Raw genomic sequence first — 56,281 nt, 5'->3', positions numbered from 1 at the left:
GCCACATAGCGCAGCCCGCCCCGCTCGTCGGGTACGAAGCGCCCGCCGCGCCCCGACGTCAGGAGCGCCATGTGGTCGAAGAAGTTCAGGCCGAGCCCGCGCAGGAGGACAGGATCGCCCGGGGCGACCGCGGTGAGGTCGACGTCGGCGGGGTTGGCGGGCGGGATGTGGCGCAGGCCGTGCCGGTCGGCGTAGGCGGAGAGTTCCGCCCGTTCGCGGTCGGCGGTGTCGGGCAGGTGGCCCTGCGCGAGGACGACGGCGCCGAGCCCGGATATCTCCCGCGAGTCGTCGAGGACGAGGGTCCCCGCGCCCCCGCCACTGCCGTCGGCGTCGTCGAGGCGGATCGCGCGGGCCGCGTGCGTGCGGACGCGGACGGAGCCGGGGGCGGCGCGCACCGTCTCGGCGAAGAACCACTCCAGATAGCGGCCGTAGTCGGCGCGCGTCGGGTAGTCGTCCGGGCCGAGCCCCGGTATGTGCCCGCGCGCCGCCCACTCGTACAGGCTCGGACCCGGCCTGATCGGCCCCGCGCAGTCGACGCTCGCGTCGGTGAACAGCGTCACCTGGGAGGCGACGGTGTTCATCAGGAGCTCCCGCGACTGGGCGGTGCGCCAGACCCGCCCGGGCCCCGGCGGCGCCGGATCGACCATGTGCACCGTCAGCCGCGCCCCCGGCGGAAGCAGCTCGGCGGCCGAGGCGCACAGGCGCTCCAGGACGCTGGTGCCGCGCGGCCCCGCGCCGACGACGGCTATGGAGTGGTCGACGGTCGCAGCAGCAGACAAGAGCGTGACTCCCGGTACGGACGGGGCGAGGACCGGCTCATCATGCCGCCGGAGACACCGTTGCCGAAGCCCGCTTCGGAGGATCTCCATCCGGTTGTGTCCTGAGTCACGGCCAAGGCGGACATCACCGCTACCCGTGGGAGGTTCGCCCCGTCACACCCGTACCCACAGCAACCGCGCACACAGGACGCACGACCCGGTGACCTCACAGGTCACACGGGCCACACAGATCACACCAGGCGCACACGGAACTCACGGACCTCGCCGAACTCACGGCGTGAGCGTCGTCCGCTCCACCGTCTCCAGGCGCTCCCCGCCGCCCTTCTCCGTCCGTGCCCGGTCCAGGCGCAGCTCCGCCGAGCGCCCCCGCAGCGTCAGCGTCATCAGGTGGTTGCCGAACCAGGGGCCGCCCGTCCTGCGCCAGTTCACGGCGGCGCGCGGGAGTCGCCCGTGCCGGGCGAAGCGGCGGCCGAGGGCGCGGCCGACGCGGCTCCAGCCGAAGCGGAAGCCGATCCTTATCGAGGCGGGGATGGAGTTGTGCACCGGCGAGCAGGTGAGCTGCAGGACGCGGGCGTCGGGGCCGCCGCCCGCGGGCCAGGTGGGCTCGGCGACGTACGCGTGGTGGACGTCGCCGGACAGGACGCACACCGTCGCGGGCGCGTCCGCCGCGGAGCCCGCCTCGGCGATGAGGGCGGCCAGGGCGTCGAAGGACGTGGGGAAGGCGGCCCAGTGTTCGAGGTCGGCGCGTCTGCGCAGGTCCTCGCCGAAGCGGGCCCAGCGGGCGCCGCGCTCGCCCCGGCACAGGGCGGCGTTCCAGCCCTCGGCGTCGTGGATGAGGTGGGGGAGCAGCCACGGCAGGGACGTCCCGATCAGGAGGTGGTCGCAGCCGCCCTCCAGGGCCTGCTCGCGCAGCCAGCTCGCCTCGCCGGGGTCGAGCATGGCGCGCTTGTCCTCGTCGAGGACGCGGGCGGCGCGGGTGTCGACCATCAGCAGGCGTACGCGGCCGAAGTCGCGGCGGTAGCTCCAGCGGGCGACCGTGGGGTCGGCGTCCGCCGCGGCTGCGTGGGTGCGCAGGGCGTCGGTGCCGTCGGGCGTGGCGCGCACGGCCGCGAACAGTTCGTCGCGCTCCAGTTCCTCGGGCGGCAGATTGCCCAGGTGCTGATGGACCCAGTACGACATCAGGCCGCTGAGGATGCGCTCGCGCCACCAGGGGGTGGCGCGCATCTCGGCGAGCCAGGAGGCGCTGGTGTTCCAGTCGTCGATGACGTCGTGGTCGTCGAAGATCATGCAGCTGGGGACGGTGGAGAGCAGCCAGCGCACCTCGGGGTCGAGCCAGGACTCGTAGTAGAGGTGGGTGTACTCCTCATAGTCCGCGACCTGGTCGCCCGGGGGTTCGGAGAGGTCGCGGCGGGCGGCGAGCCAGCGGCGGGTGGCGTGGGAGACCTCGTCCGCGTACACCTGGTCGCCGAGGAGCAGCAGCACGTCGGGGCGCGGGGCGGCGGGGTCGGCGGCGATGCGGGCCGCGAGGGTGTCGAGGGCGTCGGGGCCGACCGGGTCGTGCTCCTTGCCGGTGTCCCTTCCGCCCCGGTGGCCCAGGTCGTGCAGGTGGGACGTCTTGGCGGGCGGCGCGGCCCACCGGCAGGAGCCGAAGGTCACCCGCAGGGCGTCGGCGTCGGCCCCGTCCCCGCCCGGCGTGCGGATCGTGCTCGGCGGGAACGGCGAGTCGGGCAGCGGCCACACGGGAGTGTCGTCGAGCGTGACCTCGTACGCCGTGTCGGTGCCGGGGCGCAGCCCCTCGACCCGCACCAGGGCGTAGTGGTGCCCGGCGATCTGGAAGGTCCGGGCCGCGCCGCGCGTGCCGTCGGCGCAGCGCACCTCGGCCGTGCAGGGCCGGTCGGCCTCGACCCAGACGGTCGCCCGCGCGCCGTCGACGTACCTCAGCAGTGGACCCAGACGCAGCCGCGCCACAGTGATCACCCTCCTCCGTCGCCCCGTACGGTACGGAACGACGGAGGCGGGCGGGACGGTTCCGCGCAAGCGGACCGGCCTTGAGCGGGATCAGGCGGGATCAGCGGCCGCCCGCGCGGCTCAGCAGCCGTTCAGGATGGAGCTGAGCGCGCTCTTCTCGGCGGAGTCGACGGTGAGGCCGTAGTGCTGCTTCACGTCCACCCACATCCGGGCGTAGAAGCAGTGGTACGAGGTGGTGGGCGGCAGCCACTTCGCCGGGTCCTTGTCGCCCTTGGCCTGGTTGACGTTGTCGGTCACGGCGATGAGCTGGGGCTGGCCCAGGTCGTTGGCGAAGCCCTCGCGCCGGGCGGTGGTCCAGCCGCTGGCGCCGGACTTCCAGGCCTCGGAGAGCGGGACGACGTGGTCGATGTCGACGTCGGACGCGGCGGTCCAGGTGCCGCCGTCGTAGGGGGACTTCCAGGTGCCGGAGACGGCGGCGCAGCTGCCGTCCTGCTGGACGTTCTCGCCGTCGCGCTTGAGGACGACCTCGCGGGTGTTGCAGGCGCCGGACTGGGTGGACCAGTGCGGGAACTTGTCGCGGCTGTAGCCGTCGGACGAGCCCTCGGGGGCCACGGTGAGCTGGCCGAGGTAGGTGCGGGCGGTGGCGGCGCTGACCGGGGTGGGCGGGGCGGCCTGGGCGGGGGAGCCGGACAGCAGGGTCGCGGCGGAGGCGAGGGCGGCGACGGCGCCCAGGGCGGCGAGACGGTGACGCGCGTAGATTGCGGGCATGTGAACTCCCTTGACGTGGGGGGACATTGACCGGTGGGGCGGCCATGCTGGTGCGCTCGGGTTGCCCCGAGGTGTGCACCGGGTGACAGGGTCGCGTCAATCACCTGTAAACATCAAGGGTTCTGGCGCACCGTCATGGAGGCGCGCCGGAGCGGAAGTTGGTGCTTCGGGATGAATTGCCCTGTGCGGAGTGCTCCGGTTTGCGGTGATCGTCGGGGTGGGCGCCGGAGCGGATGTGGCTCCGGTCACGGTGGGCCCGGGTCGAAAGTCCCTGGCCGGGGCCGTACGGGGGTCGCGTACGATGGTCGGAGCAGAAGGGGAGTAGCTCTTCGCCGGACCGTCGACATACTGCTCACCCGTCACCCGACCACCGCCCCTGGTGGAGCGCTTCGCGCGCGGGTTGATGGCTGAGCCGGCGCCCGGAGGCAGCCCACATGGTGGGCGGCCAGCGAGACCTTCGGCCAGCAGTGCCAGACGTACGCCTCCGTGTGCGTCACCGAGCGCTGCCGTGCCGAGGTGTCGTACGCGAAGGCTGCGGAACTCTCGGTGGGGCGGCCCGACCGATTGAGGAACCTTGATCAGCATCAGCGTGACGGCGCTTGTCTTCGGCGTCGTCTTCCTTGCCGAACTGCCCGACAAGACAGCGCTGGCCGGGCTCGTCCTCGGCACCCGTTACCGCGCCTCGTACGTCTTCGTGGGCGTCGCCGCCGCGTTCGCCGTGCACGTGGTGCTCGCCGTGGCGGCGGGCAGCGTGCTCACCCTGCTGCCGCAGCAACTGGTCCACGCCCTCACCGGCGTCCTCTTCCTCGGCGGCGCGGCGATGCTGCTGCTCAAGAAGGACGATGACGACGAGCAGGTCAAGGCCCCCAGGGACCAGAGCTTCTGGCGGGTCTCGGGGGCGGGCTTCATGCTCATCCTGGTCGCGGAGTTCGGCGACCTCACCCAGATCATGACGGCCAACATGGCGGCGCGGTACGACGACCCGCTGTCCGTGGGTCTCGGCGCGGTGCTCGCGCTGTGGGCGGTCGCGGGCCTCGGGATCGTGGGCGGCAAGGCGCTGATGAAGCGGGTGCCGCTGGCCCTCATCACGAAGATCGCGGCGATGCTGATGTTGGCGCTCGGGGTGTGGAGCCTCTACGAGGCGATCGCGTAAGGGCGCTGACCTGCGGTATTGGCGCTCGGGAGGCTTGTTTTGTACCGTGGAGGAACAAAGTGGCTTCGCCCGTACTCCCTGACCGGCGGGCGGAGCCGCCTTGTCTTCCCCTTCCGTGTGCGGGCCCTTCCCTTGGAGTACGCCGATGACGGCTGCGAACGTCCTGACCGCCCGAGCCCTCCTCCTGGACATGGACGGCACCCTCGTGAACTCCGACGCCGTCGTCGAACGCTGCTGGCGGCAGTGGTCCGCCAAGCACGGCCTCGACGCCGACGAGGTGATGAAGGTCGTGCACGGGCGGCAGGGATACGCCTCCATGGCCCTGCTGCTGCCCGACCGGCCCATGGCCGAGAACTACGCCGAGAACCGCGAGATGCTGGCGCGCGAGACCGCCGACATGGACGGCGTCGTGCCCATACCGGGCGCGCCGGAGTTCATGGCCTCCCTCGCGGGGCTGCCGCACGCCCTCGTCACGTCCGCCGACGTGGGGCTCTCCACCGGGCGGATGGCCGCGGCCGGGCTCACGCTTCCCGAGGTGCGGGTGACCGCCGAGAACGTCGGGGCCAGCAAGCCCGACCCCGAGGGGTTCCTCAAGGGCGCCGCCGAGCTGGGGTTCGACCCCGCCGACTGCGTGGTCTTCGAGGACTCGGGCGCCGGGATCGCGGCGGGGCGGGCCGCCGGGATGCGGGTCGTCGGGGTCGGCCCGCGGGCCGGGGAGTACGAGCCCACGGTGTGGGTGGACGACCTCAGGCAGGTGCGGGTCTCCGCTGACGCGGGGGTCCTGACGCTTTCGTTCGGGTGAGGCGGGGTGGCCCTTCCTGGGCCGGGAGTGCCGTCGGCTAGGCCGGGAGCGCCGTCGGCTAGGGGGAGTCGGTCTCGGACTCCAGGGACCTTCTTGTCGCCGGGCCGTAGGTGCCCCGGGGGTCCGTCCTGATGCCCCGGGCCCCCTGGTAGCGGGACACGGCGTCGGTCACCGGGGGCGTGTAGCGGCCGTCCGCCGGGCCGGCGTAGAGGTACAACTGGCGTAATCGGTGCTGGAGTTCGACCACCTCGGCGCCCTGGTCGCCGCTGTGCAGGGTGGGCGCGGCGGCCTGGGTGCGGGACGGGGACGGGCCCACCGAACCCGTGGCGCGGGCCGTCGTGCGCGAGGGTGAGGGCGCCGGGGACTTGGGTCGTACCGGCACCGAGCGCGGTGCCGTGGCCGACGGGGTGCGGGTCGGTGTGGAGCGGGGGGTCGAGGGGGCCGAGGGGGCCGGTGCGGCCCTCGGGACGGTGCGCGGAGCGGGCTCCTTGGAGGCCCTGTCCGGGGTGCCGTCCGCCAGGTCCGGCAGCGCGCGGTCCGTGCCGCCGCCCCCGTCGCCGCCCGCCCCGTCACCGGCGTCCCCCGACATCACCCCGCCCGTGAACACCGCGGCCGCCGCGACCACGAGGCCCGCCCCGGCGAACAGCGCCCCCCGCCCCCGCCGCGCGGACCGCTCCGGCCCGGTCGCGGCCTCGGCGGGCGTGGCGTCCGAGGCCGCGGGCAACGGGGGCGGCAGCGGCGCCGACGACAGCGCCGGTAAGGGGGCCGACGGCTCCGGCAGCGTCACGTAGGGACGTATGCGTATCGGATCGAAGTCCTCCGCCGCGGCCGCCTCCGCGGACCGGGTCTCCAGGGCGGCGTCCGCGGCCTCGCGCGCGCAGCCGCAGGAAGGGGCGGCCCTCGGCGGGCGGGGCGTACCGCAGCCGGGACACACCGGCCCGTCCGCGCCTGCCGCGCCCGCAGCGTCTGCCGCGCCCGCCGTGCCAGCCGCCGCACCTGCCGCCCCCTCGGGCCCCCGGGCACCCCCGGACCCCTCGGGCTCCCAGCGCCGTCCGGCCCGTCCGTTCGCCTCGCTCATCGCGTGCTCCCCTCCCTCGCCGGCCCCGCAGAGCTCTGAAGGAGTATGCAGCGACTCGGCTCGACAGGCCATAACGGATGACTCGGACCACGATGGAAGGTGGAAGCACCGCAGGAGGTGTCCATGACGCAGGACGTGAGCACCCGCCCGGCCGGGCCGCGGCCCGGCAAAGGACCTCCGGAGCACGTGGGCGGCGGCGTACTGGTCTCCATCGGGGCCCTGCTCCTCGGCATGCTCCTCGCCGCCCTCGACCAGACCATCGTCTCCACCGCGCTGCCGACCATCGTCAGCGACCTAGGCGGCCTCGACCACCTGTCGTGGGTCGTCACCGCGTACATGCTGGCCGCGACCGCCGCCACCCCGCTGTGGGGCAAGCTCGGCGACCAGTACGGCCGCAAGAAGCTCTTCCAGACCGCCATCGTGATCTTCCTGATCGGCTCGGCGCTGTGCGGAGTCGCCCAGAACATGCCGCAGCTCATCGGGTTCCGGGCGCTGCAGGGCCTCGGCGGCGGCGGCCTCATGGTGCTGTCCATGGCGATCGTCGGAGACCTGGTGTCGCCCCGCGAACGCGGCAAGTACCAGGGCCTGTTCGGTGCCGTCTTCGGCGCGACCAGCGTCCTCGGGCCGCTCCTCGGCGGCCTCTTCACCGAGCACCTCAGCTGGCGCTGGGTCTTCTACGTCAACCTGCCCATCGGCGTCGTCGCGCTCGTCGTCATCGCCGCCGCGCTGCACATCCCGGCGAGCCGGGCCCGGCACGTCATCGACTACCTGGGCACCTTCCTGATCGCCTCCGTCGCCACCTGCCTCGTCCTCGTCGCATCGCTCGGCGGTACGACCTGGGGCTGGGGCTCGCCGCAGATCATCGGGCTCGCCGTGCTCGGCGCGGTGCTCGCGGTGTGCTTCGTGGCGGTGGAGCGCAAGGCCGCGGAGCCCGTCATCCCGCTGAAGCTGTTCCGGATCCGCACCTTCACCCTGTCCGCCGTCATCAGCTTCGTCGTCGGCTTCGCGATGTTCGGCGCGATGACCTACCTGCCGACGTTCCTCCAGGTCGTCCAGGGCGTCTCGCCGACCATGTCCGGCGTCCACATGCTGCCCATGGTCGTCGGGCTGCTGCTCGCGTCGACCGTGTCCGGGCAGATCGTCAGCCGCACCGGGCGCTGGAAGGTGTTCCCCGTCGCGGGCACCGCCGTCACCACCCTCGGCCTGCTCCTGCTGCACCAGCTCGATGAGAACAGCCCCACCGGCGAGATGAGCGCCTACTTCTTCGTCTTCGGCCTCGGCCTCGGGCTCGTCATGCAGGTCCTCGTCCTCATCGTGCAGAACGCCGTCGGCTACGAGGACCTCGGCGTCGCCACCTCCGGCGCCACGTTCTTCCGGTCCATCGGCGCGTCGTTCGGCGTCGCCGTCTTCGGCACCGTGTTCACCGGCAGGCTCGGGGACAAGCTCACCGACGCCCTGCGCGGGCAGGACCTGCCCGCCGGCGTCACCACCGACTCCCTCAAGGCCGACCCGCGCGGCATCGCCGAACTGCCCGCCGGGCTGCGGCCCGGAGTGCTCCACGCCTACTCGTCCGCCATCACCGACGTCTTCCTGTACGCGGCGCCGGTCGCCCTCGTCGCCTTCGTCCTCGCCTGGTTCCTGCGCGAGGACCGGCTGCGCGGGGCCGTCACCGCGCCCGACCCCACCCAGACGCTCGCCAGCAACCCCGTCGAACGGTCCTCCTACGACGAGGTGGCACGCGCGCTGTCCCTGCTCGGGACGCGGGAGGGGCGGCGCGAGGTGTACGTCCGCATCACCGGGCGGGCCGGGTACGACCTGCTGCCCGCCGCCAGTTGGATGCTCCTGCGGATCGCCCGGCACGGGCACGTCGAACCGGCCACGCTCGCCGAGCGCAGCATGATCCCCCTCACCGTCGTCACGCAGGCCTCACGGCAACTGGAGGAACGGCGTCTGGCCATCCGCCAGGGCCTCGGCCTGCGCCTCTCCGACTCCGGCAGGGAGGTGGCCGAGAACCTCGCGAAGGCGCGGGAGGAGTCGCTCGCCGAACTGCTCGGGGACTGGTGGGGGCCCGGGCGGCCCACCGATCTCATGCGGCTGGTCGAGGAGTTGGGGGCGGAGATGTGCGGGTCGGACGCGGAGCGGCCCTCCGGCAGCCGGGGGCCGGTCCGCTAGGCGGGTCCGGCGAAGTCGGCTGCGGTTCGGCCGCGCCCTGAAGGGGCGCGGGGAACTGCGCGACCAGCCACGTCGGTGCCGCAGACGATCGACGGCATGTCGCCGCACCTCCAGCGGAGCGCCTAGCGTCCGCCGTGGTGCCCTACCCCGCCGACAACTCCTTGCGGAACCAATGCTCCGCGTACGGGTCGGAGTTGTGCCGCGGCCCCTCCACATACCCGTGCCGCGCGTACAGGGCCCGCGCCTCGACCAGGTCGTTCCGGGTGTCGAGGCGGACGCGGGTCGCCCCCAGCCCGCGGGCGGCCTCCTCCGCGGCGTCGAGAAGCACCGAGCCGCCGCCCTTGCCGCGCAGCCCCGCCGCGACGAACACACGCGTCAGCTCGGCGGTGCCGTCGTCCACGAGGCGCACCCCGGCCGTGCCCGCGGGCTCGCCGTCCCAGCGGGCGAGCAGCAGCACACCACGGGGCGGTGTGAGCCCCGCCCCCGCGCCCGCCGCGATCTCGCGCTCCAGCTCGGCGGGGTCGGTGGCGCGCCCCTCGTGCAGCTCGTACCACCGGTCGCTGACCTCGGTGTAGTACGCGCGCCACAGCGCGACGGCCACCGCCGAGTCGACCGGTTCGGGGGCTATGGTCCAGGAGGAAGGGGTGCGCATGAGCGTCAGTCCTCTGCCCCGGCCACCGGCGCCGCCTGCTGGACCACCTCGAAGGTCCAGACGGCGGAGCTGGACGACGCCGGCTTGGGGCGCTCGCCCTCGGCCTGCCCGCCGCCCCCGCCCTGGTGCGCCGCCTTCATCGGGCCCTCCATCCACGCCTGGAAGGCCGCCTCGTCGCGCCAGCGCGTGTACACCAGGTACTGGTCGGTGCCCTCGACGGGGCGGAGCAGCTCGAACCACTCGAAGCCGTCCGAGCTCTCGACGGCTCCCGCGCGGGAAGCGAACCTGCGCTCCAGGACCTCGCGCTGCTCCGCGGGCACGGTCAGGACGTTGATCTTCACGATGCTCATGGGGACCATCGTCGCGCACGCCCGCGCGGGCGTGACGCCCGCCCCGCCAACGCCTCGTGGGGCTCAGCCTTCGTGCCGCTGCCGCCAGTCCCGGGCGACCTCGTCGACGTCGAAGGGGCGCAGGCCGAGCGGCGGGCCCGGGGGCGGGGTGCGCAGGGCCTCGCGGATCTTGTCGTTGAGGTCGGTGACCAGGCGGCGGGCCATGGATTCCGAGGGGGCGTCGGCGGCGGCCGCGAGGACGTCCTCGGCTTCCTTGCGCAGGGCCAGGGTCGGGGACAGGGCGCCCATGCCCTCACGGGCCAGCTTCCGTTTGACCCACCACAGTTCGTCGTACGCCGCGCCGGGATCCTCCGGCAGGGGCTTGCCGCGTCCGGGCAGGGCGGCGAAGTCGCCCCGCTCCTCCGCCTCACGGATCTGCTTGTCGACCCAGGACTCGAAGTTGACTCCCGGTGGCTTCCGTTCAGTCATACGACCATGGTGGCAGAGGGCCCCCGGCGGCGCGGAGCCACGGGCCCGCGACGCCGCGGGGCTAGGATGCGGCCGGTTGTCCGGACTTCGGGTCAGGGGGTACCCAGGTGCTTGAACTCACCATGGCGATGGTGTCGGAGGTGTCGGACGCGGACGCGGGAGCGACCGCGGGGATGCTGCTCGCGGAGGAGCCGAGCGAGCCCGGCGCGGTGCTCCGCGTGGGGCGCGACCGCACGGTGTGCCGGCTGGCGCCGCCGCAGGACTGGCTGTTCGTCTCCCGTACGCACCTGGAGTTCCGCTGTCGCGTCGACGGCGCGTGGACGGTGACCTGGGTGCGCGGCTCCCAGCCCGATCCGGCGTCCGAGGTGCGGATCCTGGCCGGAGGGACGGCGGTGCCCCTCGCGTACGGAGGGACGACGCCGTTGCCCCGGGGCGGCTCCGGTGAGGTCGTCGTGCAGGACCGGTCGGGGCCGCGCAGCGTCAACGTGGGCTTCTACCACGAGGATTGAGCGGCGGCGGCGCCGGGCTCGGAGCCTGTCCTTCAGTCCAGTACGCGGGCCAGCGCGAAGCCGTCGTAGCCCTTCGTGCCGACCGTCTGCACCGCCGTGCCGTCCAGCTTCGGGTGGCTCGCGATCAGGTCCAGGGCGGCGCGGGTGCCGCGGACGTTCGGGTCGTCGCTGGTGGCGTCGGTGACGGCGCCGCCGCGGACGACGTTGTCGATGATGATCAGGCTGCCCGGGCGGGTCAGCCTGAGGGACCACTCCAGGTAGTTCGCGTTGTTGGCCTTGTCCGCGTCGATGAAGACCAGGTCGAAGGGGGCCGGGGCCTCATCGTGCAGGGCGGCCAGGGAGGTCAGGGCCGGGCCCGTGCGGACCTCGGTGATCTTGTCGAGGTCGGCGCGGGCGAGGTTGGCTCGGGCCACCTCGGCGTGTTCGGGGCTGTACTCCAGGGTGATCAGGTGGCCGTCGGCGGGGAGGGCCCTGGCCAGCCAGATCGTGCTGTAGCCGCCCAGGGTGCCGATCTCCAGGATGCGGTGGGCGCCCTGGAGCTGGGCCAGGAGGTGGAGGAGTTTGCCCTGGTTGGGGGCGACGGCGATGGCCGGCAGGCCGGCCGCTTCGCTGTCCTGGAGTGCGGTGGTGAGGGCGGGGTCCGCGGGGGTGAGGAGGTCGGTGAAGTAGTGGTCGACGGTGTCCCAGAGGGTGGGGTCGGGGCTCATGCGAGCTTGCTCCTTGGGGTCGGACGGCGCTGCGCTGAGCATTCCCCAACCCCGCCCCTTCCCGAAACCGGGGCTGCGCCCCTGGACCCCGGGGGTGGGTGTCCCCTTGCCGTGGGCCGGGGGCGCCCCCGAATCGGCGCTCCGCGCCTCGTCCTCAAACGCCGGACGGGCTGGAAGGTGCCGGGCAGGCCGCATGTGCGGGTGGGACGGGCCGCCGCCGAATCGGCGCTCCGCGCCTCGTCCTCAAGCGCCGGACGGGCTGGAATCTTCGCCGTGGTGGGCTGAAATCCTCGGCGAGATGGGCTGAAATCCTCGGCGCGGCGGGTTGAAGGCTTCGCCGAGGTGGGCTGAATGGCGCCTGGCAGGCGGTGCGGGCCGGCCCGGCCGAAGTATTGGTGGGGGCGGGTGGGTGGGGGAAAGCCCGTCCGGCGTTTGAGGACGAGCGCGGAGCGCGATGCGGGGGCGCCCCCTTCGGGGCTGGAGGTGCCGGGCCGTCGATCAGGGCGGGACAAGTCGGGGCGGGTGGGCGGGTGGGAGCCTGTCCCGACTTCGAGGACGAGCCAGGCCGCGGCCGCGGTCAAGCCGGTTCGGCCGGGGCCTCCAGCGCCGGCGGGGAGCCCGGGAGGGGCCGGCCCGCCGACTCCTTCAGGTACCAGACGGCCACGCCGCCGATCACCGCCGCCGCCATCATGTAGTACGCGGGCATCATCACGTCGCCCGTGGCGCCGATCAGGGCCGTGACGACCAGGGGGGTCGTGCCGCCGAAGATCGAGACGGAGACGTTGAAGCCGATGGAGAGGGAGCCGTAGCGGACGGGGGTGGGGAAGAGGGCGGGGAGGGTGGCGGGCATGGACGCGGTGAAGCAGACCAGGAGCAGGCCGAGGGCCGCCATGCCGAGGCCGATGGCCCACAGGGAGCCGTCGCGGATCAGGAGCAGGGCGGGGACGGAGAGAAGCAGGAACCCGGCGCAGCCCGTGGCGATGACCGGCCGGCGGCCGACGCGGTCGGTCAGGGCGCCGACGAACGGCTGGGCGCACATCATCAGGGCCATGACGACGAGCACGACGAGCAGCCCGTGCGTCTCGTCGTACTCCAGCTCGCCGGTGAGGTAGCTCGGCATGTACGACAGGAGCATGTAGTCGGTGACGTTGAAGACCAGGACCAGGCCGACGCACAGGAGCAGGGCCCGCCACTGGCCGGCGACCAGGTCCCGGAGCCGGACCTTGGGCCGCGACTGCTCGTCCTCGTGGGCCTTGGCCAGTTGCGCGGCGAACGCCGGGGTCTCCTCCAGGCGCATGCAGAGGTAGAGGCCGATGAGGCCCATGGGCCCGGCGATCAGGAACGGGATGCGCCAGCCCCAGGACTGCAGGTCGTCGCTGGAGAGCAGGGCCGTCATCAGGGTCACGAGGCCCGCGCCGCCGATGTATCCGGCGAGGGTGCCGAATTCCAGCCAGCTGCCGAGGAAGCCGCGCTTCTTGTCGGGCGCGTACTCGGCGATGAACGTGGCGGCGCCCGCGTACTCGCCGCCGGTGGAGAAGCCCTGGACCAGGCGGGCGGCCAGGAGCAGGATCGGCGCCCAGACGCCGATGGTGGCGTACGAGGGGATCAGGCCGATCGCGAACGTGCCCGCCGCCATCATGATCATGGTGAGGGCGAGGACCTTCTGGCGGCCCACGCGGTCGCCGAGAGGGCCGAAGACCATGCCGCCGAGCGGGCGGATCAGGAAGGCCGCGGCGAAGGCGCCGAACGTCGAGAGCAACTGGGCGGTGGGGTTGCCGGAGGGGAAGAAGACCTTGCCGAGGGTGACCGCGATGTAGCTGTAGACCCCGAAGTCGAACCACTCCATGGCGTTGCCGAGCGCGGCGGCCTTCACCGCGCGCTTGACCAGTGCCGGGTCGGTGACGGTGGCTTCCGCGGCGGGTCGGGACGCCGCCGTGGGGGCGGGGCCGGGACCGGTGGGGGAGGGGGCCGCGGGGGTGCGGGGTCCGACGTGTTGCGCGGTCGGCAAGGGCTCGCTCGCCTGCCTTTCGTGGACGACAAGGACCCGGTGACCTTAGGTGCAGTAACCATCATTACGGGGGGTGCGGAAGTGATCGCGCAGTGTCCGCAATCGCGCTGTATTCAGGCCAAACGGGGTTACTTCCGGCGGAGGCGGCATGGGCCTCATGTGATCTATGTCGCGTCCGGGCGGGGGAACCGGGCAGGGGGGTGCCCGCCGTCCTTGCCTGAATGAGTCCCGTGGAATCGGGGGAACCAGCCCCCGGGCCCGCTCCGAAAACGGCCACCGAGCAGCACGGTCGCAGCGGGGCGGTTGGGCACCGGCGCACAAAAGCCGGTAGAAAGCGGGTGTGACTGCCAGGCGAACCGGGGGTTGCGCGCGTCTCACTCAGGGGCATGCGAGCCTCTTTGGGTGAGATCAGGAATCTCCTGGCACTTTGATCAAGGATGACGGATGGGGCGGGAGGGCCGACAGGGCGTGGCGAATGTTGAGCACAGGGGGCCGGGGAATGCCTTGGGCACGGGGGCATCCGGGACACCCGAGGGGCGCATCGGAGCGGTCCGTGTCGCCCTCTGGCTGATCGCCGCCGTCCTGGCCGTCCGACAGGTGGCCGTCGTCCTGCGCACCCCCAAGGGCGAGCGCCTGACCGACTGGGAGACCTGGGTCGGGCCGAACGGCGTGCTGCACGTGAACGGCTCGCTGTACGACACGGACAAGTTCACCGGCACGCCCTTCGCCGGACTAGTCCTCAAGCCCTTCGCCCGCTTCGCCGAGGACGCCCTCGGCTGGGCCTGGACCTTCGGCACCCTCGGCCTCGTCGTGGTCCTCGGCCTGGTCGCCGCCCGCGCGCTGCCGCAGCCGGTCTCGCGCCGCACCTCGCTGCTCGCGGCCCCCCTCGCGATCTCCCTGCTCATGCTGTCCCTGCCGGTGCGCAACACCCTGCACCTGGGCCAGACCAGCATCATCCCCGTCCTGCTCGTCCTGCTCGGCTGCTTCGCCGTGCGCGGGGAGCGGGCCAGCGGCGTCCTCATCGGCCTCGCCGCGGCCCTGCAGCCCACCGTGCTCCTGTTCGCGCCGCTGCTGTGGTTCACCGGACGCAAGAAGGCCGCGCTGTCCTCGGGTGCCACCTTCGCCGCCGCCACCGCCGTCGCCTGGGCGGCCATGCCGCACGACTCGTGGACGTACTGGATCCACCACCTGGCGGGCGCCGGTCTCGGCGCCAACCCGGACGCCAACGCCAACCAGTCGCTGCACGGCGCCCTGCTCCGCCTCGGCCTGGAGGGACCGCTCGAAATAGGGCTCTTCCTCGGCCTGAGCGCCGGCGTCGCCTTCCTCGGACTGCGCCGGGCCGTGCGGTACGCGCGCGACGGGCAACTGCTCCTGGCCGTCGCGCTCACCGGCTGCGTCGCCATCGCCGTGTCCCCGACCAGTTGGCAGCACCAGCTCCTGTGGCTGCTGCTCGCCGTCGTCGGCCGGGTCGGCAAGCGGGCCTCCGACCGGTACGTGTGGCCGATCGCCGTCGTCCTGGTGATGACGCTGCCGTCGAAGATGATGCTGCCGAACATGTCGGTCCTCGATCCGCTGCGCGACAACGTCATCCTGCTCGCCGCGCTCGCCTCCGCGCTGATCGTGCCGTTCCTGTCCCGGACGGCTCCCGAGTACCAGCGGCCGATCCCCACCTCGTACGCCGATCCCGTCCCCGCGCGCTGGAAGTGGGTGCCGCTGTTCCCGTTCTGGCGGCGCGTGCTCACCCGCCCGAACCTGCTCCTCGAACTGCTCCTCATCCGCGTCGGCTACTCCGCGTACCAGCAGACCCGGCTCGCTGCGACCGGCGGCACCATCTCCGGCGGCCGGGAGCGGGCCGAGACGCACGGCGAGCAGATCCACTCCATCGAGCAGTTCCTGCACATCGACATCGAGCACTGGTTCAACCACCTGACGGCGCGCACGCCGTGGATGGAGAGCTTCTTCAACTTCTACTACACGTCGTTCCACTTCGTGGTCCCGCTGAGCGTCCTCGCGATCCTGTATCTGCGCCGCCCCGCCCAGTACCGCTGGGCGCGCTCCGCGCTCGGCTTCGCCACGCTGCTCGCGCTCGTCGGCTTCTGGGGCTACCCGCTCGCGCCGCCACGCCTGATGGAGGACCTGGGCTTCATCGACACCATCCACGGCCCGCAGGACTTCTCGCAGCCGGACTACGGCACGCTCACCCAGCTCACCAACCAGTACGCGGCGATGCCCTCGCTGCACTTCGGCTGGTCGCTGTGGTGCGGTCTGACCATCGCGATCCTCGCGCCCAAGTGGTGGATGAAGGCCCTCGGCCTGCTGCACCCGTTCTTCACGGTGTGCGCGATCGTCGGCACCGGCAACCACTGGATCCTCGACGCGGTGGGCGGCGCGGCCGTCGTCGGCGCCGGGTTCGGGCTGACGTATCTGCTCCAGGGGCCGCGGGTGAAGCAGGTCCTCACGAGCGGGACGGGGCTCGGGAAGGGCCTGGGCAAGGGCCTCGGGCAGAGGTTCGGGAAGGGGCCGCGGCCCGCGGTGGCGGGAGCCGGGGTCGCGGAGCCGCAGGGCGTCGAGCCGAAGTCCGTGGAGCCCAAGGCCGTGGAGTCGAAGTCCGTGGAGCCCAAGGCCGTGGAGTCGAAGTCCGTGGAGCCCAAGGCCGCGAAGGCGAAGGTCGCCGTCGAGGAGCCGTCGGGTGCGGGGGACGGCCCCCGGGAACCGGACGGCCCGGTCAGCACACCGAAGGACGCGAAGGGCGACCGTACCCCGAGCTGATCCGGTAGGTGCCGGGCGTCTGGACCGTCAGCTCCGTGAACTCGCCGTCCGGCTTCAGGCACGCACCCTCGGCCCGAAGCCACGGCGAGTACACGATCCGCACGGTCACCGAGCCCCGCTCCGGCACCCGCACCACCACGTCGGTGCTGGTGGAGCGGACGACGGAGGCGGGCGCCGACGCCATCGGCACCGCGTTCCTCACCCGGAAGATCCGCCAGTGCTCGTCCTTCCACACCGGCTCAAGCCACTTCGGGCCGCTCCTGACCAGCGCGGCCTCGTCGAGCGCGGGCCCGTCGGGCCGCCCCGAGGGCAGCACGACGAAGCCGACCGCCCACTTGTCGAGCCAGGCGCGGTAGGTCGTGGCGGAGAACGAGCCGTCGTAGAAGAGGCGGCCGCGCTCGATGTCGAGCTGGCGGTTCCAGCCGCGCGCCATGTTCACGTACGGGGCGAGCGCGGTGGCCTCGCGGTGGTTGCGGGCCGGTACGACCTCGACCCGGCCCCGGTCGGCGCCGAGCCGCTTCAGTTCGCTGACGACGGCCTGGGTGTCCGTCGCCCAGGCCGGGACGACGGTGGACACCTCCAGGTCGTCGGCCGTCTTCTGCGCGACCCACGCCGTCGAGAGCACCAGGGCCGTCACGAGCGCCATCCGCCGCATCACGGGCAGCGCCGGGGTCAGCAGGGCCGCGAGCAGCAGGGCGGGCGCGACGAGTTCGGCGAGGCGCTCGACGTTCGTGCCGATCGGTGACGGGATGAGATACGTCAGGACGGTCCCCACCGCGTACACCCCCGCCCCCCACCGCAGCACCCGCCACTCCCGCGGCCCCGCCACCACCAGGACGAGGCTGAAGAACACCGGCGGGAAGATCCGGTCCGCCCACATCAGATGCTCGCCCTTGAAGGGGAAGAGCACGGTCGTCACTCCGACCACCACGACCGGCGGCGCGAGCAGCGCCGCGGCGCGCCCCCATTCCCGTACGAAGAAGTAGCCCGACCCCACGACGAGCAGGAACAGGCCCGCCACAGGGGAGGCCATGGTGGCGAGCGCCGAGCACACCACCGCGACGGCGAGGCGCTTCGCGCACAGCACCGCGAGGACCGCGCCGAGCCCGAAGGCGAGGCCGAGGGCGAACGTGGTGCGTCCGGAGGCGACGTTGCACCACACGGCGAGGGAGGCGAGGACCGCGGGCCACAGCGGGCGGGGCACGCCCGCGCGCTCGATGAGCACGGCGACCAGCCAGGCCCCCGCGACGCCGGACAGGACCGTGACGGTCTTCACGCCGATCGCGGCCATCAAGTACGGAGATATCAGGCTGTAGTTGGCGGTGTGCATGCCGCCGTACCAGAAGAGGCTGTACGCCGCCGAGCCGTGGTCGGAGGCGAATCTGGCCCAGGCCTGCTGGGCGGCGAGGTCGCCGCCGCCGGTGGCGAGGAACGCCGCCCACACCACGTACAGGGGAAGGGTGGGCGCGGTGGCGAGGACCGGGACGCGGTGGCGTCGGCAGAAGGAACGGACGGCGCGGACGGCACGGCGGAAGGGATTCTTCCGTTCGGTGGGTGAACTGCCGGTAGGGAGGATCGAGAGGTCGGCAGAGACCACGGTCACCGTTTCCGTTCGACGTCTTGGAGGGTCGGAGGGCTCAAGTACACCTCCCAAGACGCTTTGTTCGACGAAAACGTTGGCGGTGAATGCCGATCAAGTGAACATTTGGCGGATTTCTTCGGTCCGTTTCCGCGCGGGGGAAGGGGCGGAGCGGCGGAGAGGCAGGGGCGGGGCGTAGGGGTGTGCCCCTGCCTCCCGTCAGCGGGGTCAGCGGGTGCTGACCTGGAGTTCCTTGACTCCGTTGAGCCAGGCCGAGCGCAGTCGGCGGGGGTCGCCGACCAGGTGGAGCGTGGGCATGGCCTCGGCGATCGCCTGGAAGATCAGGTTGATTTCCAGGACGGCGAGGGATTTGCCGAGGCAGAAGTGCGGGCCCCCGCCGCCGAAGCCGAGATGGGGGTTCGGATCCCGCGTGATGTCGAACACGTCGGGGTTCTCGAAGACCTCGGGATCGTGATTGGCGGAGGAATAGAAGATTCCGACGCGGTCGCCCTTCTTGATCCGGGCGTCCCCGAGTTCGGTGTCCTGGGTGGCGGTGCGCTGGAACGACACCACGGGCGTGCCCCAGCGCACGATCTCCTCGGCGGTCGTCGCCGGGCGCTCGCGCTTGAACAGCTCCCACTGGCCGGGGTGGGTGAGGAAGGCGTGCATGCCGTGCGTGATCGCGTTGCGGGTGGTCTCGTTGCCCGCGACGGCCAGCAGGATCACGAAGAACCCGAACTCGTCGGAGGACAGGTTCCCCTCGCCCTCCGCCGCGACCAGTTGGCTGACGATGTCCTTGGCCGGGCACTCCTTGCGGGCGGCGGCCAGGTTCATCGCGTACGACACGATCTCCATGGCGGCCTCGGCGCCGACTTCCTCCGTGATCGCGTACTCCGGATCGTCGTACGCCGCCATCTTGTTGGACCAGTCGAAGATCTTCGAGCGGTCCTCCTGCGGTACGCCGATCAGTTCCGCGATGGCCTGCAGCGGAAGCTCGACCGCGACCCGGGTGACGAAGTCGAACGAGCCGTCGTCGGCGGCGCTCTCCAGGGCGGATGCGACGATCCGGTGGGCGCGGCTGCGCAGCGCGTCCTCCAGGGAGCGGATGGCGCGCGGGGTGAAGCCGCGCTGCACGATCTGGCGCACCCGGGTGTGCTCGGGCGGGTCCATGTTGAGCATGATCAGCTTCTGGACCTCGATCTGGTCGCGGCTGATCGACTCGTTGAAGCGGATGACGGCGGTGTTGAGGTTCGAGGAGAACAACTCCGGGTGCGTGGAGACGTACTTGACGTCGGCGTGCCGGGTCACGGCCCAGTATCCCGCGTCCTCGAAACCGGCGATGCCGGGCCGCTGGGCGATCCAGCGCACCGGCTCCGACTGCCGGAGCCGCGCGAACTCCGGGAAGGGCACGCGGTCTTGCAGCACATCGGGATCGGTGAAGTCGAACCCGTCGGGCAGCGCGGGACAGGGCATCGGCAACTCCAGGTGTTTCGGGACGTGCATGACTGCGGGGGCTGTGGTGCCGGGTGGTGCTCGGGTGCGGTCACGTTGTCTGGCGGTCGTCCGACGGTCCATCGTCGTCTGACGGTCCATCAGGAGATGCGTCGCAACGTAATAACGGGTTCTACAAGTCGCAAGGCCCGTGACGGGATCCCTTCCGGCTTCGGTTGTGCGGGTGGTGCGTGCACGACCCTTGCGGCGACGGGGTCCGGCTCAGCAGACTGTCGACATAACTAGAACGCGTACTAGTTACGGTGCGGGGGATGCCGGGACGTCCCGCGGGATGCGGATGGAGAGGACGGGCTAGTGGCCGCTGAACCTGTGATCGTCGAAGCCGTACGCACGCCGATCGGCAAGCGCGGGGGTGCGCTCGCCAACCTCCATCCCGCCTATCTCCTCGGCGAGACCTACCGCGAACTCCTCGGCCGCACCGGCATCCACGCCGACTGCGTCGAGCAGATCGTCGGCGGCGCCGTCACCCAGGCCGGCGAGCAGTCCGCGAACCCGGCGCGCACCGCGTGGCTCACGATGGGCCTGCCGTACGAGACGGGGGCGACGACGGTCAACTGCCAGTGCGGCTCGTCCCAGCAGGCCTCGCACATGGTCGCCAACATGGTCGCGGGCGGGGTCATCGATGTCGGCATCAGCTGCGGCGTCGAGTCCATGTCGCGGGTGCCGCTCGGGTCCGCCTCCAAGCACGGGCCCGGCAAGCCGTTCCCCGACGAGTGGAACATCGACCTGCCCAACCAGTTCGAGGCGGCCGAGCGGATCGCCCGCAAGCGGGGGCTCAGCCGGGAGAACGTCGACTCCCTCGGGCTCATCTCGCAGGAGCGGGCGCGGGTCGCCTGGGGTGAGGAGCGGTTCAAACGCGAGACGTTCGCCGTGCAGGTCCCCACCACGGAGGCCGAGCAGGCCGCCGGGCAGGGGATGTGGCGGCTCGTCGACCGCGACGAAGGGCTGCGCGACACCTCCATGGACGCGCTCGGGCGGCTCAAGCCCGTCATGCCCACCGCCGTGCACACCGCCGGGAACTCCTCCCAGATCTCCGACGGGGCGGCGGCGCTGCTCTGGACCTCCAAGCGGATGGCTCGGGCGCTGCGGTTGCGGCCGCGGGCGCGGATCGTCGCGCAGGCGCTCGTCGGGGCCGATCCGCACTTCCACCTCGACGGGCCCATCGACGCGACCCGGGCCGTGCTCGGGAAGGCCGGGATGTCCTTGGCGGACATCGATCTGGTCGAGATCAACGAGGCGTTCGCCGCTGTGGTGTTGAGCTGGGCGCAGGTCTTCGGGCAGGACCTGGAGAAGGTGAACGTCAACGGGGGCGCGATCGCCCTCGGGCATCCGGTCGGGGCGACCGGGGCGCGGCTTCTGACCACAGCGCTTCATGAACTGGAGCGGGCGGACAAGGAGTTCGCTCTGGTGTGCATGTGTGCGGGGGGTGCGGTCGCTACGGCGACGATTCTGCAGCGGCTGTAGTCGGTTCCGGGGCGCTCCCCGATCCCGCCCCTTCCCGAAACCGGGGCTGGAACTTCGCCGGGGCGGGCGGGGCGGAAGGGGTCGGGCCGAATGGCTGGGGCGGGTGGGTGGGAAAAAAAGCCCGTCCGGCGATTGAGGACGAGCGCGCAGCGCGAAAGAGGGCGGCACCCCGTGGGGGGGGTGCCGCCCTCTTTCACCGGTCGAGGCCCAGGGGCCAGGCTCAGTACCAGCCGTTGGCCTGCCAGTGGCTCCACGCGCCGCACGGGCTGCCGTAGCGGTCCTTCATGTACTCGTGGCCCCACTTGATCTGGGTCTCGGGGTTGGTCTGCCAGTCGGCGCCGGCGGAGGCCATCTTCGAGCCGGGCAGGGCCTGGACCAGGCCGTACGCGCCGGAGGAGGCGTTCTTGGCGTTGACGTCCCAGCCGCTCTCGTGGGAGACGATGCGGTCGAAGCACTGGAACTGCGCGTCGTCGGCGATCATCCGCTGAGCCACGGCCTTGGCCGAGTCGGAGGTCGCCGCCGCCGGAGCGGCCTGGGCGGGGGCCGCGGCGAAGACCATGCCGGTGGCGGCAGCCGTGACGGCGCCGGCGGCGAGGGCCTTCTTCGGGGAAGCGATGCGGCGGAGGAGCGAGACGGACACAGAGGACCTTCCGGTGGGGAACAGGGCGGTCGCGGGGCACGCCGCGGTCACGCGGACCGTGGGGGGAATGCCTCGGCGCCGAGGCCCGGGTGGGCTCGTCGGCGCCGTGCGACTCATCCAGAGAAGCAGGGCTGTTGCGCCGCCGCAATGACCCCTCTTACTAGTGGCACTCGCACCCGCGCCGGACGTCCCTCGTGTGATCTGGCTCTCAATCCGCAGGTCAGGGCAGAGATTGGCGCGTACGCGACAAGGGGGTGCGGCTGCTAACCCCGGTAGTAGAGGACCAAAGTCCTGTGGGCCGCCTCACCCGCCACCCACCTGTTTCATCACAGAACGCGCAAGACCGTTCACCGCTCCGAGGGCTCGAATGTGACCGGCGTCTCGAACGCCGCCCGCCGGGTGGCCCGGCGCAGCGCCTTCAGGACGGCCGGGCCGAGCGTGACGCTGAGGACGACCGTGACGACGGCGCGCGGCAGGTCCCAGCCGAGGGAGGTGGCCAGGCAGTACGCGACGAAACGGGCGAGGTTCTCGCCCACCGGGTCGCCGGGGACGAAGGAGACGCCGGTGGCAAGGCCGCCGATGTAGGGCCAGCCCTGGAGGTTCATCACGGTGCCGTACAGGACGGAGGACACCGCCCCGTACGCCCCCAGGACGTACAGCTCGCCCCGCCCCCGCAGCTTGTCCGGGCCCGGCAGCAGTCCCGCCCCCATGCACACCCACCCCATGGCCAGCATCTGGAACGGCATCCACGGGCCCACACCGCCCGTGAGCAGCGCCGACGCGAACATCGACACCGCGCCCAGCACGAAGCCGAACCCCGGCCCGAGCACCCGGCCGCTCAGCACCATCAGGAAGAACATCGGCTCGATCCCGGCCGTGCCCGCGCCCAGCGGCCGCAGGGCCGCCCCGGCCGCGGCGAGCACGCCGAGCATCGCGATGGCCTTCGCGTCCAGGCCGACGTCGGCGATCGTCGCCACGACCACGCCGAGCAGCAGCGGGAGCAGCGCCGCGAACAGCCACGGGGCGTCCTTCGCGTGCGCGCTGAGGCCTGAGTCCGACCCGGCGAGCAGGGGCCATCCGAAGGCGACGACTCCGACGGCGCTCACCAGGGCCAGCGCGGCGATGGACCGGCGCCCCAGCCGGACGGGGCGCACCTGCCCGCCCTGTCGCACCGGCTGTCCGCTGCGGGTCGCTTGTGGCTGGGCGCGCCCACGCGGCGGAGCCGCGTCATGTCCCGCCCCGCGCCCCTTCGGAGCGCTACTCATCGGTCGCCTCCAGCGCCTTCCGTACCTGCGTCACCGTCAGCCACGGCTGCGGAGCCAGGACCTTGGTGACCTGTGGCGCGAACGACGGGGACGACACCACGACGTCCGCCGTCGGGCCGTCGGCCACCACCTCGCCGTCGGCGAGGATCACCACCCGGTGGGCCAGCTCGGCGGCCAGTTCCACGTCGTGGGTGGCCAGGACGATCGCGTGGCCGCGGTGCGCGAGGTCGCGCAGGATCGTGACCAGGCGGGCCTTGGCGGCGTAGTCGAGGCCGCGGGTCGGCTCGTCGAGCAGGAGCAGGGGCGGGCGCGCGGTCAGGACGATCGCGAGGGCGAGGGCCAGGCGCTGGCCCTCGGACAGGTCACGGGGGTGGGTGTCGTCCGCGATGCCGGGGACCAACTCGGCCACCAGGGCCCGGCAGGTGCCCGGCGCCGCGTCCGCGTCGCGGTCGGCGGCGTCGCACTCGGCCGTGACCGTGTCCGCGTACAGCAGATCACGCGGCTCCTGCGGTACGAGGCCGACGTGCCGGATGAGTTCGCGCGGCGGCATGCGGTGCGGAGCGGCGCCGCCGACCCGCACGGTTCCGGAGGTCGGCGGCAGCAGGCCGACCAGGGTGGACAGGAGGGTGGACTTGCCCGCGCCGTTGCGGCCCATCAGGGCGACGGTCTCGCCGGGGGAGACGGTGAGGTCGACCCGGCGCAGGGCCTCGACCCGGCCCCGGAGCACGGCGAGCCCGCCGACCCGGGCGGCGAGCGCGTCGGCCGGCGCGGCTTTCCCCGACTTCGGGGCTGCGGGCTTCAGGGCTTGCGGCCTCGCGGCGCCCGGCGCAGCCGCACCGGGCACAGCGGCATCCGGCCCCGCGGCCGCCACGCCGTCCCAGGCCCCCGCACCGCCCGCCCCCGGCACCACCGACGCCAACCGCTCCCGCAACCCCCCGGTCCGCCGCCGCGCGTCCCGCACCGTCAGCGGCAGCGGCGTCACGCCCGCCAGGCGGCCCAGGCCGACGACCGGCGGATACACGGGGGAGACGGCCATCACCTCGGCCGGATCGCCGAGGAGCGGGGGCTCGCCGGGGGCGGGGAGGAGGAGGACCTGGTCGGCGTACTGGACGACGCGTTCCAGGCGGTGCTCGGCCATCAGGACGGTGGTGCCGAGGTCGTGGACGAGGCGTTGGAGGACGGCGAGGACCTCTTCCGCGGCGGCGGGGTCGAGGGCCGACGTCGGTTCGTCCAGGACGAGGACGCGGGGGTGCGGGGTGAGGACGGAGCCGATCGCGACGCGCTGCTGCTGGCCGCCGGAGAGGGTGGTGATGGGGCGGTCGCGCAGCTCGGCGAGGCCGAGGAGGTCCAGGGTCTCCTCGACGCGGCGGCGCATCACGTCGGGGGCGATGCCGAGGGACTCCATGCCGTACGCCAGCTCGTCCTCGACGGTGTCGGTGACGAAGTGGGCGAGCGGGTCCTGGCCCACCGTGCCGACCACGTCGGCCAGTTCGCGGGGCTTGTGGGTGCGGGTGTCGCGGCCCGCGACGGTCACGCGGCCGCGCAGGGTGCCGCCGGTGAAGTGCGGGACGAGGCCGCTGACCGTGCCGAGCAGGGTCGACTTGCCGACACCGGAGGGGCCGACGAGCAGCACCAGCTCGCCCTCGGGCACGTCCAGGTCGACGCCCTGGACGGTGGGCCCGGCGGCCCCCTCGTACCGTACGGAGACGTCCTCGAACCTGATCATGGTCATGAGGTCTTCTCCTCGGCGGCGGTGTCGGCGGTGGTACGGCGGGTGCGGGCCCGTGCGGGCACGGGTGCCTCGGCGGGCGGTGGCACCGGGGCCACGAACGCCGGGAGCAGGCCGATCAGGACGGCCGCCGCGGGCAGCAGCGGCAGGGTGGGGGCGACCAGCGGGATCACCCCGGGGTGCAGGGCGGCCGCGGCGGACGAGTTCGCGGCGATCATCAGGGCGGCGACCGCCGCACCGGAACCGGCGACCAGCCAGGCCCGCACCCCCCACCGGTCCGGCCGGTAGCGCGTGCGCACCGACCGCCGCCCGCCGAGCCAGAGCCCGCCGAGCGCGGCGCCGAGCCCGACGGCGAGCACCGGCAGGCCGTACGTCGTGCCGTCCGCGGTGAGCAGCCCGTACGTACCCGCGCAGACACCCATGAGCCCGCCGAGCGTCAGGACCGCCGTCGTCCTGCGCACCCGCGCGGGCACGGCGGCGGTGCGGCCGAAGCCCCGCGCGTCCATCGCCGCGGCCAGCGCGACGGAACGCTCCAGGGCGCCCTCCAGGACGGGCAGGCCGACCTGGAGCAGTCCCCGTACGCCCTTGTCCGGACGGCCGCGCAGGCGGCGCGCGGCGCGCAGGCGCTGGACGTCGCCGATCAGGTTCGGCGCGAACGTCATCGCGACGACGACGGCCACCCCGGCCTCGTACAGCGCCCCCGGCAGGGACTTGAGGAGGCGGGCCGGGCTGGCGAGGGCGTTCGCGGCGCCCACGCAGATCAGCAGGCCCGCGAGGCGCACCCCGTCGTACAGCGCGAAGAGCACGCCCTCCGCGGTGACCCGGCCGCCGATGCGCACGCCCTGCGCCCAGTCCGGAAGGGGCACCTCGGGCAGCGTCACGATGAGGTGGGTGCCGGGGATCGGCGAGCCGAGGACGATCGCGAAGACCAGCCGGATGCCGATGACGACGAGGGCGATCTTCACGAACGCGCCGTAGGAGCGGGCCCACGGCGCGGACGTGCGCCGGGCCGCGACGACGTACCCGGCGACGCCGATGAGCAGCCCGATCAGAAGCGGGTTGGTGGTGCGGGACGCAGCCGTGGCGAGGCCGAGCGCCCACAGCCACCAGGCGCCCGGGTGCAGCGCGTTGGAGCGGTGCGCCTGGGGCGCGCGGCGCCGCCGCGCGACGAGCCGGTCGGGGGCCGCGTCAGCCACGGCGGCGGCGGGCCTGCCAGACGGCGGCGGCACCGAGCGCGACGATCGCCGCGACCCCGGCGAGCAGGCCCACGGAGGGACCGCCGTCGTCCCCGCCGTCCCCGTTCTCCTGGGCCGACTCGGACGTGTCGCCCTTGCCGCCGGACTCCTTGCCGGAGACCTGTTCGCCGCACCCCCGCTCCGGGTAGCCGGAGATCGCGCACAGCAGCGCGGAGCTGTTGTAGCGCAGCGGCTTGGCGACGGCGGCGAGTGCGTCGGCGCTGGTCCCGTCGGAGCCGATGCGCGCGCACGCCGTACGCCGCTTCGGTGGCCGCTCGCCGCCCGGGGCGTCGTCCGGCGTGCCGAAGTCGACGACGAGCGCCACGCGCTTGTGGCCGTCCTGCGCGGGGGTGTCCGCGCAGATCGTGTCGAAGTCCGCGGTGCCGCGCGGCTTCTCGGCGCTGCCGGAGTTGGCGGACACGGCGAACCGGAAGCCCTCGACGTCGCCGTCGTCGGGCCGGGCGATGGAGGGCCCCTGCGTCGCGTACACCCACGCGCCGCCCTTGCCCTGCTGCCAGAACGACCAGTAGCGGTAGTCGGCGGCGTGGGCGGGGCCCCCGGTCAGGAGCGCGGCGAGCAGAGCGAGCAGCGCGGTGAGCGGGGCGGCCACCGTGAGGCGGCCGCGCCCCGGGTGGCGCCGGCTCACAGCTGGTTCTTCTTCTTGCGGCCGCTGATCAGGAAGCCGATGCCCGCGCCCGCGACCAGGCCGACGCCGACGATCCACCAGACGCTGACGCCCGACCCGTCGTCGTCCTTCTCGTCCTTCTCCTTGGCCGTGTCGGTCGTCTCCGAGACGGCCTTCGGCGTCGGGCCCTGCGCGTTGAGCTGCTTGACGAGGTCGGCGCCGCCGAAGTCGCGTACGTCCATGTCCGCGGCGAGCGCCGCGAAGACCAGCTGGGCGTAGGCGGCGGGGCCGCTGTCCTTGGCCCAGGCCGCGGAGTTCTCCGACAGCCACTCGCCGGACTTCTTCGCCTGCTCCTGCTGGCCCGCGGCGGCGAGCGCGACCACCGCGTCGGCGGTGTTGCCGACGTCCGGCTGGTCCTTGGCGCCGGGCATCGCGGAGGTGAGGTGGCCGGTCTTGGCGAGGGTCTTCAGGAGGTAGCCGGTGCCGTTGTCGGCGGCCTGCTCGGCCGTGCCGGGCTTCGCGCACTTCGGCGCCGCGTCGGCCTTCTTGCCCTTCGCGGGCACCAGGCCCTGGCCGAGGCCGCCGAGGACACCGGCCGCGGTCGCGTCGGCGTTCGGGGCGAGCTTGCCGGACTTGGCGTCGGCGAGGCCGAACGCGCCGCCGTCCTTGCCGCAGTCCATGGCGAGTTTGGTGAGCGCGTCGAGCGGCGACTTGCCCTTCTGGGACTTCACGGACGCGGGCTTCTCGCCGACGGCGGCGAGGGCGCCGATCACGATGCCGGTGGAGTTGGCGTCGCTGGGCAGGCCCGGGTTGTAGCCCCAGCCGCCGTCCTGGTTCTGCACGGACTTCAGCCAGTCGAGGCTCTTCTTCACCGTGTTCGACTCGTTGCCGACGGCGTGCAGCGCCTGGATCGCGGCGGCGGTGGAGTTCGAGTCGACCTGCGTCTTGGAGTCGCAGGGCTCGCTCGCGTCCGCGCGGTACGCCGCGAAGCCGCCGCTCGCGCACTGCTGGCCGGTGAGCCAGTCCACGGCCTTCGCGGCCGGGGTGACGCCCACCGTCTTCTGCGCGAGCAGCGCGTACGACTGCCGGAACACGCCGTCGAACTGCGGGTCCTTCTTGCCGTACAGGCCGGACGGCAGCGGTCCCCCGGTGGATTCCGCTGACGGCGAGGTGTCGTCGGCGAAGGCGGCCGGGGCGGCGGCGGTGCCGAGGGCGACGACGGCCACGGCCAGGGCAGCTGCGCTGCGGCGAACGTTCATGATGCGGCGGGTGCCTCTCCCTGCGGGGGGCCGGGCAGCACGGCACGGAGGGGCACCGGGCGGCTCCGGCTCCGTATACCTCGACGGTGCCGGCCATCGGCACGTTCCGATGACGCGAGCCGGTCACGCGGCGTGCGAGGCGTTCCGGCTTGCCGGGACGGACTGCTCCCCGGCTTCACGGATCGGGGCCTCCCCTGCTCGAGCGAAGCCGAGAGCTCGGGGAAGGGCCAGCGCCGGATTTCCACCGGCTTCCCCTCGTACGCGCATGAGACGACCCGGCCACTCTACCGGCCCGTAGCCCGCCCCCTGGGGCCCGGCACGGGGTCCCGCCGTCCTCGCTCCGGCGCGCGCCGGAGCCCGGCCCGTGCCCCCGGCGCGGTCTGGCAGGGGCCGCCGGGGCGGCGTTACGTTGGCCTGGGCCTCGCGGTACGGGAGTTGAGGGGGAGCACGCATGGCGGGCACTGCGACAGAACGAACCTCCGGTCCTCGCGGGCGCGACGGTGCCCGTGTCTGCCTGGTGACAGGCGCCGCGTCCGGCATCGGCCGGGCCGTCGCGCGCCGCCTCACCGGCCGGGGCCACCGCGTCCTCGGCGCCGACATCAAGGACACCGACGGGGTCGACATCCAGGCCGACCTGGCGACCGCCGACGGGCGGGCGCTGCTCGCCGACGCCGCCGCCGAGCTGGGCGGCGGGCGGCTCGACGCGGTGGTGGCGTGCGCGGGGGTCGCCGCGTTCGACCCCGTCACCGTGCGGGTCAACGGCTTCGGCGCCATCGCCACGCTGACGGGCCTGCGGCCGCTGCTCGCCGCCGGCCGCGACCCGCGCGCGCTCGCCGTGTCGTCCGTCGCCGCCGTGCACGAGACCGACCCGGCGATCGTCGCCGCCGTCCTCGCGGACGACGAGGAGGCCGCCGTGGCCGCAGCGCGGGCCGCCGTCGACCGTGGCGAGGGGCAGCTCGTGTACGCCTCCGCGAAGCGCGCGCTGGTCCGCTGGGTGCGCCGGGCCGCGGTCACCGACGCCTGGGCGGGCGCGGGGATCCCCCTCAACGCCATCGCCCCCGGCATCATCCGCACCCCGCTCAGCCGCGCCATGATCGAGAACCCCGAGACCCGCGCCATCGCGGACGCGGGCGTACCGATGCCCCTGCACGGCTACGCCGACCCCGAACAGGTCGCCCCGCTCGTCGACCACCTGACCGCGCCGGAGAACACCCACGTCACCGGCCAGGTGGTGTTCATCGACGGGGGCGCGGACGCGGTGCTGCGGGGGGACGAGGGCTGGTGACGGCGCCCTTCGGCCCGGCGCGCCCTCCCTGTCCGCCGAGTGGGCCTCGCGCCCGGGTGGGCGTCGCCTAGGCCCCGCACGCCACGTACGTCACCGGATCGCTCCCCGCCACGGCCTCCGCCCGCCCCAGCTTCACCAGCCGCCGCAGGTGCGCCTCCGCCTCCGACACCGCGATGTTCCGTGAGCCGTAGGGGATGTCGGCCCAGGGCCTGTTCCACTCCATGCGCTCGGCGAGCTGCCAGGGGGTGCGGGGCTCGGTGAGCAGGGTGAGGAGCTGGGCGAGGCGCTCCTCGTGGTGGGCCAGCAGCTCCCGTACGCGGGGCCGGGCTTCGGTGAAGGCGTGCTGGTGGGCGGGCAGGACCTCGGCGACGCCGAGCCGCCCGACCCGCTCCAGGGAGTCCAGGTAGTCGCCGAGGGGATCGCCGCCGCTCGGGCGAAGCCGGGAGCTTGGGGAAGGGCCGGTGACGGTGGCGTCGTCGGGGTCCTCGTACAGGCCGATGTGCGGGGTGATGCCGGGCAGCAGGTGGTCGCCGGAGAAGAGGCGGCCGTGCCCGTGGAGCCCGGCCGGGTGGGCCTCCTCCAGGTGCAGGCAGACGTGGCCGGGGGTGTGCCCCGGGGTCCAGATCGCCCGCAGCGCGCGGCCCGCGAGGGGGACGGGTTCGCCGGGGGCGATGGATCGGTCGGGCAGGGCGGGGGCGAGGCCGGGGAGCCTCGGGGTGCGGCCCGCGTCCCGGGCGGCGAGCAGCGGGGCCACGTGCTCGGCGGGCGCGCCCGCGGCGGCGAGCTTGTCGGCCATGTACCCGTACCAGCGCGCGGGCGCGTGCTCACGGGTACGCCGCACCACGTCGGCGTCGGCGTCGTGCATGGCGATCCACGCCCCCGACGCCTCCCGCACCTTCGCGGACAGCCCGTGGTGATCGGGGTGATGATGCGTGATCAGCACCCCGTGCACGTCCCCGACGTCGGCCCCGCACGCGGCGATCCCCGCGACGAGCGTGTCCCACGACTCCGGGTCGTCCCAGCCGGTGTCGATCAGGACGGGTCCGCGATCGGTGTCCATGAGGTGCACGAGGGTGTACCCGAGGGGGTTGTCGGGGATGGGCACCCGAATGCTCCACACCCCACCACCGCGCGCGACGACCCCCGCCCCACTGCCCTGAGTCATCCCTTGCCCCCGCTCGCCGTCGAGGGCCCCCACTATAACTAGAACTCGTTTCGATAGTCGCCCAAGTCGACCGAGGCGAGGGGGGATTGGGTCACCCCGCGCTGATGCGCAGGCCGGTCGCCGGGCTGTCCACCGAGAGCCTCGACGACCGACAGGAAGACGCCCGCGCCGAAGAGGGCCACGACAACAAGTCCGAGTGCCGGCGGCGAACAACAGGAAGCGAACGCCACCGTGCCCCATGCCCGCCCCACGGCCCGGTGGTACCCGGTGTCGTCGTCCCGGTCCTGACCGATCACACTGCCCCCTGCGTCGCCCTTCCTGGCGGTCACCGCACGGATCGGGTATCGCGTCACATGAACGCGGCCGACGCCAGCTCCGCCTCCGTCTCCTCCCAGGAGAGACGGATGCCGAACTCGCTCTCCACGAACCGCAGGAACGCGACATGGCCCGCCTCGTCACCGTCGTGGACGAAACCGAGTGCCACGTCGGCGGGGGTGCCGTTCGTGAGGTGCGGCAGGCCGGGCTCGAAGGAACTCACCGCCTCGCCGCGCACGCCGTAGTCGACGCGGCTGAAGCCCTTCGCGCTGCTGTGCACGCACAGCGCCCGCCCCCGGCGGGACAAGGCCGCGATGTGTTCCCCCGTGTGGCAGCTGGACTCCTCCAGCGCGTACGCCCAACCCGCCACCGAACCCGCCCTGACGATGGCGTCCGGCGGGACGGGCAGGAAGCCGCCGTCCGTCAGGCGGGCGACCGCCTCTTCGTCCTCCCAGTCCAGGAAGTCGAGGTCGCTGATGTGGTCCTCCTCGTCCCTGAGCAGCAGTTCGGACGCGGCGGAGCTGGACAGCGGGATGATGTGGCGCTCCTCGGCGCCGACGGTCCCCAGCAGCTCGTACGGCGAGAGTCCTTCGCCGAGGGTGAGCGTGAAGCCCATCTCGTAGGCGTCGGCCATCCAGGACAGTCCTGACGGGCCCTTGCCCGTGAGCGCAGGTCCTTGGTTCATCGAAGTGCTCCTTCCGCGCCGCGTCCTGCCTTGGTCGCGACCTCGCGGGCGGCACGCTAACGGTCGGTACTGACACCGCACCGGCGCGGTATCCGCTGGTGAGAGCCCGATTCGCGCCGGCCCTGGCCTCCTTTAACTAGAACTGGTATCAGTTCTGAAGCGGCGTCAGGAACGGACGGCGTCGGGAATCCGGTGCCGGAGCGGCACGCGTCCCGCAGGAGGCAGTCAGTCATGAGCGAGCTCGTGGAACACGGACAGCTGTTCATCGGCGGGGAGTTGGTCGACCCGCTCGGCAAGGACGTCATCGAGGTGGTCTCGCCGCACACGGGGAAGGTGTTCGCGCGGGTGCCGCACGCCGCGCCCGCGGATGTCGACCGGGCCGTCGCGGTGGCGCGGGCGGCCTTCGACGAGGGGCCCTGGCCGCGGATGTCGGTGGCGGAGCGGATCGCGGTCGTCGAGCGGATCAAGGACGGGGTCGGCGCGCGGCACGACGAGATCGCGCGGGTCATCAGCTCCGAGAACGGCACCCCGTACACGGCGTCGGTGATGGTGCAGGCGCTGGCGGCGATGATGGTGTGGGACGCGGCGATCACCACCGCGCGCGGCTTCACGTACGAGGAGGCGCGGGACGGGGCGCTCGGGAAGATCCTGGTGCGGCGCGAGCCCGTCGGGGTCGTCGCGGCCGTGGTCCCCTGGAACGTCCCGCAGTTCACCGCCGCCGCCAAGCTCGCGCCCGCGCTGCTCGCCGGGTGCCCGGTGATCCTGAAGACCTCCCCGGAGGCGCCGCTCGACGCGTACATCCTCGCCGAGATCGCCGCCGAGGCGGGGCTGCCGGACGGCGTGCTCTCGATCCTCTCGGCCGACCGCGAGGTCAGTGAGTACCTGGTCGGGCACCCGGGCGTCGACAAGGTGTCCTTCACCGGCTCCGTCGCCGCGGGGAAGAGGGTGATGGAGGTCTGCGCGCAGAACCTCACCCGCGTCACCCTGGAACTCGGCGGCAAGTCGGCCGCCGTGATCCTCCCCGACGCCGACCTTGCGGGCGCCGTCGCCGGCATCGTGCCCTTCGCCTGGATGATCAACGGCCAGGCGTGTGTGGCCCAGACCCGCATCCTGCTCCCGCGCTCCCGCTACGACGAGTTCGCCGACGCCTTCGCCACCGCCGCGTCCGCCCTGAAGGTCGGCGACCCGATGGACCCCGCGACCGAACTGGGCCCACTGGTCGCCAAGCGCCAGCAGCGCCGCTCCCTCGACTACATCCGGATCGGACAGGAGGAGGGCGCCAAGATCCTCGCCGGGGGCGGCCGTCCCGCGGGGCTCGACCAGGGCTGGTACGTGGAGCCGACGCTCTTCGGAGGCGTCGACAACTCCATGCGCATCGCCCGCGAGGAGATCTTCGGCCCCGTCATCTGCCTGCTCCCGTACGGCGACGAGGACGAGGCCGTACGCATCGCCGACGACTCCGACTACGGCCTGAGCGGCAGCGTGTGGACCGCCGACGTCGAGCGCGGCATCGACGTGGCGCGCCGGGTGCGCACCGGCACGTACTCCGTGAACTCCTTCAGCCTCGACATGCTCGGCCCCTTCGGCGGCTACAAGAACTCCGGCCTGGGCCGGGAGTTCGGCCCCGAGGGCTACGGCGAGTACTTCGAGCACAAGATGATCCACCTGCCCGCCGGGTACCAGGCCCCCGGTGACGGGGGCGGTGCCTGATGGGCGACCGCTGGCACGTCGAGGTCGACCGGTCGGTGTGCATCGGCTCCGGGATGTGCGTGGGCACCGCGCCGGACGGCTTCGCCCTCGACACCGCCCGCCAGTCGCACCCCACGCACCCCGAGACGGACGCCGCCGAGAAGATCCTGGAGGCGGCCGAGAGCTGCCCCGTCGAGGCCATCACCATCACCCTGCTCGGCAGCGGGGAGGTGGTGTTCCCGCCGGAGGACTAGGGAGTGTCCGGCGGGCCTCCGGGCCTTCTACGATGCGTCGCCCCCGCGGGCGAGGGCCGTCAGGCCGGGTCGGGCACCGTCAGGTCGATCAAGCGGCACACCATCTCGATGTCGATCTTGACCTGGGCGATCGAGGCGCGCCCCGAGAGCCAGGTGATCAGCGCGGAGTGCCAGGTGTGCTCGATGACCCGCACCGCGGAGAGCTGCGCGGCGGTCGGCTGTCCGTCCAGGCCCATGGCGTCGAGGACGATCGCCGTGGTGAGCCGCGAGACCGTGTCGACCTCCGGGCTCACCGACCGGTCGGCGAAGGTGAGGGCGCGCACCATGGCGTCCGCGAGGTGCGGCTCGCGCTGGAGGGCGCGGAAGGCCCGCATCAGGGTCTCCGCGACCCGCTCCGCCGGGGTCTCCCCGGCCGGGGGGTGTTTGCGCAGGGTGGTGTGCATGTGCTGCAACTGGTCCTGCATCGTCGCGACGAGCAGATGCACCTTCGAGGGAAAGTAGCGGTAGAGCGTGCCGAGGGCGACGCTCGACGACTCCGCCACCTCCCGCATCTGGACCGCGTCGAAGCCGCCCCGGCTCGCCAGTTGGGCGCTCGCGTGCAGAATGCGGCGGCGGCGCGCCTCCTGGCGCTCGGTGAGGGGCGGCGACGCCGGATGTGCCGCGCCCGCTCCAGCCGTCTTCGCGTCAGCCGTCATAGTCCCGTCGCCCCGTCAGTCCCGTCAGCGGTGTCCATCGGTCCCGCCCAGTCCCCGTCCCGTTTCCGTCCGCGCCCGTTCACCGGGACCGCACAGCATGGCAGGGCGGCCGCCGTGGCGCGAATCACCTGATCCGGACCTTCCGGCCCGGCTACCTGCCGGTAGATTCGAGCGGGTCCGGCGATCAAGGACGATCATGACAGGAACAAGTCTGAAACTTGTTCTACATTACCGTCCCGGCGTAATCTCGCGGACAACTGAAGGCAGAAGGGGGCCAGAGTGACCGCTGAGGCCATGGAGGCGGGTCCCCTGCCGGGGCCGGTGCCGGATGCGACGCCGGGCACGGTGCCGGACGTGCCACGGGGCACGGCCGCCGACGGCGACCGCCCGCTGCGCATCGCGCTCCTCACGTACAAGGGCAACCCGTTCTGCGGCGGCCAGGGCGTCTACGTACGCCACCTCTCCCGCGAGCTGGTCCGCCTCGGTCACCGCGTCGAGGTCATCGGCGCGCAGCCCTACCCCGTGCTCGACGAGGGCGAGGACCTGCGCGGCCTCAGCCTGACCGAGCTGCCGAGCCTAGACCTCTACCGCTCGCCGGACCCCTTCCGCACCCCCGGGCGCGACGAGTACCGCGACTGGATCGACGCCCTCGAAGTGGCGACGATGTGGACCGGCGGCTTCCCCGAGCCGGTCACCTTCAGCCTGCGCGCGCGGCGCCACCTGCGCGCCCGGCGCGGCGAGTTCGACGTCGTGCACGACAACCAGACGCTCGGCTACGGCCTCCTCGGCGACCTGGGCGCCCCCCTGGTGACGACCGTCCACCACCCCATCACCGTCGACCGCCGCCTGGAGCTGGACGCCGCGCCCGACTGGAAGCGCCGCGCTTCGGTCCGCCGCTGGTACGCGTTCACCCGGATGCAGAAGCGCGTGGCGCGGCGCCTGCCGTCGATCCTCACGGTGTCCGGCACCTCGCGCCAGGAGATCGTCGACCACCTCGGCGTCCGCCGCGACCGCGTCGACGTCGTCCACATCGGCGCCGACACGAACCTCTTCTCGCCCGACCCGGCGGTGCCCGAGGTGCCGGGCCGGATCGTGACGACGTCCAGCGCGGACGTACCGCTGAAGGGCCTGATCCACCTCGTCGAGGCCCTCGCCAAGGTCCGCACCGAGAACCCCGCCGCGCACCTCGTCGTCGTCGGCAAGCGCGCCGAGGACGGCCCGGTGGCGCAAGCCATCGAGAAGTACGGCCTCGAAGGCGCCGTGGAGTTCGTCAAGGGCATCACCGACGAGGAACTGGTGGACCTGGTCCGCTCGGCCCAGATCGCCTGCGTGCCCTCCCTGTACGAGGGCTTCTCGCTGCCCGCCGCCGAGGCCATGGCGACGGGGACGCCGCTGCTCGCCACGACGGGCGGGGCGATCCCGGAGGTCGCGGGCCGCGACGGCGACACCTGCCTCGCGGTGCCCCCGGGCGACGCGGGCGCCCTCGCCACGGGCCTGACCAGGCTCCTGGGCGACCCGGAACTGAGGGCGCGGCTCGGCGCCGCGGGCCGGGCCCGGGTCCTCGCCAAGTTCACCTGGGCCCGCGCCGCCCAGGGCACCGCGGAGCTGTACCGCGCGGCGATCGACCGCTCCGCGGGCCGGGGCGCCGCCCGCGCGGTGGCCCGCGGCCACGCGCTGCCGACGGCCGGGGCCGCGGCCGTCGGCGAAGTTGCAGGACCTCAACCCGAAAGCAGGGCCACGTGCTGACCGTCGACTTCACCCGCTTCCCGCTCGCCGCGGGGGACCGCGTGCTCGATCTGGGTTGCGGGGCGGGCCGTCACGCCTTCGAGTGTTACCGGCGCGGCGCCCGGGTGGTCGCCCTCGACCAGAACGCGGAGGAGATCCGCGAGGTCGCCAAGTGGTTCGCGGCGATGAAGGAGGCGGGCGAGGCCCCGGCGGGCGCGACCGCCACCGCCATGGAGGGCGACGCCCTCAACCTGCCGTTCCCGGACGAGTCGTTCGACGTCGTCATCATCTCCGAGGTGATGGAGCACATCCCGGACGACAAGGGCGTGCTCGCCGAGATGGTCCGGGTCCTCAAGCCGGGCGGCCGGATAGCCGTGACCGTGCCGCGCTACGGCCCCGAGAAGGTCTGCTGGGCGCTCAGCGACGCCTACCACGAGGTCGAGGGCGGCCACATCCGCATCTACAAGGCCGACGAACTCCTCACCAGGATGCGCGAGTCGGGCCTCAAGCCGTACGGCACGCACCACGCGCACGCGCTGCACTCGCCGTACTGGTGGCTGAAGTGCGCGTTCGGCGTCGACAACGACAAGGCGCTGCCCGTGCGGGCGTACCACAAGCTCCTGGTCTGGGACATCATGAAGAAGCCGCTGGCCACCCGCGTCGCCGAGCAGCTCCTGAACCCGGTCGTCGGCAAGAGCTTCGTGGCGTACGCGACCAAGCCGCACCTGCCCGCCGCCACCCCCGACCCGGCCGCCGACGCGAAGGCCGGGGCGTGACGATTCCCGAGCGCACCGAACACCTGGTCCTGCCGGGCGTTCTGACGGCCGATCAGGCGACGGCGACGGTCCGCGGCATCCTCGCCGTCCAGCGCGACGACGGCGCCATACCCTGGTTCCGCGGCCACCACCTCGACCCGTGGGACCACACCGAGGCAGCCATGGCCCTGGACGCGTCCGGCGAGCACGAGGCCGCCGCCCGCGCCTACGAGTGGCTGGCCCGGCACCAGAACCCGGACGGCTCCTGGTACGCGGCGTACGCCGACGGCGACCCGGACGACGTCACCGACCGCGGCCGCGAGACCAACTTCTGCGCGTACGTCGCCGTCGGCGTCTGGCACCACTACCTGAGCACCGGCGACGAGGCGTTCCTCGACCGCATGTGGCCGGTCGTCGTCGCCGCCGTCGAGTTCGTCCTCGCACTCCAGCAGCCCGGCGGCCAGATCGGCTGGAAGCGCGACCCCGACGGCAGCCCCGTCCCGGACGCCCTCCTCACCGGCTGCTCCTCCGTCTACCAGGCGCTGCGCTGCGCCCTCGCCCTCGCCGACCTGCGCGACGACCCGCAGCCGGACTGGGAACTCGCGACCGGCGCCCTCGGCCACGCCATCCGCCGCCACCCCGAGCGCTTCCTCGACAAGGACCGCTACTCCATGGACTGGTACTACCCGGTCCTCGGCGGCGCGGTCACCGGCACGGAGGCCAAGTCCCGCATAGAGGACGGCTGGGACCGCTTCGTCGTCCCCGGCCTCGGCGTGCGCTGCGTGCACCCCAACCCGTGGGTGACCGGCGGCGAGAGCGCCGAACTCGCCCTGGCGCTCTGGGTGTTGGGCGAGTCCGACCGCGCCCTGGACGTCCTCAAGTCCATCCAGCACCTGCGTGACCCCGAGTCCGGCCTGTACTGGACGGGCTACGTCTTCGAGGACGCCGCGATCTGGCCCGTCGAGCTCACCACCTGGACGGCGGGCTCCCTGCTGCTCGCCGTCGCGGCACTCGGCGGCGACGAGGCGACGTGCGGGGTGTTCTCGGGGACGGGGCTGCCGACCGGCCTCGACCCGGACTGCTGCGCCTAGCTCCGGGCCGGATTGCCGCGCCTGAGCCTCGGGCCTGCTGTGCTCGTGTCCCGGGGCCCGTCCGGCCGGGTCGGCGCGGCGCTCAGTGCCGCCGCAGCCGCCCCGCGAGGAAGTGCCCCGCGAGGAGGTAGACGACCGCCGCGAGGCCGTACCCCGCGAGCACGCGGGCCCAGCGCTCGTCGAACGTGAACAGGTCGTGCGACCAGCCCGCCAGCCAGCGGGCGGCGTCGTGCACGACCTGCACCAGGTCGTTGGCACGGTTGGCGTCCAGCAGGTCCATCAGGATCCACAGGGCGAGAATGAAGGCCATCACGTCCGCGATGACGACGACGGCCTTGGCGGCTTCGTTGGTGCGTCGGGCTTTCACGGGGGACATGAGGGGCGGGTACCGGGGGAGGGGTGGCCGAAACCTGTGGGTGGCGGCGGGCTCGGTCGGCCGTGGGGCGATGGGTGGCGGCGGGCTCGTCCAGCCGACCACGGGGCGCCCGTCCGGCCGTGCCGCGGTGCGTCCACCCCGCCGGCCGCGCCCCGGTGGCGGGCCCGGCCGCGCCGGGTGAGGCTGGCGGCGGCCGCCCCCACCCCGCCCGGAGGTCACCGTGCCCCGCTCCCTGCTCCGCGCCCTCGTCCCCCTGCTCCTCTGCGCCCTCCTCGCGGGGACGACGGCGGCGTGCGACGGCGACGACAAGGACTCCGCCGCGACCCCGACGAGCACGGTCGAACGCCAGAAGCTCGCGAAGACCCGCTTCGTCGCCAACGCGGGCCTCGCCGCCGGGGCCACGTACCAGTGGATCGTGAAGCCCTACCGCGACGGCAGGTTCAAGTCCGGCGCCGACGGCCGCCGCTTCGCCCTCATCAAGGCGGGCCTGGCCGGCGCCTTCACCTACAACCGCCTCAAGGCCGCCCTCCGCAACGCCGAGGGCGACCCGACCCTGGCCAAGGCGGTCGCCCCCCTCACCGCCGGGATCGACGCCCTCAAGGACCTCCCCTCCAAGCTCCGCAAGGGCGACTCCACGGAGTCCGTGGTGAAGTCCTTCGACGGCGCGATCAACAAGGTCAAGGACGCGGGGAAGGACGCGGGCGCGGAGGTCACGAACAAGGTGCCGTCGGGGGGGGAGCTGGCGAAGGGCTGATCGACGTCACGAACTTCCAGCCTGCAACAGTCCGGTGAGGTGAAATCTACGTGGGCTTGATCAGTTTCCTGACCTCGGGCGGAATGCCTCCTCGTTCTCCGCGGACGGAGAAGAGAACCGTCTGGTCGGGTGAGTCGCCGATGGCGACGGCAAAGGCCGTGTCCAGCTCTTTCACCTTGTAGACGTCGTAAGAAGCAGTGCTCCCTGTGGTTGTCTTCGTGTCGTCCGAGCGGCTGGCGCCCCCGAGGTCGACTCCTCCGACATCGTGACAAGGCAAGGGCCGGGCGGCGCCCGCCTTCTCACCCACTGTGAACTCGGCCTTCCCGACTTCCCAGTACGAGCGGCCGCTGAAGGCCATGACTCTCGCGCAGGAGCCGGCCACAGCACCGCCGCCTCCCTGGTCCCTTGCCGCCGGACTGCTGACATGGTCTCGTGACGGGGGACTGTCCCCCTCACCAGAGGGTGCTCCGCAGCCCGCTACGAGGATGGCACCCACAGCGGCAGCGGTGGCCCAGGTTGGTTTCGTGCCTCGTAATCGGATAGAAGCTGCCATGACGTGCCTCCTGCCGTCCGGGCGTGGAACTCTCGCTCGTGTTCGACGACGGGGCAGCGTCTGGCCGCCCTGGGTTGTGACGAGCGAAGTACCGATCAGGGTTCATCGGGGACAACCTGCAGTCGAGACATGGGAGTTTGTGCCCTCGTGCGAGCAGACGCGTCACTGGAAGGTGCTCAGTAGCGCTTCCGGAGACCGAGGACGTCCCCCTTGCCCAGCGTCCTTGCCTTCGTGCTGCACCGTCATCGGCCTGCTCATGGACACCATGCGCCGCGAGGACGCCGTCGTCCACGCCGACCTCACCACCGGCCTGCTCGTCCCCAACCGCTCCCTGGCCGACGCGCTGCGCGACAGCGACGACGACCGGGTGCCGCTGAGCGCCGTCATGTCGGAGTTCGGCTCCGTCACCGGCCGCTTCACCGCCCGCCGCGTCGGCGGCGACGAGGTCGTCCTGCGCGCCCGCTACGGCGACGGCGCACCCCCCCCGCCCACGTCCGCGTCACCTGCGCCGCCGACGGCATCCGCGAGGAGTTCCTGAACGAGGACGACTACTTCAGCGGCGAGTTCCAGGCCTGCTGCCTGGGAAAGGTGCGCACGTGGAACCGGGAGGCGGGCGAGCTGACGCTGGACGCGGTGGCGATATTCCGCTGAGGGTGCGCGGGACCGGTCAAGTGTTGAGGTCGGCCAGGGTGCGCAGGGTGTGCGGGTCGGTCGCGAGGACAAGGAGGTCCGTCACCGGGCCCTTGCGCCACAAGTCGAGCCGCTCCGCGATCCGCGCACGCGGCCCCACCAGTGAGATCTCGTCGGCGAACGCGTCCGGCACGGCGAGCACGGCCTCCTCGCGCCGCCCGGCCAGGAACAGCTCCTGCACCTGCCGCGCCTCTTCCCCGTACCCCATCCGCCCCATCAGATCGGCGTGGAAGTTGCGGGCCGCGTGTCCCATGCCGCCGATGTAGAAGCCGAGCATGGCCTTGACCGGGAGCAGCCCCTCGCGCACGTCGTCGCACACCGTGGCCCGCACCAGGGGCGCCACCAGGAACCCCGGCCGCAGCCCGTCGCCGAGCGACGCCTCGTACACGTCCGTGCGCGTCGGCGACCAGTACAGCGGCAGCCAGCCGTCCGCGATCCGGGCGGTCTGCTCGATGTTCCTGGGTCCCTCGGCGCCGAGCAGGATCGGGAGGTCGGCGCGCAGCGGGTGGGTGATGGACTTCAGCGGCTTGCCGAGCCCGGTGCCGTCGTCGCCCGGATAGGGGAGCGGGTGGAACCGACCGTCCAGCGCCACCGGGGACTCCCGCCGCAGCACTTGCCGTACGACGTCGACGTACTCCCGTGTCGCGGTGAGCGGCGACTTCGGGAACGGCCGCCCGTACCACCCCTCCACGACCTGCGGCCCCGAAAGACCGAGCCCGAGCAGCATCCGCCCGCCGGAGAGGTGGTCGAGGGTGAGGGCGTGCATGGCGGTGGTGGTGGGGGAGCGGGCCGCCATCTGCGCCACGGCCGTCCCGAGCCGGATCCGCGAGGTGTGCGCGGCGATCCACGTCAGCGGCGTGAACGCGTCCGACCCCCAGGCCTCCGCCGTCCACACCGAGTCGTACCCGAGCCGCTCGGCCTCCCGGACGAGCTCCAGGTGCCGGGCTTCGGGGCCGCGGCCCCAGTATCCGAGCGCGAGCCCGAGCCGCATGGGTCCTCCAGGGAGCAGACCGAGAGAGCCGGAAAGCGAGCTGATGGTGCATCAGATCTGGATCGACTGGAGGAGCGTACGCCAGCGGCCCCCCGCCCGGAAGGGGCGGGGGGCCGCTGAGGTGCTGCGGGTGCGCGCGAGCGCGTGGGCTCAGCCGCGCTGGATGCCCGTGGTGTCCTGCAGGACGCCACGACGGCCGTCCTGCGTCTGCGCCACCAGGCTCTGGCCGCGCTGCTCCACGGCCAAGTACCAGGTGCCGGGAGCCAGTTCCGCGATCGGGGTCGGCGAACCGTCCTCGGCGTACAGCGGACGCGGCACCGGCACGGCGAACCAGAACGGCGAGAAGTCCCCGGCCGGGGCGCCGGCCTGCTGCGCCTGGGCGGGCGGCGGCGTCTGGCCGCCACCCTGCGGCTGACCGCCGTAGGGCTGCGCCGGGGCGGCGGGCTGGGCGCCGTACGGCTGACCGGGCTGGCCCGGCTGGGCGCCCTGCGCGCCCGGGTAGCCGTAGCCACCCTGCGGCTGACCGCCGTAGGGCTGCGGGGCCTTGGGGCCGCCGCTGCCCGCGAGGGGCGCCTTGAGGGCGGGGACGATGTTCGTGGCGACCGCGGCCGCGACGAGGACCAGGGCTGCGATCAGGCCCAGGATGAGGCCGACACCGGCGTCCGGCGCGTCGGCGCCGCTGCTGCTGCCACCGGCGCCGAACCGGGCGTTGATGAGCTCGAAGACCTTGTCGTAGGACTGGCCGGTGTCGAAGATCGCGCCGAGCGAGCTCCAGGCCGCGGCGGCGGTGAGGCCGATGCCGAGCGTCCCGAGGTCGAGGCCTACGACCTTGCGCTGGCCGCCCATGGCACGGCCCACGACGATGAGCGCCGCGCCGATGATGCCGGCGAGGTACACGCTCATCAGCAGGTTGCCGTTGTCCCAGGCGGTGGGAACGTCGTCGCCACCGCCGTCAAAGGTGTCGAGGAACGAGGCGATGAAGAGCAACACCGCTGCTCCGATCACCACGCCGTCGCCTCGAGTGAGGGAGCGGAAATTCACTTCAGGTCCTTCGTCAGTCGTCTCGTCGGTAGAGGCGTCGCTGTCGCCGTAGTCGCGGTCGTGTCGCGGTGCGCGAAGCGCGGGGGTGGCCCCTCATCGTAGGGAGGACACTATCCTCCGGTCAGCCGGGGTGTCTGCTTGGGATAAAGATCGTCACTCAGTGAAGATCTGCCGGTTGCCGTCCCGTGACGAGACGGCGTCGAACACATCACGACATGGGGCGATACCCCGGAATCCGCCCCCTCGGGCACCCGGCTCGCGCCCGGCGCCCGCCTGTGTCTACCCGCGCAGGAAGCTCTCGATGCCGTCCGAGAGACCCTGGGCCGCCTTCTGCCGCCAGGCGCCGCTCGTCAGCAGGGCCTCGTCCTTCGGGTCGCGCATGTTGCCGCACTCGATGAACACCTTCGGCACCTTCGACAGGTTGAGACCGCCGAGGTCGCTGCGGACGTCGAGGCCGGTGCCGCCGCCGACGTAGTTGGAGGGGGCGCTCTTGGTGACGCTCAGGAACTTGCCCGCGATGCGCTCGCCCAGGTCGCGCGAGGGCCCGACGATCGCGGTGGTGTCCGCGGCGCCGCCGCGCACCTTCGCGGGCAGGATGACGTGGAAGCCGCGGTTGCCGACGGCCGAGCCGTCCGCGTGCAGGGAGACCACGGCGTCGGCCCGCGCCGCGTTGCCGATCCGGGCACGCTCGTCGACGCAGGGCCCGAAGGGGCGGTCGGCGTCGTGTGTGAAGCGGACCGTGGCACCCTGCCGGTGCAGCAGGTCGCGCAGGCGGTGGGCGAGGTCCAGGGTGAACCGGGCCTCCGTGTAACCGCGGTTGGTGGACGTGCCCGTGGTGTCGCACTCCTTGGAGTTCGTCCCGATGTTCACCTGCCGGTTGATCTCGGCGGTGTGCTTGAAGTTCCCCGGGTTGTGCCCGGGGTCCACCACGACGACCTTGCCCTTGAGAGGGCCGGACGCGGCGGGGCGGCCACCGGCGGGGCGGCCCGACGGATCGGGGTCGTCGGCGGGCTTCGAGGACTTCGAAGGCTTGTCGGGCTTCGGGGACTTCGCGGACCTCGTCGCGTCCGCGCTCGGCTTCGAGGGCGAGCCCTGCTCCGAGCGGCTCGCGGACGGCAGCGTTCTGACCGATTTGCCGTCGTCTGAGTCGCTCGCGGTGTCCATGAGGAGATACCCGGCGAGGGCGCCGGGCACGAGCACGGCGAGGGCGACCGCGAGCGGGCGGCCACCGCGGAAGCGGCGGGGCGGGCGCGGTGGATGACTGTCCGGACCTACGTACGACACGGGAGCGAGCCTAGTCCCGCCGTAGGGCGCCCGCGCCGGTTCGGCGCAGGACGCGGAGCGAGTCCGTGGCCGAGATCTCCGTGAATGCCCCGGATTCCAGGGCCCGCAGATAGATCCGGTACGGGGCCTGCCCGGTCCACTCGTCCACCGGGTCGGGGAACACGTCGTGGATGACGAGCAGCCCGCCCGCCGCGACGTGCGGAGCCCACCCCTCGTAGTCCGCGTTCGCGTGCTCGTCCGTGTGGCCGCCGTCGATGAAGACGAGCGCGACGGGGGAGTTCCATACCGCCGCGACCTGCGGGGATCGGCCCACGACCGCGATGACGTGGTCTTCCAGACCGGCCCGGTGCAGGGTCCTGCGGAACGTCGGCAGCGTGTCCATGCGGCCGATCTCCGGGTCGACCGTCGCCGGGTCGTGGTAGTCCCAGCCGGGCTGCTGCTCCTCGCTGCCCCGGTGGTGGTCGACCGTGATCACGCTCACACCGGCGGCGCGGGCCGCGTCCGCGAGCAGGATCGTGGAGCGGCCGCAGTACGTGCCGACTTCGAGGAGGGGCAGCCCGAGCGCCGCGGCCTCGGTGGCCGCCGCGTACAGGGCGAGGCCCTCCTTCACGGGCATGAAGCCCTTCGCGGCCTCGAAGGCGTCGAGAACGTCAGGACCGGGCTCGGCGGCCATGGGTTCCTCCTCGGGGCGGGCGCGTGGAGGCCCGCGGGGTGCGCGTTGCGAACGGGCCCGCGCGTACGGACGCGCTGGGCGCCCGCGTACGGACACGCGGGGCGCCCCATCGTGCACCACACCCCCGTCACGGGGGTGATGGGGGTGGTGACGGGGGTGTGGTGGTTCGTGTGGTGGCGGTCGGCCCCGGGCGGAGCCATCGGTCTCGGGCGGAGCCATCGGCCCGGGCCGAGCCATCGGTCTCGGGCGAGACCCCGGCGCCGGGTCAGGACCGCACCCTCAGGCCAGGACCTCGCTCTCGCCCGGCAGTGCCAGGTCGACCTCCACCGGCCGCTCCCCGCCGGGGTGGGCGGCGGACGCGGCGTGCGGCGCGTGGCCCGCGGCTGTCGCGGCGAGGACGTAGGGCCCGTCGGCCGGGACCTGTAGGGCGTAGCGCCCCTCGCCGTCCGTCAGCGCGGCGCCCGCCTGCTTGCCCCGGCGGTCGATCAGCGTGACCTTGGCCCGCGCGACCGGCGCGCCGGAGGCGGCGAGCACCCGGCCCTGGAAGCCGCCGAGGGCGCGCGCGGCCCGCTCGGCGTTCTCGATGGCCGCGTCCTCCTCGCTGCTGGCCCGCAGTTGCGGCTTGGCCTGGACAGGGGCGCGCCCCCGGCCCGGCAGGAACAGGGCGAGCAGCAGCCCGATGGCGACGGCGCCGGCGGCGATGAGGAAGGAGGCGCGGAAGCCCTCCATGGTGGGCACGTCGACCGGCCCCGCGTGGGTCGCGGTGTTGGCGAGCACCATGCCGATGACGGCACTCGACACCGACGTACCGATGGACCGCATCAGGGTGTTGAGGCCGTTGGCCGCGCCGGTCTCGGAGGGGTCGACGGCGCCGATGATCAGGGCGGGCAGCGAGGAGTAGGCGAGGCCGATGCCCGCGCCCACGATCACCGAGATGACGATGGTCTGCCAGGCGGCGCTCATCAGGCCGAGGCCCGCTCCGTAGCCGATCGCGATGATCAGCAGGCCGAGGATCAGGGTGATCTTCGGGCCGTACTTCGCCGAGAGGCGCGCGTACACCGGCGCGGTGAACATCATCGTCAGGCCGAGCGGCGCCACGCACAGGCCCGCGACGACCATGGACTGGCCGAGGCCGTACCCGGTGGACGTGGGCAGTTGGAGGAGCTGGGGCAGGACGAGCGAGATGGCGTAGAAGGCGACACCGACCATGATCGAGGCGAGGTTGGTGAGCAGCACCTCGCGCCGGGCGGTGGTGCGCAGGTCCACCAGCGGTGCCTTCAGGCGCAGTTCCATCACGCCCCACAGGAGCAGGACGGTGGCCGAGGCCCCGAAGAGCCCGAGGGTCAGGCCCGAACTCCAGCCCCAGTCGCTGCCCTTGGTGATGGGCAGCAGGAAGAGCACGAGTCCGGCGGACAGGCCGAGGGCACCGGCCACGTCGAAGGTGCCCGGGGCGCGCAGCGGGCTCTCCGGCACCAGGAAGAAGATGAGCAGCATCGCGAGGACGCCGAGGCCCGCGGACCCGAAGAACAGCGCGTGCCAGTCGGTGTGCTGGGCGACCAGCGCGGCCGCGGGCAGGGCGAGTCCGCCGCCGACGCCGATGGACGAGCTCATCAGGGCCATCGCGGAGCCGAGCTTCTCGCGCGGCAGCTCGTCGCGCATCAGGCCGATGCCGAGGGGTATCGCGCCCATCGCGAAGCCCTGCAGGGCGCGGCCGACGATCATCACGAGCAGGTCGTCGGTGAACGCGCAGACCAGGGAGCCGACGACCATCACGGCGAGGCTGGTGAGCAGCATCCGGCGCTTGCCGAAGAGGTCGCCGAGGCGGCCCATGATCGGTGTGGAGACGGCGCCCGCGAGCAGGGTCGAGGTCATGACCCAGGTGGCGTTGGAGGGTTCGGTGCCGAGCAGCGTCGGCAGGTCCTTGATGACGGGGACGAGCAGCGTCTGCATGACGGCGACGACGATGCCCGCGAAGGCGAGGACGGGGACGACACCGCCGGTGCCGCGCGCTGCGCGGTCACCGCGGGGGTGGGTCGTCGCGTGGGACATGGGCGTGCGGCCTCCGGAGCGAAGAGACGGAGCGTGGGGCTTGGTGGGACACCCGCAGGTATATGCAGGATGAACCTGTATCCCTGGGCGACTATTCCGCCGGCCGTCGAACCAAGGGAAGTCTTGACCCGCCATTGACCGGTTCTGTACGCGGCCGACGCCGCCGCCCTTCCGGTGAAGTGGAACGTGTTCTAGTCTTGCCGCCCGCTCTCGGAAGGAGCCCCAGCGGTGAAGAGCTACCTCGTCGGTGTCGGCATGACGAAGTTCGAGAAGCCCGAGACCCGCGACTGGCAGTACTGGGACATGGCGAAGGAGGCGGGCACCGCCGCGCTCGCCGACGCCCGGATCACGTACGAACAGGTGCAGCAGGTCGTCGCCGGATACTGCTTCCAGGCCTCGACGGCAGGTCAGCGCGCCGCGTACGAGCTGGGCCTGACCGGAGTGCCCGTCTACAACGTCAACAACAACTGCGCCACGGGCTCCACGGCCCTGATGATGGCCCGCCAGTTCGTGGTGGGCGGGCAGAGCGAGTGCGTGCTCGCGCTCGGCTTCGAGAAGATGAAGCGCGGCTCGCTGGGCGGCGGCAGCGACGGCGATTTCGCGACGTCCCCGGTGGCCCGGCACTACGGCGTCATGGCGGCCCGCCACGGCTTCGAGGCGACACCGCCCACGGCCCAGCTCTTCGGCAACGCGGCACGCGAGCACATGGAGCGGTACGGCACGACGCCCGCGCAGCTCGCCGCGGTCGCGGCGAAGAACCACCAGCACTCCACGAACAACCCCAACGCCCAGTTCCAGGACGCGTACACACCCGAGGAGATCCTCGCCGCGAGGACCGTGCACGCGCCCCTCACCAAGCTCCAGTGCTCCCCGACGTCGGACGGCGCGGCCGCCGTGGTCGTGGCCTCCGCGGCGTTCGTGGACCGGCACGGCCTCGGGGACCGGGCGGTCGAGATCACGGCCCAGGCGATGACGACCGACACCGAGGAGTCCTTCGCCTCCGGCAGCTGCCTCGACGTCGTCGGCACCCCCATGTCCCGCGCGGCCGCCCGCCAGGTGTACGAGGCCTCGGGTCTCGGCCCGGACGACCTCGACGTCATCGAGCTGCACGACTGCTTCTCCGTCAACGAACTCCTCACCTACGAGGCCCTCGGCCTGTGCGAGGAGGGCGAATCCGGCAAGCTCGTGGAGTCCGGCGCGACGACCTACGGCGGCCGCTGGGTGGTGAACCCCTCCGGCGGCCTCATCTCCAAGGGCCACCCCCTGGGCGCCACCGGCCTCGCCCAGGCCGCCGAGCTCAGCTGGCAGTTGCGGGGCGAGGCCGGACCGCGCCAGGTCACCGGGGCGCGGGTGGGGCTCGCGCACAACGTCGGCCTCGGCGGGGCGGCGGTGGTGACGCTCCTCACGCGGCCGGGGGCATAGCCCGGCGGTGACGCTGCTCACGCGGTGGTGGCCGCGGCCGAGGCGGCCACCCCGCGCCCGGCGTGCCGCGCCAGGACCTAGGACTCCCGGCCCAGGTCCCCTGCCCCGTATTTCCGATGTACGGGGCACACGCCCGGCTGTCAGCATGGGGGCCATGCTCCAGACCCCCGCCGACACCCCGACCTCCCGCATATCGGGTCGCCCCGCTCCGCCCACCTGGCTCGTCGTGGCCGCCGCCTGCGCCGGACAGTTCCTCGTCGTCCTCGACGTGTCCGTCGTGAACGTGGCGCTGCCGTCGATGCGGACCGATCTCGGCCTGAGCGCCACGGGGTTGCAGTGGGTGGTGAACGCGTACTCCATCGCGTTCGCCGGGTTCATGCTGCTCGGCGGGCGGGCCGGGGACCTCTTCGGACGCAAGCGGATGTTCCTGCTGGGCCTCGGGCTCTTCACCCTGGCCTCGCTCGCGGGCGGGCTCGCCCAGGAGGGCTGGCAACTGCTGCTCGCGCGGGCCGTGCAGGGACTCGGCGCCGCCGTGCTCGCCCCGTCGACGCTGACGATCCTCACGTCCGCCGTGCCGGAGGGGCCCGCCCGGGTGCGGGCCATCGCCACCTGGTCCGCGGTCGGCGCGGGCGGCGGCGCCGCGGGCGGGCTCGTCGGCGGCGTGCTCACCGACGGCCTCTCCTGGCGGTGGGTGCTGCTCGTCAACGTGCCCGTCGGCGTCCTCGTCCTCGCCGCCGCGCTGCGCTGGATCAGCGAGAGCCGGGCCAGTGGGGCGCGCCGCCTCGACCTGCCCGGGGCCGTGCTCGTGACCGGCGGTATCGCCACCCTCGCGTACGGCATCGTGCAGACCGAGGTGGACGGCTGGACCGCCGCCGCCACCCTGGTGCCGCTGGCCGTCGGGCTCGCCCTGATCGGGGCCTTCCTCGCCGTCGAGGCGCGCGCCAAGGCACCGCTGATGCCGCTCGCGCTGTTCCGCGTGCGCTCCGTGTCGGCCGCCAACGCCACGATGTTCGTCTGCGGCATGGGCATGTTCGCCATGTGGTTCTTCATGACCCTGTACGCCCAGAACGTGCTCGGCTACACCCCGCTGGAGGCCGGGCTCGCCCTCATCCCCAGCTCGGTCAGCGTCGTCGTCGGCTCCAAGGTCGCCCCCCGTCTGATGCGCGTCATGGGCGCCCGCAGCGTCACCGTCATCGGCGTCCTCGTCGCCGCCGTGGGCTTCCTCTGGCAGTGGCGCGCCCTCGACGCCGACGGGGCGTACGTCACCTCGATCATGCTGCCCGGCATCCTGATGATGCTCGGCGCCGGGCTCGCCGGCACCCCCCTCGCCTCCCTCGCCACGAGCGGCGCCGACCCCGGCGACGCGGGCCTGGTCGCCGGACTCATCAACACCTCCCGCACCATGGGCGGCTCCCTCGGCCTCGCGGTCCTCTCCACCATCGCCGCCTCCCGCACCGGCGACCGCCCCGGCACCCACGCCCTGGCCGAGGGCTACGCCCAGGCGTTCCTGTGGGGAGCGGTGTTCCTGACGGCGGCGGTGGTGCTGGTGCTGGTGGCAATGCCGCGGCCGGACAGATCCAGCCCGTCCGGCGATTGAGGACGAGGCGCGCAGCGCCGACAGCGGGGGTCCGGGGGCGCAGCCCCCCGGAGGGCGACACCGCCCCACGGCGAGGAAACGACCTACAGCCACCCCTCACGCCGAGCGACCCGCACCGCCTCCATCCGATTACGGCTCCCCGTCTTGCCGATCGCCGCAGAGAGATAGTTCCGCACCGTCGACTCCGAAAGGTGCAGCACCGCGGCGATGTCCGCGACAGTCGCCCCGTCCACGGACGCGTTCAGCACCTCGGCCTCCCGCGCCGTCAGCGGGTTGGGCCCGGCCCCGAGCGCGGCGGCAGCCAGCGCCGGATCGACCACGACCTCCCCGCGCAACACGGCGCGAATCGCCTCGGCCAGCTCCTCCACGGGCCCGTCCTTCACGAGGAACCCCGCCGCGCCCGCGTCCATGGCGCGCCGCAGATAGCCGGGCCTGCCGAAGGTGGTGAGGATCAGGACCCGGCAGTCGGGGGCTTCCGCACGCAGGTCCGCCGCCGCGTCGAGTCCGCTGCGGCCGGGCAGCTCGATGTCGAGGAGCGCCACGTCGGGTCGCGCGGTGAGCGCGGTGTGCACGATGTCGTCGCCCGCGGCGACCTGCGCCACGACCTCGATGTCCTCCTCCATCCCGAGCAGCAGGGCCAGTGCGCCGCGCATCATGCCCTGGTCCTCGGCGAGCAGGACTCTGATCATCGAACGCGCTCCTCGTGGGCGCCCGCCCGCGCGGGCGCCGCATCGGTGACGTGGGTGGCGCCGGTGGCCCCACGGTCCTCGTCGGCCGGCAGCACCGCCGTGACCCGGAAGCCACCGCGCGGCTCGGACCCCGACTCCAGTGCTCCGCCCGCCGCCGTGATCCGTTCGGCCAGGCCCTTCAGCCCGCTGCCGGGCGTGGTCGAGCCTACGCCGCGGCCGTCGTCCGTGATCGTCAGACGGGTCTGTTCGGAGGTCGCGGCGACCTCGATCTCGCACCGGCGCGCCCGCGCGTGCCGTACGACATTGGTGGCCGCCTCCCGCACCACCCAGCCGAGCAGCGCCTCCGTCCGGGGTCCGAGCGGCGGTCCCGACTGCCGTACGACCGCCTCGACACCGGCCGCGTCGAGCAGCTCGCGGGCCCGGTCCAGCTCGGCGGCCAGCGCCGCGTCCCGGTAGCCGGTGACGGCCTCGCGGATCTCGGTGAGCGCCTGGCGGCCGACGGACTCGATGTCGGTGATCTGCGCCAGGGCCGCGTCCATGCTCCGCGGGGCGAGGCGGCGCGCGGCCTCCGACTTCACGACGATCAGCGAGAGCGTGTGGCCGAGCAGGTCGTGCAGGTCGCGGGAGAAGCGGAGCCGCTCCTCGGCCACGGCTCGCCGCGCCAGTTCCTCACGGGCGGCGCGCAGGTCGCGTACTGCCTCGGACAGGGACAGGATCGCGGCCGTGACCATCGTGGACAGGAACGTGCCGTACGCGATGTTGACGGCGTCCCAGCCCTCCCGGAATCCGGCGACGGCGCCCGCGAGGGCGCTCAGGCCGAGGGCCACCGGACCGAGGCCGCGGCCCCGCACGACCGCGCCCACGGCGAGGCCGAACAGCGGGAAGTACATCAGCCAGTTGCCGCCGTACCCGGCCGCGAGGCCCACGGTGAGCGCGCCCATCACGAGCAGCGCGACCAGGGTCGCGCGCGACTCCCGCGCCCGCTTGTCGAAGGCGCGGAAGGCCACGCCGATGTAGAGGGAGTTGAAGACGAACAGGCCGACGCCGCCGATCCACGGGTTCGGCGTCCTGCCCTGGAGCAGGTGCGAGAACGCGCCGAGGCCCATCAGGAGCCAGGGAAGCAGCGCGAAGCCGTTGGGCGGGCCCGGATGCACGAGGGCGTCCGCCTCGCCCGCCCGCTTCCGCTCTCGGCAGTCGGCCTTCCGCCCCCGCCAGGAACTCCGCTGCTCCCGCAGGCCGTGCAGTCGGCAGGTCACCCCGCGCTTCCAGGACATGTCTCGCTCCCCGCTCGGCCGGGCCCGCGTCCCCCGCGGCCCCCGTGCCCTCGACAGTACGGAGCGGGGGTGCCGCGGCGGCAGTGAGGTCCGTACCGAGTCGACCGGGACAAATGTCACCGCTGGCGGCCCCGGTGTCATCGCCGGCGGCCCCGGGCGGCCGGGACCCCGGATCCGGTGGGGCGCGGCCACCGGATCTGACGTGACGTCAGCACTCTTCCCAACCGTGGGGCGCTGGGCTATACATGGGGCCATCGGCCTAGAACGCGTTCTAGAACGACCGGTGGACCGGTGGCAGGGACGCCTTGGCCGCCACAGACGACCTCGGTGCGGCCGACGGTGCGGACGGCCGCACCGAGGTCTTCCCCCGGAGCACACCGCCGACCCCGCCCTGTACTCCGCGCCCGAGGACCGTCACGCGCACCCGTAGGTCCGTCGTCCGCAGCCCGCGAGGAGCCGCCACCCCATGCCCATCGATGCCGCGCAGGCCCTGGCCGCGAAGCCCCGCAGCGCCGAGATCACCTGGGACCACAAGGACATCCAGCTCTACCACCTGGGCCTCGGCGCGGGCGCCAACCCGGACCTCGCCGACCCCGCGACCGACGCCGACGAACTCCGCTACACCCTGGAGTCCCGGCTGCACGTCCTGCCCAGCTTCGCCACCGTGGCGGGCGCGGGCATGGGCATGATGGGCGGCCTCGCCGCACCCGGCATCGACGTGGACCTCGCCGCCGTGCTGCACGGCGGCCAGAGCGTCGAACTGCACCGCCCGATCCCCGTCAAGGGCCGGGCCACCACCAGCTCCAAGGTCGCGGCCGTCTACGACAAGGGCAAGGCCGCCGTCCTCGTGCTGCGCTCCGAAGCCGCCGACGACGAGGGCCCGCTGTGGACCAGCGACGCGCAGATCTTCGTGCGCGGCGAGGGCGGGTTCGGCGGCGAGCGCGGCCCGTCCGGCAGCCCCGAGGTGCCGGACCGCCCCTTCGACCACACCGTCGAACGCCCGGTCCGCCCCGACCAGGCCCTGCTCTACCGCCTGTCCGGCGACTGGAACCCGCTGCACGCCGACCCCGAGTTCGCCAAGCTGGCCGGCTTCGACCGGCCGATCCTGCACGGCCTGTGCACGTACGGCATGACGCTCAAGGCCGTCGTCGACACCGTCCTCGGCGGCGACGTGGGCCGCGTGCGGGCCTACCGCACGCGCTTCGCCGGGATCGTCCTGCCCGGCGAGACGCTGCGCGTCGGCATGTGGGAGTCGGACGACCGGGTGCGGGTCGCCGTCACGGCCGTCGAACGGCAGGACGCGCCGGTCCTCACGGACACGGTCGTGGAGCTGAACTGACGTGTGGAGCTGGACCACTGACGTGTGGAGCTGAACTGACGTCACGTACCGCCGGTCACGTACCGCCGGGATGAGAGGAGCCGCACAGCCATGCGCGCAGCCGTACTGCACGAGACAGGCCAGGACAAGCTCGATGTGCTCGACGACGTCGAGGCGGTGGGCTTCGGCCCGGGCAAGGCCAGGATCCGGGTACGGGCCACCGGCCTGTGCCACTCCGACGTGTCCGCGATGAACGGCGTGCTGCCGCAGCCCGCGCCGTTCGTCCCCGGCCACGAGGGCGCGGGCGAGGTCCTGGAGGTCGGCGAGGGCGTCGGCAACGTCAAGCCGGGCGACCGGGTCCTGGTGTGCTGGCTCCCGGCGTGCGGGCAGTGCCCGGCCTGCCGCCGCGGCCAGACCCAGCTGTGCCTGGCCGGGTTCATGAACGCGGGAACCCCCAACTTCCAACGCTCCGGTGACCGTTCGGAGGTCTTCGGCTTCGCGGGGACGGGCACCTTCGCCGAGGAGATCGTCGTCGACGCGTCCTGTGCCGTGCCCATACCCGACGACGTGCCCTTCGACATCGCCGCGCTCATCGGCTGCGGCGTGACGACGGGGCTCGGCGCCGCCATCAACACCGCCGACGTGGCGACCGGTTCGTCCGTCGCCGTCATCGGCTGCGGCGGCGTAGGCGTCTCCGCGATCCAGGGCGCCCGGCTCAAGGGCGCCGCCGAGATCATCGCCGTCGACCCGGTCGCCTCCCGGCGCGAGGCCGCGCTCCGCTTCGGCGCGACCCAGGCCGTCGCCCCCGACGAACTGGCCGACGTCCGCCAGCGCGTGACCGAGGGCGAGGGCTTCGACTACGTCTTCGAGGTCGTCGGCAAGTCCGCGACGACCCGCACCGCGTACGAGATGACCCGGCGCGGCGGCACCCTCTGTGTCGTCGGCGCGGGCGCCATGGACGACCAGGTGCAGTTCAACATGTTCGAGCTGTTCTTCGACGAGAAGCGGATCCTGCCCTCGCTGTACGGGGGCGGGGACGTGCTCCGGTCGTACGAGCGGGCCATCGCCCTGTGGCGCGCGGGCCGCGTCGACCTGGAGGGGATGATCACCCACCGGGTGCGGCTCACCGAGATCAACGAGGCGCTGGAGCAGATGCGGTCGGGGGTGGCGCTGCGGACGTGCATCGAGATCTGAAGCGACGGCCGTGTGCGTGAAGCCAGGCGAGAGGAGTACGTACCCGTATGTCACTGCCACTTGAAGGTCTCGCCGCCGTCGTCACCGGGGCGGGCCGCGGGCTCGGCCGGGCCGAGGCGCTGGAGCTCGCCCGGCTCGGCGCGAGCGTCGTCGTCAACGACTTCGGGCAGTCGGGCCGTGACGGGTCCGGCGAGGCGTCGGCCGCGCCCGCCGAGGAGGTCGCGGCGGAGATCAGCCGGTCCGGCGGGAAGGCCGTGGCCCACACCGGGGACGTCGCCGACCTCCAACAGGCCCGCGCCCTCGTCCAGTTGGCCGTCGACACGTACGGCAAGCTCGACATCCTGGTCAACAACGCGGGCATCCTGCGGGACCGGATGATCTTCTCCATGACGGAGGACGAGTGGGACTCGGTGATCCGCGTCCACCTCAAGGGTCACTTCAACACCATCCGGTTCGCCTCCGCCCACTGGCGTGAGCGCTCCAAGGAAGCCGGTGGGCCCGTGTACGGGCGCATCGTCAACACCTCCTCCGAGGCGTTCCTCGCCGGGTCCGCCGGGCAGCCCAACTACGCCGCCGCCAAGGGCGGGATCGTGGGGCTCACCACCTCCACGGCCCTCGCCCTCGCCAAGTACGGCGTCACCGCCAACGCCATCTGTCCGCGGGCGCGGACCCGGATGACCTCCGACGTCTTCGCCGGGTTCGCCGAGCCCGGGGCGGGGGAGCTGGATCCCTTGGCCCCGGAGCATGTCGCTTCGCTGGTCGGGTACCTGGCCTCGCCTGCGGCGCGGCGCGTCAACGGGCAGGTGCTCGTCGTCCACGGCGGGATGGTCGCCGTCGTCGAGCGCCCCCGGGTCGCGGTCCAGTTCGACTCCGCCGACGGCGTGTTCAGCTTCGAGGAGCTGGACGAGGCGGTGTCCCCGTACTTCGCGGGCCGCCCGGAGGGGGAGACGTTCGGGGCGGCGGAGGTGTTGGGGTTGAGGAGGGGGTGAGGGTGGGGGGGCGGCGGCCCTGCGGGGCTCTCCCCAATCCCGCCCCTTCCCGAAACTGGGGGCTCCGCCCCCAGACCCCCGCTCCTCAAACGCCGGAGGGGCTGGAAAATGTGCCGGTGAGTTCCAGCCCGTCCGGCGATTGAGGACGAGGCGCGGAGCGCCGACAACGGGGTCCGGGGCGGAGCCCCGGGTTCGGGAAGGGGTGGGTTGGGGAGCCCCCGGCAAGGCCCCCGGCCTCAGGCCCCGCCCTCCCGACGATGCCGCCCCCGCGGCGCCGCCTCTTCGTCGTGGTCGGACACCGGCCCCCGATGCCGCCCGGCACCGGCAACCTCCGCACCTCCGGAGAGCGAAACCCCTTCACGAGGATCCACCACACCCTGCTGCCGCGGCTCGACAGCCACATTCTCGGTCTTCAACAAACTCACCCCGTAGCAAAGATCGTTCGTACAGCCGGGCGAGTCTAACCGCCCGCCCCCCGCCCCCCGAGAGGTGCCTGCTGCAACGGCACGGGCCGAGCCACCCGCACGGCCCCGACGACCCCCGTGACCTGGCCGGACGCCTCGCTCCCCGGCTCGGGGCCGGGCCGGGGCGAGGGCATCTCGACCCGGGCCATCCCGCAGGGAACGGTCCCCGTGACGTAAGGCAACTCAAGAACGCCGTCAGGGGTGCACCGCCCGGCACCGGACAACCACCCGTCGGGGGCGGTGAGTTGGTGGACGCGCCGCTCCGCGGGACGCCAACCGCACAACTGAGGGGCGGAGTTGCCGGACCCCTCATCCACCCGAAGGGCCACCATGCAGCTCTCCGGCATGAGCACCTGCCCGGGCTGAATCGCGAACGGCGTCACCGCCCGCCCGGGCATCCGCAGGCATTCGGGGAAGCGTACGGGCCGGGCGCTGCCCAGCACGCCCCAGCCGAGGCGGGTTTCGCCGGGCGCGTCGGAGCGGATGAGGAGCAGCCCGCTGTCGGCGTCGGCGAGGAGCAGCCGGTCGTCGCTGTCGGCGGCGATCTGGAGCAGGGGGGTGACCTCGCCGCCCCGCTCCAGGTCGACGGCCACGGTCTTGGTGGGGCCGTCCAGCTCGCGGTCGAGGGCCAGCATGCGGTTGGTGCGGTCGAGCCAGACGCCGCCGGTGCAGCGGCCGGGGATCTCGGCGAGATGCTCGGGTCCGAAGGAGCCGCCCGCGACCATCCACACGGCGGTGGAGCGCGCGCCGACGGCGAGGGCGTAGGCGTAGGCGCCGCGGGGGGCGGGCGGCAGCAGGGTCAGGTCGGCGCCTTCGCACTCCACGCCGCCGAGCGGTACTTCCCCGGTGCTCGGCCCGGTGGGGTACAGCAGGGAGAAGAGGTGCCGCCCGGCCGCACGCCGGTGGACGAGCACCCGCCCGTCGGCCATCGGCAGCACCCGCGTACCGGGCTCCTCGGGCTGATGGGCGGGCAACGGCACCGCGTACGGCTCGGCGGAGTCCAGCGTCCACCGCTCCGGGAACCAGCAGCCACCCCGGTGCGCGAGCCGCGCCGCGTAGGCGCCGTCGGCGGTGATGGCGGGGGGCGGGGGGCTGAGGGCGGGGGCGGGCGCACGGCGGGGCGGGGCTGGTGCGTGGGTCCCGCCGGGGGTGGCCGGGGCGCGCGCCTCGCCGGGGGAAGTCGGTGTGCTCGGCGCACGGGAGGGGGACGGCGCACTTGCCTCGCCGGAGGGGGCTGGTGCACCTGCCCCGCCGGAGGGGGCCGGCGCATCGTCCCTGCCGGAAGAGGCCGGTACGCCTCGCCCACCGGAGGCAGCCGACGCATCCGGTCCCTTGGGCGGAGCCGGTCCACCGACCTGATCGAACGCCCCAGGAGCACCCACCCGATCGAACGAGGCCGGACCACCCCTCGCCCGCCCGGCACCCTCGCCCGGCAACGGCGCCCTCGCCTCGGCGCCACAGTCAGGCTTCGACGGAACCGGAACCGGAACCGGAACCGGAACCGGGATCTGGACCGAGGCCAGGCCCGTGACCGAAGCCGGATCTGAAGCCGGGACCCAGGCGGGCGCGGAGCCCGGCACCGCCCCCGAAGCCGACACCCGGCCGAAGGCCGAGTCCGGGACGGGGCCGGGAACCGGAGCTGGGGCCGGGCCCGAAGCTGAGCCAAGGACCGGGTCTGAAGCCGGATCTGAAGCCGGGACCCAGGCGGGCGCGGAGCCCGGCACCGCCCCCGAAGCCGACACCCGGCCGAAGGCCGAGTCCGGGACGGGGCCG

Annotated in this window: 49 protein-coding genes (1 of these 49 running past the window's edge); 19 read left to right on the top strand and 30 right to left on the bottom strand. The window is 73.0% G+C overall.

The features are described from left to right. The 3 genes from ACZ6BG_RS03230 to ACZ6BG_RS03220 form a co-directional block, all read right to left on the bottom strand. Window positions 1-779 carry the start of an FAD/NAD(P)-binding protein gene (locus tag ACZ6BG_RS03230; protein WP_468996262.1) on the bottom strand. It extends 1,255 nt beyond the left edge of the window, so only the first 779 of its 2,034 coding nucleotides appear in the window; the start codon lies at window positions 777-779; the stop codon falls past the left edge of the window. Window positions 780-1,049: 270 nt separating this feature from the next. Continuing rightward, window positions 1,050-2,747, bottom strand: a complete 1,698-nt coding sequence (locus tag ACZ6BG_RS03225) for an alkaline phosphatase D family protein (protein ID WP_468996259.1) — start codon at window positions 2,745-2,747, stop codon at window positions 1,050-1,052. Between the two features lie 120 nt (window positions 2,748-2,867). Beyond that, the gene (locus ACZ6BG_RS03220) at window positions 2,868-3,515 is read right to left on the bottom strand and encodes an HNH endonuclease family protein (protein WP_468449474.1); all 648 of its coding nucleotides are present in this window, start codon (window positions 3,513-3,515) and stop codon (window positions 2,868-2,870) included. Window positions 3,516-4,089: 574 nt separating this feature from the next. Here ACZ6BG_RS03220 and ACZ6BG_RS03215 point away from each other — a divergent pair. Together ACZ6BG_RS03215 and ACZ6BG_RS03210 are read left to right on the top strand one after the other, a co-directional pair. Beyond that, window positions 4,090-4,668 carry a TMEM165/GDT1 family protein gene (locus tag ACZ6BG_RS03215; protein ID WP_468996255.1) on the top strand — a complete coding sequence of 193 codons (579 nt, stop codon included), beginning with the start codon at window positions 4,090-4,092 and terminating at the stop codon, window positions 4,666-4,668. A 145-nt stretch (window positions 4,669-4,813) separates the two neighbouring features. Continuing rightward, window positions 4,814-5,470, top strand: coding sequence for an HAD-IA family hydrolase (locus tag ACZ6BG_RS03210; RefSeq protein ID WP_468996251.1), 657 nt, complete (start codon window positions 4,814-4,816; stop codon window positions 5,468-5,470). A gap of 58 nt (window positions 5,471-5,528) precedes the next feature. On the opposite strand, the gene ACZ6BG_RS03205 is transcribed toward ACZ6BG_RS03210, so the two are convergent. Next, complete coding sequence (locus ACZ6BG_RS03205; RefSeq protein WP_468996248.1) at window positions 5,529-6,548, bottom strand: peptidoglycan-binding domain-containing protein; 1,020 nt, start codon at window positions 6,546-6,548, stop codon at window positions 5,529-5,531. Between the two features lie 123 nt (window positions 6,549-6,671). Here ACZ6BG_RS03205 and ACZ6BG_RS03200 point away from each other — a divergent pair, with 123 nt between their 5' ends. Further along, complete coding sequence (locus tag ACZ6BG_RS03200; protein WP_468996245.1) at window positions 6,672-8,720, top strand: DHA2 family efflux MFS transporter permease subunit; 2,049 nt, start codon at window positions 6,672-6,674, stop codon at window positions 8,718-8,720. A 142-nt stretch (window positions 8,721-8,862) separates the two neighbouring features. On the opposite strand, the gene ACZ6BG_RS03195 is transcribed toward ACZ6BG_RS03200, so the two are convergent. The 3 genes from ACZ6BG_RS03195 to ACZ6BG_RS03185 form a co-directional block, all read right to left on the bottom strand. Next, on the bottom strand, window positions 8,863-9,372 hold the full coding sequence (locus ACZ6BG_RS03195) for a GNAT family N-acetyltransferase (RefSeq protein ID WP_468996243.1): 510 nt from the start codon (window positions 9,370-9,372) through the stop codon (window positions 8,863-8,865). A 5-nt stretch (window positions 9,373-9,377) separates the two neighbouring features. Continuing rightward, window positions 9,378-9,722, bottom strand: coding sequence for an antibiotic biosynthesis monooxygenase family protein (locus tag ACZ6BG_RS03190; protein ID WP_468996240.1), 345 nt, complete (start codon window positions 9,720-9,722; stop codon window positions 9,378-9,380). 63 nt (window positions 9,723-9,785) lie between these two features. Continuing rightward, window positions 9,786-10,190 carry a DnaJ family domain-containing protein gene (locus tag ACZ6BG_RS03185; RefSeq protein ID WP_468996237.1) on the bottom strand — a complete coding sequence of 135 codons (405 nt, stop codon included), beginning with the start codon at window positions 10,188-10,190 and terminating at the stop codon, window positions 9,786-9,788. Between the two features lie 107 nt (window positions 10,191-10,297). Here ACZ6BG_RS03185 and ACZ6BG_RS03180 point away from each other — a divergent pair, with 107 nt between their 5' ends. Next, the gene (locus tag ACZ6BG_RS03180; protein WP_468996233.1) at window positions 10,298-10,699 is read left to right on the top strand and encodes an FHA domain-containing protein; all 402 of its coding nucleotides are present in this window, start codon (window positions 10,298-10,300) and stop codon (window positions 10,697-10,699) included. Window positions 10,700-10,731: 32 nt separating this feature from the next. Here the strand turns inward: ACZ6BG_RS03180 and ACZ6BG_RS03175 are convergent, their stop codons facing one another. Together ACZ6BG_RS03175 and proP are read right to left on the bottom strand one after the other, a co-directional pair. Then, entirely contained in the window at window positions 10,732-11,406 is a 675-nt protein-coding gene (locus tag ACZ6BG_RS03175; protein ID WP_468996230.1) for an O-methyltransferase, read from the bottom strand. A 577-nt stretch (window positions 11,407-11,983) separates the two neighbouring features. Continuing rightward, the gene (proP, locus tag ACZ6BG_RS03170; RefSeq protein ID WP_468996226.1) at window positions 11,984-13,414 is read right to left on the bottom strand and encodes a glycine betaine/L-proline transporter ProP; all 1,431 of its coding nucleotides are present in this window, start codon (window positions 13,412-13,414) and stop codon (window positions 11,984-11,986) included. 468 nt (window positions 13,415-13,882) lie between these two features. On the opposite strand from proP, the gene ACZ6BG_RS03165 reads away from it, so the two are divergent. Beyond that, entirely contained in the window at window positions 13,883-16,183 is a 2,301-nt protein-coding gene (locus ACZ6BG_RS03165; RefSeq protein WP_468996224.1) for a bifunctional glycosyltransferase 87/phosphatase PAP2 family protein, read from the top strand. Here the strand turns inward: ACZ6BG_RS03165 and ACZ6BG_RS03160 are convergent. Both ACZ6BG_RS03160 and ACZ6BG_RS03155 read right to left on the bottom strand, forming a co-directional pair. Then, window positions 16,140-17,786: a hypothetical protein gene (locus ACZ6BG_RS03160; RefSeq protein WP_468996221.1), complete on the bottom strand. Its 1,647-nt coding sequence runs from the start codon at window positions 17,784-17,786 to the stop codon at window positions 16,140-16,142. The genes ACZ6BG_RS03165 and ACZ6BG_RS03160 overlap by 44 nt on opposite strands. A 204-nt stretch (window positions 17,787-17,990) precedes the next feature. Beyond that, window positions 17,991-19,235, bottom strand: a complete 1,245-nt coding sequence (locus tag ACZ6BG_RS03155) for a cytochrome P450 (RefSeq protein ID WP_468997881.1) — start codon at window positions 19,233-19,235, stop codon at window positions 17,991-17,993. 333 nt (window positions 19,236-19,568) lie between these two features. Between ACZ6BG_RS03155 and ACZ6BG_RS03150 the strand changes: the two genes are divergently transcribed. Beyond that, window positions 19,569-20,738 (top strand): steroid 3-ketoacyl-CoA thiolase, encoded by a 1,170-nt coding sequence (locus ACZ6BG_RS03150; RefSeq protein ID WP_468996219.1) that lies wholly within the window; start codon window positions 19,569-19,571, stop codon window positions 20,736-20,738. 220 nt (window positions 20,739-20,958) lie between these two features. On the opposite strand, the gene ACZ6BG_RS03145 is transcribed toward ACZ6BG_RS03150, so the two are convergent. The 6 genes from ACZ6BG_RS03145 to ACZ6BG_RS03120 form a co-directional block, all read right to left on the bottom strand. Next, window positions 20,959-21,378: an aggregation-promoting factor C-terminal-like domain-containing protein gene (locus ACZ6BG_RS03145; protein WP_468449460.1), complete on the bottom strand. Its 420-nt coding sequence runs from the start codon at window positions 21,376-21,378 to the stop codon at window positions 20,959-20,961. Between the two features lie 347 nt (window positions 21,379-21,725). Then, window positions 21,726-22,643 (bottom strand): ECF transporter S component, encoded by a 918-nt coding sequence (locus ACZ6BG_RS03140; protein ID WP_468996216.1) that lies wholly within the window; start codon window positions 22,641-22,643, stop codon window positions 21,726-21,728. After that, window positions 22,636-24,369: an ABC transporter ATP-binding protein gene (locus ACZ6BG_RS03135; RefSeq protein ID WP_468997879.1), complete on the bottom strand. Its 1,734-nt coding sequence runs from the start codon at window positions 24,367-24,369 to the stop codon at window positions 22,636-22,638. The genes ACZ6BG_RS03140 and ACZ6BG_RS03135 overlap by 8 nt, the downstream gene beginning before the upstream one ends. 2 nt (window positions 24,370-24,371) lie before the next feature. After that, window positions 24,372-25,568, bottom strand: coding sequence for an energy-coupling factor transporter transmembrane component T (locus ACZ6BG_RS03130; RefSeq protein WP_468996213.1), 1,197 nt, complete (start codon window positions 25,566-25,568; stop codon window positions 24,372-24,374). After that, window positions 25,561-26,253: an SCO2322 family protein gene (locus ACZ6BG_RS03125; protein WP_468996211.1), complete on the bottom strand. Its 693-nt coding sequence runs from the start codon at window positions 26,251-26,253 to the stop codon at window positions 25,561-25,563. Before ACZ6BG_RS03125 ends, ACZ6BG_RS03130 begins: the two co-directional genes overlap by 8 nt. Next, on the bottom strand, window positions 26,250-27,491 hold the full coding sequence (locus tag ACZ6BG_RS03120) for a prenyltransferase/squalene oxidase repeat-containing protein (RefSeq protein ID WP_468996208.1): 1,242 nt from the start codon (window positions 27,489-27,491) through the stop codon (window positions 26,250-26,252). Before ACZ6BG_RS03120 ends, ACZ6BG_RS03125 begins: the two co-directional genes overlap by 4 nt. Window positions 27,492-28,008: 517 nt before the next feature. Here ACZ6BG_RS03120 and ACZ6BG_RS03115 point away from each other — a divergent pair. Beyond that, complete coding sequence (locus ACZ6BG_RS03115; protein ID WP_468996205.1) at window positions 28,009-28,776, top strand: SDR family oxidoreductase; 768 nt, start codon at window positions 28,009-28,011, stop codon at window positions 28,774-28,776. A gap of 67 nt (window positions 28,777-28,843) precedes the next feature. On the opposite strand, the gene ACZ6BG_RS03110 is transcribed toward ACZ6BG_RS03115, so the two are convergent. Next, complete coding sequence (locus ACZ6BG_RS03110; protein WP_468996202.1) at window positions 28,844-29,941, bottom strand: MBL fold metallo-hydrolase; 1,098 nt, start codon at window positions 29,939-29,941, stop codon at window positions 28,844-28,846. Window positions 29,942-30,290: 349 nt separating this feature from the next. Further along, window positions 30,291-30,941 (bottom strand): DUF6461 domain-containing protein, encoded by a 651-nt coding sequence (locus tag ACZ6BG_RS03105; protein WP_468996199.1) that lies wholly within the window; start codon window positions 30,939-30,941, stop codon window positions 30,291-30,293. A gap of 231 nt (window positions 30,942-31,172) precedes the next feature. Here ACZ6BG_RS03105 and ACZ6BG_RS03100 point away from each other — a divergent pair, with 231 nt between their 5' ends. Both ACZ6BG_RS03100 and ACZ6BG_RS03095 read left to right on the top strand, forming a co-directional pair. Next, complete coding sequence (locus tag ACZ6BG_RS03100) at window positions 31,173-32,651, top strand: aldehyde dehydrogenase (RefSeq protein ID WP_468996196.1); 1,479 nt, start codon at window positions 31,173-31,175, stop codon at window positions 32,649-32,651. Then, entirely contained in the window at window positions 32,651-32,884 is a 234-nt protein-coding gene (locus ACZ6BG_RS03095) for a ferredoxin (RefSeq protein ID WP_468996193.1), read from the top strand. The genes ACZ6BG_RS03100 and ACZ6BG_RS03095 overlap by 1 nt, the downstream gene beginning before the upstream one ends. A gap of 59 nt (window positions 32,885-32,943) precedes the next feature. Here ACZ6BG_RS03095 and ACZ6BG_RS03090 read toward each other — a convergent pair whose 3' ends face one another. Then, complete coding sequence (locus ACZ6BG_RS03090; RefSeq protein ID WP_405653623.1) at window positions 32,944-33,579, bottom strand: TetR family transcriptional regulator; 636 nt, start codon at window positions 33,577-33,579, stop codon at window positions 32,944-32,946. Window positions 33,580-33,858: 279 nt separating this feature from the next. Between ACZ6BG_RS03090 and ACZ6BG_RS03085 the strand changes: the two genes are divergently transcribed. Genes ACZ6BG_RS03085 through ACZ6BG_RS03075 form a run of 3 tightly spaced genes read left to right on the top strand, consistent with a single transcriptional unit; the run spans window position 33,859 to window position 37,150 of the window. After that, window positions 33,859-35,325, top strand: coding sequence for a glycosyltransferase family 4 protein (locus ACZ6BG_RS03085; protein ID WP_468996184.1), 1,467 nt, complete (start codon window positions 33,859-33,861; stop codon window positions 35,323-35,325). Further along, complete coding sequence (locus ACZ6BG_RS03080) at window positions 35,319-36,080, top strand: class I SAM-dependent methyltransferase (RefSeq protein WP_468996182.1); 762 nt, start codon at window positions 35,319-35,321, stop codon at window positions 36,078-36,080. The genes ACZ6BG_RS03085 and ACZ6BG_RS03080 overlap by 7 nt, the downstream gene beginning before the upstream one ends. Beyond that, complete coding sequence (locus tag ACZ6BG_RS03075) at window positions 36,077-37,150, top strand: glucosidase family protein (protein WP_468996179.1); 1,074 nt, start codon at window positions 36,077-36,079, stop codon at window positions 37,148-37,150. Before ACZ6BG_RS03080 ends, ACZ6BG_RS03075 begins: the two co-directional genes overlap by 4 nt. A gap of 82 nt (window positions 37,151-37,232) precedes the next feature. Here the strand turns inward: ACZ6BG_RS03075 and ACZ6BG_RS03070 are convergent, their stop codons facing one another. Then, entirely contained in the window at window positions 37,233-37,526 is a 294-nt protein-coding gene (locus tag ACZ6BG_RS03070; protein WP_468996176.1) for a hypothetical protein, read from the bottom strand. A gap of 220 nt (window positions 37,527-37,746) precedes the next feature. On the opposite strand from ACZ6BG_RS03070, the gene ACZ6BG_RS03065 reads away from it, so the two are divergent. After that, window positions 37,747-38,280, top strand: coding sequence for a hypothetical protein (locus ACZ6BG_RS03065; RefSeq protein WP_468996173.1), 534 nt, complete (start codon window positions 37,747-37,749; stop codon window positions 38,278-38,280). A 46-nt stretch (window positions 38,281-38,326) separates the two neighbouring features. On the opposite strand, the gene ACZ6BG_RS03060 is transcribed toward ACZ6BG_RS03065, so the two are convergent. Further along, complete coding sequence (locus tag ACZ6BG_RS03060) at window positions 38,327-38,833, bottom strand: DUF6281 family protein (protein WP_468996168.1); 507 nt, start codon at window positions 38,831-38,833, stop codon at window positions 38,327-38,329. Between the two features lie 256 nt (window positions 38,834-39,089). Here ACZ6BG_RS03060 and ACZ6BG_RS03055 point away from each other — a divergent pair, with 256 nt between their 5' ends. Beyond that, entirely contained in the window at window positions 39,090-39,371 is a 282-nt protein-coding gene (locus ACZ6BG_RS03055) for a hypothetical protein (RefSeq protein WP_468996165.1), read from the top strand. Window positions 39,372-39,500: 129 nt separating this feature from the next. Here the strand turns inward: ACZ6BG_RS03055 and ACZ6BG_RS03050 are convergent, their stop codons facing one another. The 5 genes from ACZ6BG_RS03050 to ACZ6BG_RS03030 all read right to left on the bottom strand — a co-directional run bounded on the left by ACZ6BG_RS03050 (window position 39,501) and on the right by ACZ6BG_RS03030 (window position 45,561). Continuing rightward, on the bottom strand, window positions 39,501-40,514 hold the full coding sequence (locus ACZ6BG_RS03050) for an LLM class F420-dependent oxidoreductase (protein ID WP_468996162.1): 1,014 nt from the start codon (window positions 40,512-40,514) through the stop codon (window positions 39,501-39,503). Window positions 40,515-40,664: 150 nt separating this feature from the next. Continuing rightward, the gene (locus ACZ6BG_RS03045; protein WP_468996160.1) at window positions 40,665-41,555 is read right to left on the bottom strand and encodes a hypothetical protein; all 891 of its coding nucleotides are present in this window, start codon (window positions 41,553-41,555) and stop codon (window positions 40,665-40,667) included. Between the two features lie 279 nt (window positions 41,556-41,834). Next, window positions 41,835-42,839, bottom strand: coding sequence for an N-acetylmuramoyl-L-alanine amidase (locus tag ACZ6BG_RS03040; protein WP_468996157.1), 1,005 nt, complete (start codon window positions 42,837-42,839; stop codon window positions 41,835-41,837). A 10-nt stretch (window positions 42,840-42,849) separates the two neighbouring features. Then, window positions 42,850-43,512, bottom strand: a complete 663-nt coding sequence (locus ACZ6BG_RS03035; RefSeq protein ID WP_468996155.1) for a class I SAM-dependent methyltransferase — start codon at window positions 43,510-43,512, stop codon at window positions 42,850-42,852. Between the two features lie 279 nt (window positions 43,513-43,791). Continuing rightward, on the bottom strand, window positions 43,792-45,561 hold the full coding sequence (locus ACZ6BG_RS03030; RefSeq protein ID WP_468996152.1) for an MFS transporter: 1,770 nt from the start codon (window positions 45,559-45,561) through the stop codon (window positions 43,792-43,794). Between the two features lie 228 nt (window positions 45,562-45,789). Here ACZ6BG_RS03030 and ACZ6BG_RS03025 point away from each other — a divergent pair, with 228 nt between their 5' ends. Continuing rightward, window positions 45,790-46,983 carry a thiolase C-terminal domain-containing protein gene (locus tag ACZ6BG_RS03025; RefSeq protein ID WP_468996148.1) on the top strand — a complete coding sequence of 398 codons (1,194 nt, stop codon included), beginning with the start codon at window positions 45,790-45,792 and terminating at the stop codon, window positions 46,981-46,983. Window positions 46,984-47,137: 154 nt separating this feature from the next. Further along, window positions 47,138-48,580 (top strand): MFS transporter, encoded by a 1,443-nt coding sequence (locus ACZ6BG_RS03020; protein ID WP_468996145.1) that lies wholly within the window; start codon window positions 47,138-47,140, stop codon window positions 48,578-48,580. Window positions 48,581-48,663: 83 nt separating this feature from the next. Here ACZ6BG_RS03020 and ACZ6BG_RS03015 read toward each other — a convergent pair whose 3' ends face one another. Both ACZ6BG_RS03015 and ACZ6BG_RS03010 read right to left on the bottom strand, forming a co-directional pair. Beyond that, on the bottom strand, window positions 48,664-49,269 hold the full coding sequence (locus tag ACZ6BG_RS03015) for a response regulator (RefSeq protein WP_468996143.1): 606 nt from the start codon (window positions 49,267-49,269) through the stop codon (window positions 48,664-48,666). Next, the gene (locus tag ACZ6BG_RS03010) at window positions 49,266-50,543 is read right to left on the bottom strand and encodes a sensor histidine kinase (RefSeq protein ID WP_468996141.1); all 1,278 of its coding nucleotides are present in this window, start codon (window positions 50,541-50,543) and stop codon (window positions 49,266-49,268) included. Before ACZ6BG_RS03010 ends, ACZ6BG_RS03015 begins: the two co-directional genes overlap by 4 nt. 466 nt (window positions 50,544-51,009) lie before the next feature. On the opposite strand from ACZ6BG_RS03010, the gene ACZ6BG_RS03005 reads away from it, so the two are divergent. The 3 genes from ACZ6BG_RS03005 to ACZ6BG_RS02995 all read left to right on the top strand — a co-directional run bounded on the left by ACZ6BG_RS03005 (window position 51,010) and on the right by ACZ6BG_RS02995 (window position 54,044). Beyond that, complete coding sequence (locus ACZ6BG_RS03005; protein WP_468996137.1) at window positions 51,010-51,882, top strand: MaoC/PaaZ C-terminal domain-containing protein; 873 nt, start codon at window positions 51,010-51,012, stop codon at window positions 51,880-51,882. Between the two features lie 90 nt (window positions 51,883-51,972). Continuing rightward, entirely contained in the window at window positions 51,973-53,055 is a 1,083-nt protein-coding gene (locus tag ACZ6BG_RS03000) for a Zn-dependent alcohol dehydrogenase (protein WP_468996134.1), read from the top strand. Between the two features lie 47 nt (window positions 53,056-53,102). After that, window positions 53,103-54,044, top strand: coding sequence for a 3-oxoacyl-ACP reductase (locus ACZ6BG_RS02995; RefSeq protein WP_468996132.1), 942 nt, complete (start codon window positions 53,103-53,105; stop codon window positions 54,042-54,044). Between the two features lie 460 nt (window positions 54,045-54,504). Here ACZ6BG_RS02995 and ACZ6BG_RS02990 read toward each other — a convergent pair whose 3' ends face one another. Beyond that, complete coding sequence (locus tag ACZ6BG_RS02990) at window positions 54,505-55,584, bottom strand: hypothetical protein (protein WP_468997877.1); 1,080 nt, start codon at window positions 55,582-55,584, stop codon at window positions 54,505-54,507. Between the last annotated feature and the right edge of the window lie 697 nt (window positions 55,585-56,281).

Source organism: Streptomyces sp. NPDC041205 (assembly GCF_055591765.1).
This window is presented reverse-complemented; position numbering and strand designations above follow the sequence as displayed.

Bases quoted from the DNA above. Each gene is read 5' to 3' on its own strand.
- ACZ6BG_RS03015 (WP_468996143.1), bottom strand. From the start codon at position 49,269: ATGATCAGAGTCCTGCTCGCCGAGGACCAGGGCATGATGCGCGGCGCA.
- ACZ6BG_RS03190 (WP_468996240.1), bottom strand. From the start codon at position 9,722: ATGAGCATCGTGAAGATCAACGTCCTGACCGTGCCCGCGGAGCAGCGC.
- ACZ6BG_RS03030 (WP_468996152.1), bottom strand. From the start codon at position 45,561: ATGTCCCACGCGACGACCCACCCCCGCGGTGACCGCGCAGCGCGCGGC.
- ACZ6BG_RS03005 (WP_468996137.1), top strand. From the start codon at position 51,010: ATGCCCATCGATGCCGCGCAGGCCCTGGCCGCGAAGCCCCGCAGCGCC.
- ACZ6BG_RS03020 (WP_468996145.1), top strand. From the start codon at position 47,138: ATGCTCCAGACCCCCGCCGACACCCCGACCTCCCGCATATCGGGTCGC.
- ACZ6BG_RS03120 (WP_468996208.1), bottom strand. From the start codon at position 27,491: ATGAACGTTCGCCGCAGCGCAGCTGCCCTGGCCGTGGCCGTCGTCGCC.
- ACZ6BG_RS03010 (WP_468996141.1), bottom strand. From the start codon at position 50,543: ATGTCCTGGAAGCGCGGGGTGACCTGCCGACTGCACGGCCTGCGGGAG.
- ACZ6BG_RS03050 (WP_468996162.1), bottom strand. From the start codon at position 40,514: ATGCGGCTCGGGCTCGCGCTCGGATACTGGGGCCGCGGCCCCGAAGCC.
- ACZ6BG_RS03100 (WP_468996196.1), top strand. From the start codon at position 31,173: ATGAGCGAGCTCGTGGAACACGGACAGCTGTTCATCGGCGGGGAGTTG.
- ACZ6BG_RS03055 (WP_468996165.1), top strand. From the start codon at position 39,090: ATGGACACCATGCGCCGCGAGGACGCCGTCGTCCACGCCGACCTCACC.
- ACZ6BG_RS03105 (WP_468996199.1), bottom strand. From the start codon at position 30,941: ATGAACCAAGGACCTGCGCTCACGGGCAAGGGCCCGTCAGGACTGTCC.
- ACZ6BG_RS03175 (WP_468996230.1), bottom strand. From the start codon at position 11,406: ATGAGCCCCGACCCCACCCTCTGGGACACCGTCGACCACTACTTCACC.
- ACZ6BG_RS03035 (WP_468996155.1), bottom strand. From the start codon at position 43,512: ATGGCCGCCGAGCCCGGTCCTGACGTTCTCGACGCCTTCGAGGCCGCG.
- ACZ6BG_RS03060 (WP_468996168.1), bottom strand. From the start codon at position 38,833: ATGGCAGCTTCTATCCGATTACGAGGCACGAAACCAACCTGGGCCACC.
- ACZ6BG_RS03210 (WP_468996251.1), top strand. From the start codon at position 4,814: ATGACGGCTGCGAACGTCCTGACCGCCCGAGCCCTCCTCCTGGACATG.
- ACZ6BG_RS03135 (WP_468997879.1), bottom strand. From the start codon at position 24,369: ATGATCAGGTTCGAGGACGTCTCCGTACGGTACGAGGGGGCCGCCGGG.
- ACZ6BG_RS03205 (WP_468996248.1), bottom strand. From the start codon at position 6,548: ATGAGCGAGGCGAACGGACGGGCCGGACGGCGCTGGGAGCCCGAGGGG.
- ACZ6BG_RS03155 (WP_468997881.1), bottom strand. From the start codon at position 19,235: ATGCCCTGTCCCGCGCTGCCCGACGGGTTCGACTTCACCGATCCCGAT.
- ACZ6BG_RS03185 (WP_468996237.1), bottom strand. From the start codon at position 10,190: ATGACTGAACGGAAGCCACCGGGAGTCAACTTCGAGTCCTGGGTCGAC.
- ACZ6BG_RS03110 (WP_468996202.1), bottom strand. From the start codon at position 29,941: ATGACTCAGGGCAGTGGGGCGGGGGTCGTCGCGCGCGGTGGTGGGGTG.
- ACZ6BG_RS03000 (WP_468996134.1), top strand. From the start codon at position 51,973: ATGCGCGCAGCCGTACTGCACGAGACAGGCCAGGACAAGCTCGATGTG.
- ACZ6BG_RS03090 (WP_405653623.1), bottom strand. From the start codon at position 33,579: ATGACGGCTGACGCGAAGACGGCTGGAGCGGGCGCGGCACATCCGGCG.
- ACZ6BG_RS03195 (WP_468996243.1), bottom strand. From the start codon at position 9,372: ATGCGCACCCCTTCCTCCTGGACCATAGCCCCCGAACCGGTCGACTCG.
- ACZ6BG_RS03220 (WP_468449474.1), bottom strand. From the start codon at position 3,515: ATGCCCGCAATCTACGCGCGTCACCGTCTCGCCGCCCTGGGCGCCGTC.
- ACZ6BG_RS03200 (WP_468996245.1), top strand. From the start codon at position 6,672: ATGACGCAGGACGTGAGCACCCGCCCGGCCGGGCCGCGGCCCGGCAAA.
- ACZ6BG_RS03070 (WP_468996176.1), bottom strand. From the start codon at position 37,526: ATGTCCCCCGTGAAAGCCCGACGCACCAACGAAGCCGCCAAGGCCGTC.
- ACZ6BG_RS03140 (WP_468996216.1), bottom strand. From the start codon at position 22,643: ATGAGTAGCGCTCCGAAGGGGCGCGGGGCGGGACATGACGCGGCTCCG.
- ACZ6BG_RS02995 (WP_468996132.1), top strand. From the start codon at position 53,103: ATGTCACTGCCACTTGAAGGTCTCGCCGCCGTCGTCACCGGGGCGGGC.
- ACZ6BG_RS03095 (WP_468996193.1), top strand. From the start codon at position 32,651: ATGGGCGACCGCTGGCACGTCGAGGTCGACCGGTCGGTGTGCATCGGC.